Origin of the sequence: Vibrio sp. B1ASS3 (assembly GCF_905175355.1) — a bacterium.
In the GTDB taxonomy this organism is placed as follows: domain Bacteria; phylum Pseudomonadota; class Gammaproteobacteria; order Enterobacterales; family Vibrionaceae; genus Vibrio; species Vibrio owensii.
On sequence record NZ_HG992743.1, the window covers coordinates 1384117 to 1441787 of the forward strand.

At 44.1% G+C, this 57671-nt stretch carries 50 protein-coding genes, 1 tRNA gene and 1 pseudogene (2 of these 52 only partly in view); 19 read left to right on the forward strand and 33 right to left on the reverse strand.

Features of this window, described 5'->3' with window-relative positions; translation table 11 throughout:
• Window positions 1-380, reverse strand: partial view of an NUDIX hydrolase gene (locus KJB05_RS24505; RefSeq protein WP_009704131.1) — the 5' portion only. It extends 238 nt beyond the left edge of the window; the window shows 380 of its 618 coding nt (coding positions 1-380); it begins with the start codon at window positions 378-380; its stop codon lies off the left edge, out of view.
• 189 nt (window positions 381-569) lie between these two features.
• Entirely contained in the window at window positions 570-980 is a 411-nt protein-coding gene (locus tag KJB05_RS24510) for an NUDIX domain-containing protein (RefSeq protein WP_208445165.1), read from the reverse strand.
• 574 nt (window positions 981-1554) lie between these two features.
• Here KJB05_RS24510 and KJB05_RS24515 point away from each other — a divergent pair.
• From KJB05_RS24515 to KJB05_RS24525, 3 genes are all read left to right on the forward strand, one after another.
• The gene (locus KJB05_RS24515) at window positions 1555-2199 is read left to right on the forward strand and encodes a murein L,D-transpeptidase catalytic domain family protein (RefSeq protein WP_039988942.1); all 645 of its coding nucleotides are present in this window, start codon (window positions 1555-1557) and stop codon (window positions 2197-2199) included.
• Window positions 2200-2408: 209 nt separating this feature from the next.
• On the forward strand, window positions 2409-2816 hold the full coding sequence (locus tag KJB05_RS24520) for a hypothetical protein (RefSeq protein WP_208445164.1): 408 nt from the start codon (window positions 2409-2411) through the stop codon (window positions 2814-2816).
• 95 nt (window positions 2817-2911) lie between these two features.
• Entirely contained in the window at window positions 2912-3229 is a 318-nt protein-coding gene (locus KJB05_RS24525; RefSeq protein ID WP_009704127.1) for a hypothetical protein, read from the forward strand.
• 86 nt (window positions 3230-3315) lie between these two features.
• Here the strand turns inward: KJB05_RS24525 and KJB05_RS24530 are convergent, their stop codons facing one another.
• The 3 genes from KJB05_RS24530 to KJB05_RS24540 all read right to left on the reverse strand — a co-directional run bounded on the left by KJB05_RS24530 (window position 3316) and on the right by KJB05_RS24540 (window position 5106).
• Window positions 3316-3993, reverse strand: a complete 678-nt coding sequence (locus KJB05_RS24530) for a VTT domain-containing protein (protein ID WP_005435728.1) — start codon at window positions 3991-3993, stop codon at window positions 3316-3318.
• 49 nt (window positions 3994-4042) lie between these two features.
• Window positions 4043-4450, reverse strand: a complete 408-nt coding sequence (locus tag KJB05_RS24535) for a hypothetical protein (protein WP_208445142.1) — start codon at window positions 4448-4450, stop codon at window positions 4043-4045.
• 137 nt (window positions 4451-4587) lie between these two features.
• Window positions 4588-5106, reverse strand: coding sequence for a DUF4136 domain-containing protein (locus KJB05_RS24540; protein ID WP_208445141.1), 519 nt, complete (start codon window positions 5104-5106; stop codon window positions 4588-4590).
• A gap of 580 nt (window positions 5107-5686) precedes the next feature.
• On the opposite strand from KJB05_RS24540, the gene KJB05_RS24545 reads away from it, so the two are divergent.
• Window positions 5687-5757: transfer RNA gene (locus KJB05_RS24545), tRNA-Gly, on the forward strand.
• 154 nt (window positions 5758-5911) lie between these two features.
• Here the strand turns inward: KJB05_RS24545 and KJB05_RS24550 are convergent.
• Window positions 5912-6535, reverse strand: coding sequence for a recombinase family protein (locus tag KJB05_RS24550; RefSeq protein ID WP_241739714.1), 624 nt, complete (start codon window positions 6533-6535; stop codon window positions 5912-5914).
• A 242-nt stretch (window positions 6536-6777) separates the two neighbouring features.
• Between KJB05_RS24550 and KJB05_RS24555 the strand changes: the two genes are divergently transcribed.
• From KJB05_RS24555 to KJB05_RS24570, 4 genes are read left to right on the forward strand one after another with little or no spacing between them, the layout of a single operon-like run.
• Window positions 6778-8652 carry a LysM peptidoglycan-binding domain-containing protein gene (locus tag KJB05_RS24555; RefSeq protein ID WP_052036773.1) on the forward strand — a complete coding sequence of 625 codons (1875 nt, stop codon included), beginning with the start codon at window positions 6778-6780 and terminating at the stop codon, window positions 8650-8652.
• Window positions 8633-9112, forward strand: coding sequence for a DUF1240 domain-containing protein (locus KJB05_RS24560; RefSeq protein ID WP_042770331.1), 480 nt, complete (start codon window positions 8633-8635; stop codon window positions 9110-9112). The genes KJB05_RS24555 and KJB05_RS24560 overlap by 20 nt, the downstream gene beginning before the upstream one ends.
• A gap of 34 nt (window positions 9113-9146) precedes the next feature.
• Window positions 9147-9842: a DUF2628 domain-containing protein gene (locus KJB05_RS24565; RefSeq protein ID WP_244142980.1), complete on the forward strand. Its 696-nt coding sequence runs from the start codon at window positions 9147-9149 to the stop codon at window positions 9840-9842.
• A 60-nt stretch (window positions 9843-9902) separates the two neighbouring features.
• Window positions 9903-10442: a hypothetical protein gene (locus KJB05_RS24570; protein WP_191686351.1), complete on the forward strand. Its 540-nt coding sequence runs from the start codon at window positions 9903-9905 to the stop codon at window positions 10440-10442.
• A 42-nt stretch (window positions 10443-10484) separates the two neighbouring features.
• Here the strand turns inward: KJB05_RS24570 and KJB05_RS24575 are convergent, their stop codons facing one another.
• From KJB05_RS24575 to KJB05_RS24630, 12 genes are all read right to left on the reverse strand, one after another.
• Window positions 10485-12686 carry an AAA family ATPase gene (locus tag KJB05_RS24575; protein ID WP_082309562.1) on the reverse strand — a complete coding sequence of 734 codons (2202 nt, stop codon included), beginning with the start codon at window positions 12684-12686 and terminating at the stop codon, window positions 10485-10487.
• Window positions 12683-13168 carry a VPA1267 family protein gene (locus tag KJB05_RS24580; protein WP_052036771.1) on the reverse strand — a complete coding sequence of 162 codons (486 nt, stop codon included), beginning with the start codon at window positions 13166-13168 and terminating at the stop codon, window positions 12683-12685. The genes KJB05_RS24575 and KJB05_RS24580 overlap by 4 nt, the downstream gene beginning before the upstream one ends.
• Window positions 13161-13928, reverse strand: coding sequence for a hypothetical protein (locus KJB05_RS24585; RefSeq protein WP_042770329.1), 768 nt, complete (start codon window positions 13926-13928; stop codon window positions 13161-13163). The genes KJB05_RS24580 and KJB05_RS24585 overlap by 8 nt, the downstream gene beginning before the upstream one ends.
• 1 nt (window position 13929) lies before the next feature.
• A complete protein-coding gene (locus KJB05_RS24590) occupies window positions 13930-17559 on the reverse strand; it encodes a VPA1269 family protein (protein WP_042770327.1) in 3630 nt (1209 codons plus the stop codon).
• A gap of 2 nt (window positions 17560-17561) precedes the next feature.
• A complete protein-coding gene (locus KJB05_RS24595; RefSeq protein ID WP_082309561.1) occupies window positions 17562-19112 on the reverse strand; it encodes a tyrosine-type recombinase/integrase in 1551 nt (516 codons plus the stop codon).
• 439 nt (window positions 19113-19551) lie between these two features.
• Window positions 19552-19959 (reverse strand): hypothetical protein, encoded by a 408-nt coding sequence (locus KJB05_RS24600; RefSeq protein WP_208446120.1) that lies wholly within the window; start codon window positions 19957-19959, stop codon window positions 19552-19554.
• 103 nt (window positions 19960-20062) lie between these two features.
• Window positions 20063-20920, reverse strand: a complete 858-nt coding sequence (locus KJB05_RS24605; RefSeq protein WP_208446121.1) for a sterol desaturase family protein — start codon at window positions 20918-20920, stop codon at window positions 20063-20065.
• A 9-nt stretch (window positions 20921-20929) separates the two neighbouring features.
• A complete protein-coding gene (locus KJB05_RS24610) occupies window positions 20930-21940 on the reverse strand; it encodes a DUF2804 domain-containing protein (protein ID WP_208446122.1) in 1011 nt (336 codons plus the stop codon).
• Window positions 21941-22091: 151 nt separating this feature from the next.
• Window positions 22092-22973 (reverse strand): LysR family transcriptional regulator, encoded by an 882-nt coding sequence (locus KJB05_RS24615; protein WP_009704115.1) that lies wholly within the window; start codon window positions 22971-22973, stop codon window positions 22092-22094.
• A gap of 76 nt (window positions 22974-23049) precedes the next feature.
• Window positions 23050-23517, reverse strand: coding sequence for an OsmC family protein (locus tag KJB05_RS24620; RefSeq protein WP_208446123.1), 468 nt, complete (start codon window positions 23515-23517; stop codon window positions 23050-23052).
• Between the two features lie 118 nt (window positions 23518-23635).
• A complete protein-coding gene (locus KJB05_RS24625) occupies window positions 23636-25999 on the reverse strand; it encodes an ATP-binding protein (RefSeq protein WP_208446124.1) in 2364 nt (787 codons plus the stop codon).
• Complete coding sequence (locus tag KJB05_RS24630) at window positions 25992-26861, reverse strand: cytochrome c peroxidase (protein WP_244142970.1); 870 nt, start codon at window positions 26859-26861, stop codon at window positions 25992-25994. The genes KJB05_RS24625 and KJB05_RS24630 overlap by 8 nt, the downstream gene beginning before the upstream one ends.
• Before the next feature lie 371 nt (window positions 26862-27232).
• Here KJB05_RS24630 and KJB05_RS24635 point away from each other — a divergent pair, with 371 nt between their 5' ends.
• From KJB05_RS24635 to KJB05_RS24645, 3 genes are all read left to right on the forward strand, one after another.
• Window positions 27233-30835 carry a transporter substrate-binding domain-containing protein gene (locus KJB05_RS24635; RefSeq protein ID WP_208446125.1) on the forward strand — a complete coding sequence of 1201 codons (3603 nt, stop codon included), beginning with the start codon at window positions 27233-27235 and terminating at the stop codon, window positions 30833-30835.
• The gene (locus KJB05_RS24640; protein WP_208446126.1) at window positions 30836-31978 is read left to right on the forward strand and encodes an EAL domain-containing response regulator; all 1143 of its coding nucleotides are present in this window, start codon (window positions 30836-30838) and stop codon (window positions 31976-31978) included.
• A 64-nt stretch (window positions 31979-32042) separates the two neighbouring features.
• On the forward strand, window positions 32043-33710 hold the full coding sequence (locus tag KJB05_RS24645) for a response regulator (RefSeq protein WP_208446127.1): 1668 nt from the start codon (window positions 32043-32045) through the stop codon (window positions 33708-33710).
• 37 nt (window positions 33711-33747) lie between these two features.
• Here the strand turns inward: KJB05_RS24645 and KJB05_RS24650 are convergent, their stop codons facing one another.
• Window positions 33748-34014 (reverse strand): hypothetical protein, encoded by a 267-nt coding sequence (locus KJB05_RS24650; RefSeq protein WP_199459880.1) that lies wholly within the window; start codon window positions 34012-34014, stop codon window positions 33748-33750.
• A gap of 95 nt (window positions 34015-34109) precedes the next feature.
• Between KJB05_RS24650 and KJB05_RS24655 the strand changes: the two genes are divergently transcribed.
• Both KJB05_RS24655 and KJB05_RS24660 read left to right on the forward strand, forming a co-directional pair.
• Window positions 34110-35477: a nodulation protein NfeD gene (locus KJB05_RS24655; protein ID WP_208446128.1), complete on the forward strand. Its 1368-nt coding sequence runs from the start codon at window positions 34110-34112 to the stop codon at window positions 35475-35477.
• 9 nt (window positions 35478-35486) lie between these two features.
• Window positions 35487-36278, forward strand: coding sequence for a slipin family protein (locus KJB05_RS24660; protein WP_208446129.1), 792 nt, complete (start codon window positions 35487-35489; stop codon window positions 36276-36278).
• 88 nt (window positions 36279-36366) lie between these two features.
• On the opposite strand, the gene KJB05_RS24665 is transcribed toward KJB05_RS24660, so the two are convergent.
• A complete protein-coding gene (locus KJB05_RS24665) occupies window positions 36367-36771 on the reverse strand; it encodes a globin (RefSeq protein WP_208446130.1) in 405 nt (134 codons plus the stop codon).
• A 287-nt stretch (window positions 36772-37058) separates the two neighbouring features.
• Here KJB05_RS24665 and KJB05_RS24670 point away from each other — a divergent pair, with 287 nt between their 5' ends.
• Window positions 37059-37715 (forward strand): NAD(P)H-dependent oxidoreductase, encoded by a 657-nt coding sequence (locus tag KJB05_RS24670; RefSeq protein ID WP_005435698.1) that lies wholly within the window; start codon window positions 37059-37061, stop codon window positions 37713-37715.
• Window positions 37716-37877: 162 nt separating this feature from the next.
• On the opposite strand, the gene choV is transcribed toward KJB05_RS24670, so the two are convergent.
• From choV to betI, 6 genes are all read right to left on the reverse strand, one after another.
• Window positions 37878-39062 carry a choline ABC transporter ATP-binding protein gene (gene choV / locus KJB05_RS24675; RefSeq protein ID WP_208446131.1) on the reverse strand — a complete coding sequence of 395 codons (1185 nt, stop codon included), beginning with the start codon at window positions 39060-39062 and terminating at the stop codon, window positions 37878-37880.
• A gap of 1 nt (window position 39063) precedes the next feature.
• The gene (choW, locus tag KJB05_RS24680) at window positions 39064-39906 is read right to left on the reverse strand and encodes a choline ABC transporter permease subunit (protein WP_005425967.1); all 843 of its coding nucleotides are present in this window, start codon (window positions 39904-39906) and stop codon (window positions 39064-39066) included.
• 62 nt (window positions 39907-39968) lie between these two features.
• Window positions 39969-40907, reverse strand: coding sequence for a choline ABC transporter substrate-binding protein (locus KJB05_RS24685; protein ID WP_208446132.1), 939 nt, complete (start codon window positions 40905-40907; stop codon window positions 39969-39971).
• Window positions 40908-40936: 29 nt separating this feature from the next.
• Window positions 40937-42637: a choline dehydrogenase gene (betA, locus tag KJB05_RS24690; protein WP_208446133.1), complete on the reverse strand. Its 1701-nt coding sequence runs from the start codon at window positions 42635-42637 to the stop codon at window positions 40937-40939.
• Between the two features lie 19 nt (window positions 42638-42656).
• A complete protein-coding gene (gene betB / locus KJB05_RS24695; protein ID WP_208446134.1) occupies window positions 42657-44117 on the reverse strand; it encodes a betaine-aldehyde dehydrogenase in 1461 nt (486 codons plus the stop codon).
• 16 nt (window positions 44118-44133) lie between these two features.
• Window positions 44134-44733: a transcriptional regulator BetI gene (gene betI, locus KJB05_RS24700; protein ID WP_199482764.1), complete on the reverse strand. Its 600-nt coding sequence runs from the start codon at window positions 44731-44733 to the stop codon at window positions 44134-44136.
• Window positions 44734-45342: 609 nt separating this feature from the next.
• Here betI and KJB05_RS24705 point away from each other — a divergent pair.
• Window positions 45343-46263, forward strand: a complete 921-nt coding sequence (locus KJB05_RS24705; protein ID WP_213053073.1) for an IS5 family transposase — start codon at window positions 45343-45345, stop codon at window positions 46261-46263.
• Here KJB05_RS24705 and KJB05_RS24710 read toward each other — a convergent pair.
• Window positions 46260-47276: a diguanylate cyclase gene (locus KJB05_RS24710; RefSeq protein ID WP_208444897.1), complete on the reverse strand. Its 1017-nt coding sequence runs from the start codon at window positions 47274-47276 to the stop codon at window positions 46260-46262. The genes KJB05_RS24705 and KJB05_RS24710 overlap by 4 nt on opposite strands.
• Before the next feature lie 206 nt (window positions 47277-47482).
• Here KJB05_RS24710 and KJB05_RS24715 point away from each other — a divergent pair, with 206 nt between their 5' ends.
• Together KJB05_RS24715 and KJB05_RS24720 are read left to right on the forward strand one after the other, a co-directional pair.
• A complete protein-coding gene (locus KJB05_RS24715; protein WP_208444896.1) occupies window positions 47483-47803 on the forward strand; it encodes a hypothetical protein in 321 nt (106 codons plus the stop codon).
• 236 nt (window positions 47804-48039) lie between these two features.
• Window positions 48040-48201, forward strand: coding sequence for a hypothetical protein (locus KJB05_RS24720; RefSeq protein WP_208444895.1), 162 nt, complete (start codon window positions 48040-48042; stop codon window positions 48199-48201).
• A gap of 497 nt (window positions 48202-48698) precedes the next feature.
• On the opposite strand, the pseudogene KJB05_RS24725 reads toward KJB05_RS24720, so the two are convergent.
• A pseudogene (locus KJB05_RS24725) lies at window positions 48699-49969 on the reverse strand (amidohydrolase family protein).
• A 183-nt stretch (window positions 49970-50152) separates the two neighbouring features.
• Here KJB05_RS24725 and KJB05_RS24730 point away from each other — a divergent pair.
• Entirely contained in the window at window positions 50153-51289 is a 1137-nt protein-coding gene (locus tag KJB05_RS24730; protein ID WP_208444894.1) for a hypothetical protein, read from the forward strand.
• A 42-nt stretch (window positions 51290-51331) separates the two neighbouring features.
• Here KJB05_RS24730 and KJB05_RS24735 read toward each other — a convergent pair whose 3' ends face one another.
• From KJB05_RS24735 to KJB05_RS24750, 4 genes are all read right to left on the reverse strand, one after another.
• Window positions 51332-52378 (reverse strand): hypothetical protein, encoded by a 1047-nt coding sequence (locus KJB05_RS24735; RefSeq protein ID WP_005435643.1) that lies wholly within the window; start codon window positions 52376-52378, stop codon window positions 51332-51334.
• Between the two features lie 216 nt (window positions 52379-52594).
• On the reverse strand, window positions 52595-52870 hold the full coding sequence (locus KJB05_RS24740; protein WP_208444893.1) for an ANR family transcriptional regulator: 276 nt from the start codon (window positions 52868-52870) through the stop codon (window positions 52595-52597).
• A 138-nt stretch (window positions 52871-53008) separates the two neighbouring features.
• Complete coding sequence (locus tag KJB05_RS24745; protein WP_208444892.1) at window positions 53009-53644, reverse strand: TRIC cation channel family protein; 636 nt, start codon at window positions 53642-53644, stop codon at window positions 53009-53011.
• A gap of 70 nt (window positions 53645-53714) precedes the next feature.
• Window positions 53715-55151 carry an amidohydrolase gene (locus KJB05_RS24750; protein WP_208444891.1) on the reverse strand — a complete coding sequence of 479 codons (1437 nt, stop codon included), beginning with the start codon at window positions 55149-55151 and terminating at the stop codon, window positions 53715-53717.
• A gap of 245 nt (window positions 55152-55396) precedes the next feature.
• Here KJB05_RS24750 and KJB05_RS24755 point away from each other — a divergent pair, with 245 nt between their 5' ends.
• Window positions 55397-56314, forward strand: coding sequence for a LysR family transcriptional regulator (locus KJB05_RS24755; protein WP_208444890.1), 918 nt, complete (start codon window positions 55397-55399; stop codon window positions 56312-56314).
• Between the two features lie 75 nt (window positions 56315-56389).
• On the opposite strand, the gene KJB05_RS24760 is transcribed toward KJB05_RS24755, so the two are convergent.
• Window positions 56390-57671, reverse strand: the 3' portion of a protein-coding gene (locus KJB05_RS24760; protein WP_208444889.1) for a BspA family leucine-rich repeat surface protein. Its footprint extends 284 nt past the window's final position; 1282 of the gene's 1566 nt are visible here — the last part of the coding sequence; its start codon lies off the right edge, out of view; it ends in the stop codon at window positions 56390-56392.

The following is a 57671-nucleotide window of genomic DNA, read 5'->3' on the forward strand; positions in this document are numbered from 1 at the left end:
GCAATCAGCTTCGGTTTCGCAACCACGAGGCCAGACTCCTCCAACACTTCGCGCACCACCCCACTACTTGGCGTTTCACATACGTCAGCCCAACCACCAGGCAACGTCCACCCTCCGTCTTCGCGCTCTCTTACGAGAAGTATCTTGCCATCTTTTATCACCCCAGCACGTAGGTCGACTTTGGGCGTAGGATAACCCGTTTCAGGGATAAACAAGTTTTGAATATCGGCAACTGACTTATCGCTGATGTCAGCAAACATCTGATGAGCGATGTCTTCTACCATTTTGAATCGTTCTAGATCGTAAGCATCTTTACTGTATGCTTCCCCTGCTTGAGCAATAGCCTGGAGCTGCTTTGCCCAATCTAACCACTTCGACATACACTTCCCTTTTTTCAACTTACCTTTGCAGAAACTAGCATAACCAACTGAAAGCAAAGTTTATTTTTGATCAAGTTTTCGCAAAGTATTTATCCGCTATATTTTGTTCACAAGATAGTTCGAATATTTTCGATATTTACAATTCAATCAAAAACATTATTACTCGTCACAAATATTATTTATGGAACTTCATCTATTAAACACGGTTCTTAGCGCTGTATTTAATCGAAGATATTCACTTAATGCGACGCGATCGACTTCCGTCGAGACTGGTGCATTTATTATTGGATACCAGTTAACAGATTCCGCTTCTAAACTCTGAATATCACCTTTCCAATTGGTCACCACATAATAGTGAATCAATTGCAGTTCTGTAGTTGGGTGATATAAAGAACATAAATAACCATATTGAAGTGGCTTGATATTGAGCTCTTCTTCCAATTCTCTAAACAACGTTTGTTGTTGCGTTTCGTTAAACTCCATATGACCGCCGGGTATTGCTATTGCCCCAGGGTCAGATTCCTTGTCCTTTGCTCTAGTTTCCAGCAACACTTGATCGCCCTTAACTAAGATAAATGAGACACACTCATGAACTTCCATCTTCATCGCCCTTTGATAACAGTTTTCTAGCAAACTAACATAAATCATTTCGATGATGTGAACAGCAATAGTCAATAAATTGACCACATACAACAACCTAGCTACACGTTTAGTTGAATATGCAGAATTAGGTATTCGCTTAATCTATCAATTGTCTGTAGCCGGGTAATGATTTGTTACGACTAGGATCACAGTCTAAAAAAATTTTGCACAATGCTAAGTATGAAATAAATACATTGAATTCAAACGGTATTTTTATTTCATTTATAATTAAACGACGTTTTATTAGCACCACTGCTTAGTAAATCACGGTAAACACAGTTTTATTAATTACCCAAATCGGCTAGTATTTGTCTTGAAGATTTTTAAAGTCATCGATTAACCTCTCAATGTTGATTAATTTCAGCGAGTTAGTTGGCAGAACTCTACCAAATACCAAAAATGGTTCGGTAATACGTGTCACTACGCATAATAGGAAACGTTGAGAATAGAATTAAATTGATGTGCATGCTGTATTAACGACTGCAAGACGCAATCGCTGAATTTGCTACACCAAGAGTTTTATTTAGTACAAATGAAAAAGCTATTTTTATTATTGATATGGACATCGCTTACGGTTTCACCTTTTGCCTTTGCTCACCACTCATCAGCGAAAGCAACTGAAACTAAAGCTACCAAGCAACTTGTTGAAAAGACATTTAAAGAAGCCAATTTGGAAGGGGTCATCGACTTCAGTTTATTCAACGATGCATTTTTAGCTTACAAAAAAGCACATGACCGTAAAAAGCCAGTATTAACCATCATCGACTACAGTAAACCCTCTACAGAAAAACGCTTTTATGTGGTCGATTTAGATAAGAAAAAACTTATCTTTAATACCTATGTTTCTCACGGCGTAAATAGTGGTAAAAAGACTGCGACAAAGTTTTCTAACGTAGTGAACTCCCGTAAGACTTCTTTAGGTACGTTTTTAACTGATACCACTTACTATGGTTCTAACGGATACTCGCTGCGACTCGATGGATTAACATCTGGTGTCAACGACAAGGCACGTGAGCGTTACATCGTGGTTCATGGCGCAGACTACGCAAACCCTTCTTTTATCAAGAAAAATGGCTATCTTGGTCGCAGTTGGGGTTGCCCAGCACTGCCGCAAAAGTTATCGCGAGAAATCATTGACACCATTAAAGGTGGCAGCGTTATCTACGCAAGTGCTTAATGCAGCTTTTACCAAGTTCAAAAAGGGAGCAGATTTGCTCCCTTTTTTAATAGACAAAAAACTGTTCATCCTGTTAACAAGTCGCTAGTATACGCAAGCGCCACCAATTGGCAGCAAACGAATGTCGATTCCATCTTGTGTTAGGGTTAGTTTTGGTTCACGTATTTCGCCTACTGCTTTTGTTGTCACTCTCCCTGTTTTCAGGGCAGATGTCTGCTGCGCAAAATCATGAATCTGCAGATACCAACTACACCGCTTCCGATACGTTCTACAAACTTACGCAACATGACTATCATGAGTTAAAAGTCCCTTATCGAGTTTGGAATACTCGTGACGCTTGGAGCCCTGATGGTTACTACCGCCACTTAAAGCGCGACCTGTTAGGTCTACTGCCTTGTCGTCGAGCTTCTGGCAACGATGGCGAATTGACATTGAGCGTCCTACCCGAGTATCACCTTCTGGTCGCTTTTTTGTCCCCACCCTTATTGGATATCGCACTCAAAGCCACACCTTTGCCAAGTCGTGCACAGTTATCGGCAAGCAAAAGTGCATTTCATCTTCCGGGGTGGAAGCAAGCCAATTTACTTTACGTGTTTAAACACAGTCGCGACGCTTAGCTCGCACATTGACTGTACTGACATTAATACGGATACCTTCAGTACTAGCCAAGGATGATCTCATCTTTACCCTGAATTAACTCGAGATCCTGATTATGAAAAAAATCGCGACTATCGCCGTTTTGGCTCTAACAACCTTATTCGCTGCGACGTCACAAGCAGCAAAACCTGAAGATATGAGTAATAGTGCGCTTCTAGAGTGTGCAAATGCTTCTAACGCTCGTGCAGCCGTTCCTGAGCATCGTGCTATGTTTCGTCATTACTTAATGGCTGAGCGCGGCTATACATTCAGCCAACTGTCTTCTGCGGAGACTGAGTTCAAAGCACAAGGCATGGATGAAACGAAGATGGAACAGTTCTACAAAACTGAGTGTAAGGAAGCAGGCGAATACCTTTACAACATCGGTTACTGATTCGCGCTCATTGCAAGCAATGTAAATACAGAAAAAGGCGCTGTGATAGCGCCTTTTTTTGCTTTTCAAATTTCTTACCAGAACAATTATGGCAGTTGCGGAGTTGTTTTTGATTTGCTCCAAGCCTTACGCACTTTCACCAATACAAAGCTCATGATGGCAATGGTTAGGGTAATAACCGGTGCAGCCATCAATCCCATGGTCACAATCTTGTTTAGCTTTTCTGGCAACAATGGTAGCAACAAGCCAAGACCGCACAGTAGTAGTGTCCAAAGAATCGCGCTGAGCCACGCAAAGTAATGGAACTTACTAACTCGGTTCACACGTAATCCCATCATCAATGGCAGCAACGAGCGCACCACCGGAATAAAACGCGCACAAAACAGCGCAATCAAACCATGCTTACCCAGCAACATGTCCACTTGTTCTAAGCGCTTCGCTGGTACTGCATTCACCCAGCCTTGTACTTTCGGCAAGCGGTTTAGCCATTTACCTTGCAGATATGCTGCCCAACTGCCCATTGCTGCGCTGACAACAATCACCAACATGATCATAACTGGGTCAAGCACTCCAACCGCTGCCAATGTACCAGAAAGTACTACCACGCTGTCACACGGGAATGGGGCTGCGGGGATAAACCCACTTTCAAGGAAAATAAGTGCACCAACTACAAAGTAAATCAACCCTGCACTACCCGGCGCCATTAGCGCGGTAAAGTCTTGGTGCCACAACGCAAACAGCACCTGAGTAATCGAATCAAACATAGCAAACTCCTAAACATCACAATTAAATTTAAAAACAGATGAATAGGCATCACCTAGCATGCATGAAGCGATAAATGAGATTAGATTCTTGCCCTGTTCCAAGTCGATATTTCGAGCGAGGATAAAAGACATCAATAACGGGCATAGCCACTTTAGATACAAAGCGTTTATTAGAATCCGCAACTACCGTTAGCCAACGCGCAGGTACTACATCAAAGTCATCAGATTCTGGTGATGTATTGGAATGGTTAACGCGCAATGCGTTTCGACTGAATAAGCTGGCGGCAATTTTACGAGATGGTGAGAATGGTGCTTTCTCAAGATGCGCTTCACCATCAATCAAAGAAGAGGTGTAGCTGACCGCGAGGGAAAGTTTTGGCGACGGTGAAGCCTGACTCAAACCAAAAGCCATCAGCGCAACAAAAAGCCCTAATACACAGACTAAGTAAGCACGCACAGAATTCACCTAAACCACAACAATACGCTGTTGTAACTCCGTGCGTGCAAATTTGCAATTCAAATTCTCAATCGGTAGTAAAAAGAGAGTTTTGCAAACCTTTGCTAGCGCTATTTGATGAAAATTTATCCTTCTATTTATTTTTTACCGTAGGGGTAGTTTTCAAACATCTTCGTCACTTCTTCCGAGATTAACTCGTCACGCTTTTCCGTGCTCATTGATTCGGTTAACTTGCGGCTAGAAACACCCTTCCACACCACTTGATTGGCTTTGGTGTCGACAAGTTCAACAACAAGCTTGCCGTACTTCTTCTCTTTATAACGCTCAGGGCTAGAAGTGATCACGCCAAAGCTGTTCCATCCATAACCAACGCTAAAGCTAGAACTCGATGACACCAATTCGGACTCTTTGATGATGTCGTGATGCACATAAAGGTCACCGCCGCTTTGCACGCGCGACAATCCTTTTGATTCCAGTTGAGCAGCCAATCCCTGCTCGATTCTTCGTGCGTCCAAACTGGTTGGGGTTTCAGACTGCTCACCAAAATCAAACGTTTTGTAGGATGAGAAATCCGCTTGCTTGTCGACGTCTGTCGTCACTGTTGTACAAGCCGTTACCGAGACAGCAAACAGTGTTGCCAGTAAACCTTTCCACATACCCTTTCTCCTCTGTATTATCGTGCCGGTCTCTCTCGGCAAATGGTGGTATTCGTTTTTACGTGTGTGGGAAAAAATTGAATCATTTCAACATTTAGTCTTGACCATGAATGCCAAGTGTTCAAATTCAAGACGCGAGAGAGACGAAGAACAGAGTAAATAACTGCCTGAGAAAGAAAACAGATCAATATTTGGAGTTACCTATCGCCAACGTCATCGTGCGCTTTTTGAGCGAATTGGTATTTATTTGCTCATTAAGCAACTCATTGAGCAAAAAAGACTTTTCTTTTGAATTTAATCTGGCATATTGGATGAGTCCTATCGATGCGCGGGCATCGTATAATGGCTATTACCTCAGCCTTCCAAGCTGATGATGCGGGTTCGATAAATGTAGACCCAAAATCATACTTTAACTAACAGGTGAGTGAGTGAATTGCTTATCTTATTGGGCTTGAAGGACACCGCAAGTAAGGCAAGCTAAAGTATATTTACTTTTAGTTTGAAAATGACCTTACTTTATGCTCTACTCTAGAGCATAGACAATTTGATTAGTCACTCCAGATTTATGAGTGTACTCTGAGCGCGTATCGTATAATGGTAATACCTCAGCCTTCCAAGCTGATGCTGCGAGTTCGATTCTCGCTACGCGCTCAGAGTACACTTTTTCCTTTTAGCTCGATCAGCTACTACTCTCTCCCTATCAATACTAGAAATATAGTCATATCTCGTGTGATGCTGTATTTGAAGTCATGCTCTACACTGTTACCTAAAGTTTGCTTCGGGTGAACGGTTGGCACTCCTGTCGCTATCCGCGATTGGTTTGTTTGATATAGCGGTAAAGTGTGGCAATTCCTATCCCAGCAGCCTTCGCTGCTTTCTCCTTACTCATCCCTTTTTCAACATACTTCAACGCTTCTATGCATTTGTTTATCGTCGATTGAGTTTGTTGTTTACCTTTGTATTTTCCTTCTGCCTTTGCTCTCTCTATGCCAATGAACTGCTTTTCTAGCATTTGCTCACGTTGCATTTGGGCAACGGCTGAAAGAGTGGTGACAACTAATTGACCAGTCGCACTGGTGATGTCGATACTTCCTAAGTCGGCAATGAAAATTTTGATCCCGTCAGATTTGCATCTATCAATTAAGTCGAGCACATCACGAGTGCAACGACCCAGTCTGTCGATTGATTGAGTGACAATCTGATCTTGAGGCTTTAGTGAATCCATCAGCCTTTGCCACTGCTCTCGGTCAGTTGTATTTTTAGCACTGACTTTCTCACTAAAGATTTTGTCGAAGTTAAAACCTGTCGATTTAAGCAACGCTATCTGCTGTTCAAGGTTCTGCTCTAAGGTACTAACCCTTGCATATCCGTATATCGCCATAATGCACATACCTCTATCATTAACATAGTTATAAGATAAATCTATCATATAGGTTTATCAATCTCTAAATGATAGTGGAATGACATCCTGTCTTTGGCTCATACCTATCTGATAGGTAAGAAAATGTGGTTCACCTCAGAAAGTACCGTAATGATCATCATACTGAGAACCTTTATTGAACAACGCTAATGTTAAATGCCTTTTGCCTAACTAATTGGTGAATATGACTATTCTAATTTTCTCGTAAAACCAGTATGTTGGAGTGTTAGGAAGTTATCAGGCAGCGAAGCATGAAGAAACCACTCGATCAGGTAAGAATTAGAGGCGCAGGCTATAAACCTGTTTTGGATGATGTCCCTCAATACACGCCATCGACAGAACGGGTAAAAGACACACCAGAGCCAACACCTACCCATGAGTGTAATATTAAAATACTTTGTACACTTGAAGAACTAAATCAGCTTCAGGTGGGAGTTTGGTCTTTGGCTAAAACATCGAACGAGCCTAAAGTCATGAGTTGGACTAAAAAAGCAACGCAAGAGAGTGAGGTGTTACTTTCGGCTAAGTGCTTATCCAATGAAGAAAAGAGCTTACTTCATGATGTATTTGTTGATGCTGGTCATATTACTCAGCAAACTATCACACCGAAGCCTATTAACTCATCACATATACATGCTGAGTACATCCCTGTTAAGTTAATGGTGCAAGTTTCAGAAAGCGGCTTAGCTTGGGCTACACATGGTTACTATTACCACTTCCTTGATGGAGTATTAGCCAAAGAATACAAAGTGGCGGGTGATGATCGTTGGTCTTTTTATCTGACTCGTTCAAAAGCCCTCTTTTTGTCTGATGAACTATTATCTGACCATCATTACACTTCTATTTTATTGCCTTATAAGCTAGAAGAGAAATCGCTGCCACCTCAACATATTCTTTTTAGAACTGAAAAACTGACATCTGAAGAGCTAGCAAATATTAACCATGCATGGCTTGAAGAGAACGCAGTTACATTAGATATTGAACAGCTCGTTTCTATTCGACAAACAGATCTTCTGGAGCGTCCAAAAGATACTGAGTCACAAAGCGACTTTAAAGAAAAGTCAGCCCCAACTCACACAGTTAAGACTCACGTTGATACAGGGCAAAGCGAAACTTGGACAGATATTGCAGCTCAGTATGGACTTGCTCCCAAGGAACTACTGACACTAAATCCTCTTTATGAACAAGACCCATTATCGCTAAAAGTCGGCGATAAACTTCAAGTAAGGGAGTGGCAAGCACCAGAACAATGCAGCATATCGGATCAACCACATCCGATAAAAACCATTGAAAAAGCCCATTCTTTAGGTGATGTATGGGGAAAATATCAACATACGACCATCAATGATAAGTTGGTTAATATTTCCCAAGATCAAAGCGTGTCGGCTAACACTCCTGTTATCAACGCCACTCACACGTATTGGCCTGCCTATAACTTCCTTGCTAAAGAAGGTGAAAAACAGATAGAGGTGATTTATCGCAGCCAGACAGCAGAGATCGCGATCTTTACGCCTGAAGAGTGGAAAAAACTGTTTGAGATTTGGGACTTCAATGGTGATGTTAAGACCGTCAAAGACTCGCTAACAGGGTTATATAATGCCAGAGAAACTGCCAAAGCACTTGGTGGCTTGGGTGTGACCGCTATTGTCAAAAACATCGATGGTGTCGAGTATCTCTATTTAAATAATTACGATAAGTTTAAACAGACAATTTTGCATGGTGGCGTCTTCCGTGCCGATAACCCTCAAGTGGTGAAAATGGGAATGGGTGCTCTTGATTCAGTTAAAGGCATGACCCGTTACGTGAAAACTTACGCCCCAGCCGAATTTCTTCTTGGCTCAGGGATCAATGGTCTTAAATATCTATTAACCGATGACTATACACTAAGAGAATTAGGTGTTGATGAAGCTAAGCTTTTGGTTCATGCGGTAAGTGTTGCTGGTACTGCTTTAGTTTTGGGTAAAATCGTCGCATTTGGAGCAGGATTGTTATCACTTCCTGTAACGGTTCCCGTATCTTTAAGTATCCTTGCTTTCTCTGCTTTTGGGGTATGGTTTATTGATAAAGAGACTGATTTTGAGAAAAGACTAGTGGAGGCTGTCGTTGATGAATTCGATGGCGAATAAAATAGGTTGTATCGCTTTTGTTTTAACTGCATTCGCAATTTCGGTTATTACTTGGTGGGTTTATTGGCAATTTTATGTTGTACAAATTTTTAATCCTTCATCGGAATTAGTTGCTGATCCGCTATATTTTATGTCAATAATCTTTGGAGTGTCTGGTTCTATTCTTGGCATAACCACGCTGTTATCTTTACCTTTAATTACATACGTTTGGTATAAACAAGCTGAAATAACGTTAACTCCGCAGCCAATGAAAATGCGTTATTTTACTCTGCGAAATATAAAGAAGTTTTTTCTTATAGTAGCAATCATCGGCGGTGGTTTTTCCTTCGTGTCTAACATCATCTTACTTCACAAGATCATTCCTGATAACGGCTATGTGCTTTGCCCGAAAAAGATCGGCTACAAAAAGAATTTACTTCGAGACTACGTTCTAGATGTCAGCCAGTGTGAAAAGTTTTAGGTAGGAAAGAGTTCTTACTCAGAGAAGGTTCACGGTGACGCTGAGCCTTATTTTTGGCGTGAACAACGCTTGGTGTTTAATTCGAGAAAGGTTTTATAGTTTGCAAGATAGTATAAATGCAATTGATGACCTAGATGTTAGTAATAAGTGGAAGCGCCGTTTTCATCTATTGAAAAATCTAGGGGCAGATGAACTCAGCCATGCTTTGATTCTGAAGAGTGAAGCATATAGGGCATTGTCTTTTAAAGAACGTATCTCTTTTATTTCTAATTTTGCTGCGTTTTTTGGTGGTTTTATATACTACTTTTATAAGCGTATGCATCTAAAAGGCTTGGTAATTCTTTCTTTATCTATGCTTTGGATAGCTGCTCTAGCAGGAATTGAGTTTGTCAGTGGTGTCGTCATTCCTGATGTGGTTTTTTGGAGTTTATCAGCGTGCTTGTGCTCCCAGTGGGCTAACTATGACCTGTATCGAAAAACATTCCATAGCGAGCAACTATGGGATTGGATTCCAGCGCGGTGGCGAAATAAATCAAGTGTTCTTTGGTTTCTAGCTCTGTGTGCAACAATCTGGGGTGGTTCAATTTACTACACTGCTACGCATACATACTCAACTTATGCGGCATATGATGATCCAAATGCTCTACGTATTCCTTGTGGCTCATTCGTGATGTTTGCCACTCAAGAAGAAGTTGATAGCTATGGTCGAGATGTCATTTGCAATCAGTAACTCCGACTTGACTCGGTGACGACGATATTCAGACTTAAAATGACTAGGTAATATAAGCAGATGCTGAATCGCCTTTACTTTCACCTTGAGCAACGGAAGATATTGTATCAGGGTAAAGAAGATATAAGCCCTGAAGTTGCTAAGGCAATGTTTTCAAAGCTGAATACGGGGTACTACACGTCACAGGAAGAAGAGTTCATCATGAAGCTGTTTGTGAAGAAGTCCTTTCTAAACAAACGAAATGGTGAATATGAGTTTATTAAGAAAAGTAAACCTTATAAGCCGAATGTTATCCCCAAAAATATTCGGATTCTCTTTCTATCGATTGCGGCTGGGTTAGTGCTCTATGGTTTGTTTGGTATTAACCACGGAGAAATTTACTTACCTTCCAAACGAGGGCATGGCATTACTTTTGTCGGTGATTCTCTTTATGTTTTATTTGGCTCTTTTGTGATGCTTGCTATCGCCTGTATCATTATTGTCGTGGATCACTACGATAAGAGGAATAACGAGCACCTCTATGATTTAGCGTTAAAAGGGCTTGGCTATGTCAGCTTAGCCTTCTACATCGCGGCTTGTATTTGGAGCTTTGCGAGTTAAAAGGCTTCGCAAGCTGCGTGAACGCAGCAGCTACGATATTGATTAACTCACTCTTTGCCATTGATTTCGAAGTGTGACGACAGGTCTCTCTCTTTGATTGGTGGCATAGAGGTACTCTTCGTGGATCAGCTTGTCCAGCCAAGTTCTGCGCTTGTACCGTGCGCTCAAGCTCGTTACTGCTTTTTTGAAGTTCGCTTCGGAGCCAACGATATGCAGTTCATCTTCTGTTCGAGTTATCGCAGTATATAACCACGCACGGTCAACCATTGGTGCGCCATCCAATGCCACTATGGTTCGTTTAAATTGAGAGCCTTGCGCTTTATGTAGCGTGATCGAGTAGGCGCGTTTCAACGAATCAAAGAGTGCTCTGGTCAGGTTGACCTCTTTGCCGTCATCCGTTCTTACTCGACCTAGGTGATTCCCTCTTGACTCAATGCTTTCTAATACGCCAAGCGTGCCGTTTTGAACGCCTGCTTGGTAGTCATTGATGGTAAATATCACAGGGTCATTGATTCTAAAGTCTGTCTCTAGTTTTTCATTACTGTACATATGAACATACATGGCTGCGCCATCAGGATTTACCATCTTTTGGCAGGATTCGTTAATTTCTGAAGTGATCTTTATTGAGGAAGAGACCACTTGACTGTCTGAGGGAGCCTCTGAGTAAAGCCTTGTACAGGTCTCCACGATATCTTCGTCACGGACGGGATGAAAATGAATGCATCCTGTACTCAACTCTAGCGGTACGATCCCATCATTGACTGATTTTGAGTATTCGGGTATTCCAGAGGATTCAGATTGCCTTTGCACAATATCAAGCTTCACGACAGAAATAAGCTCTGAATCAATCATGTCAGACAGCACTAAACCTGAGCCGATGGACGGTAGCTGGTCACGGTCTCCGACAAGCAAGAAGCGAACTGACGGATCTGAATGCGTCACAATCTTATACATGGTGTGCAGATCAAGCATAGAAGCTTCATCGATAACAATAAGGTTTTTGCCTGCGCCGATAGGTGGCTCTCTTAAAAACCTTGCTATCGTTGATGTTGGTAGCTCGATTGATTCATGCAGCCGCATCGCGGCTCTGCCAGAGAGTGCCATCGGATAAATGTTGTATTTCAATGCGGAGTAAGCTTTTAAAACCGTTTTTAGTATGGTGGTTTTTCCTGTACCTGCACCGCCAGTGATAATGGAAATGTGGTGTGACAAGGCTTCTTTGACTGCAAGCTGTTGTTTATTTGCGAGCGTAAAAGGTAATTCATTGATGGCTTGATGCATTGCCGTTTCAGTTGTGTAGTTCCACTTAGCTTCAGAGGTGACGAGCTTCACTAACCTTTTTGCGATCACCGCTTCTGTGACGTACATCCCTACAGGATGATAGTGTTGGGTATCAGGGTCGATGCGGAAGGATAATTTATGTCCTGCCACTTGCATGGCTTTATCGACAACGTCATAGCTGCGCATTATATCAAACAACTTGCTTCTTAGTTCTCCCTTTGTCATGTACGTATGCCCTGAGCGGGTATGGTTACGTATCGTTTGCTCTATCGCAGCAATAAATCGGATATCTGCGTGGCGTTCGATATGAAAGTAAGAGCGAGCAATCTCATCGGCATCTTTGAAGTTCATACCGAAGGTCACAAGTAAGTAGGGATTGTCCTTTAACTCTTCAACGACTGTATCTTTATGATATTTGAAGAGCTTTTGCTGTATCGCAGGCGGTATACCATGAGAGCAAAACCATTCCGTGTACTTTAGGGTTTGATATTTTTCAAAGCCTGCAATGAGTGCAACCGCCGATTTTTCGGTGAGAATACTCAGTAACGGGTTCAGTTGTTGTTTCTCAAGGATCTCAAAGATTCTCGAACCATAGGTGCGCCACAACTCTTTGGCTTTACTTATACCAATACCAACAAAATCACGCTCTTTCGAAATAAAGTTCACAAACTCATTGGAGGCTGATGGCAATACCAGCTTCACACGCTTTGGATTGATGAAGTCAAAGCGTTTAAGTTGATAATGCCCTCGCAAGTCATCAACTATCACGAAATCTCCCGTGATCTGAACGCATTGACCTTCAGAAGGGGCAAAATCCATGACATTCACAGGGCAGCGAACCAGCACATAAGATTTGGCTGAGACCATTTCAGGTTGTGATTTGCGTATGAAGATTCCTGTGAACTGAGCTTCTTTGCTGGTTTCAAAATGGATAGCTGTTATCTCCATATAGGCGGTCATCATAGCTCCACCCCCATACCCATTTCGCTCATGATTTCTTTTAGCTCTTCAAAGCGCTTTAATTCAGCTCTAAGGCGCTGGTTCTCTTCTTCAAGCTCTCTGAGTCGATTTGTATCCACATGGCGCTGAGAAGCGCCCTGATCGTATTTCTTCGGTGAATCCTGAGCGACTTTGCCTGACTCCGTGAGAGCGGGCAGAATATTTTTCTCTCTAAGCTCTGTTTCTAGCTCTTCCAGCAATGCTTTAATTTTCGGGTTTTGCCGCAATGCCGAAAGCCCTACGCCTGATTGAGCGGATAGCTCCGCTCTTGCGAGATTATGTGTTTTAGCATTTACAAGTGGCAGCCAAGTTTTAGAGTCGTAAATCTTACAACCATTGGCGTCCAATGGAGTTTTGCTACTTAACCACGTTTCGAATTTTGAGGCATTTTTATCGCCACTAGAGAGCTTTTTGTCGGCATCTTCTGTTAAACCAAAATCACTCATGAGACCGTCCCGTTAAAGCATCAGTAATGTATTTCCATTCGTCACTGCGAAACAGGACTTGCTTCCGAGAATTGCTGACGATTTTTAACACCGTTTTTTCATTTCGAGTTTCGGTTTGGAAGTATTCAGGAAACTGCTCTGGTAGATTAACTAACTTTGATATTATCTGAGCGAACAGAGCATCTTCGGCTGAGGTGTCTGAAATTACCTCTAATGTCGGAAGCCCTTTTTTAGCAGTCGTTTGGTGCGAGAGCGCAAGGCTAATGGGTTGCTTTCTCGATTGTTCCTGTAGTTTGGCGGTTAATACTTTTCTTTCATTCTCTAAAGCTTGCACCTGCATTTGAAGTGTTCTGACATAAGCTCTTGATTTAGGATCTAATTGATCTACAGGAAAACTCACTTCGCTCCGTTGACTTACTGGAGCCTTATTTTTAGCACCCATGCGTTTATCTTGTTCAATCACATAGAAGGAGATAAACGCCTTAAAATTTACATTATTTGCAATAGATTGATATTTAGGGGGAACGCTCTCTTTCTCTGTTTTTTCAAACAGATCTGAGTTGTCAACGTTTTGGATGAAAGCGGCAATCGTTGAGTTGTTTATTTTCGCACCTGAAGCCAGCATGGTTTTGGCTGCTTTTCTTATGTTTCGGAGTGACATCTTCGAAATGGGCGTACCACACTTCTCTTCACATTGAGCGAAAAGTGCTTCTTCTTCATCTCTGAATTTTTGTTCAATGTCATTGAGTTGTTGTGTCATCTCAAATGTTCTCCTCTAACATATGATGCGTAAGGCTTTTTTGATTTTTGGGTAATGTTAGTTGTTGATCGATCATTGACTGAAGTAAGTTGGCGGCTTTTGTGACCTTCTCCAGTTTGAGTTGGCTGATCTCCATTAATCGTCCGTCAGACAAGGCCGCTATCTCACTTTGACTGAAGTGCTCATTCAAATAATCAGCGAGTTTTAAAGCACCTTTGTTCGCTAAGTGTTTATCTTTGATCCGTGCAAACAAAAAGGAAGAATCAAGGTGACTCACGATAGTATCTAAAAACTCTCGTAACGCCCTGGCTGGGTTTTCTGGAATAGGAACGGAGCCTTTCGGAAGAAGGTACGCTTGTTCAACTATCGTGTGTATTAATTGATACTCTGAACCTGACTTCAAGTTGGCGGTGATATTCACATCTCCGATCAAGGCGGGTTTATTGCCTGACTCGGTATCGTTTGTGTCCCGAAGTTCTTCCGACTGTAACACAGCTAGATAACGGTTCTTCCATGCCTTCATTAAAGGGATTAGCGATTCTTCGATACCCTTAATGCTGGATTGAGTAGAAGTGATTTTGACATTAAGTCTTTGTCGTTCTTCAGGGGTCTCGGCATCTTCTAGCGCCCATTCAATCTCTTCAACACACTCATTGAGGTACTGGATTTCTTTACTGGATTCTTTTAAAACAAACATGATTCGATTCAGCTCCATGATTTGTTCAATCAAAAAATCAAAACCAGTTAGCCAGAATCGACAATTACCACACCCGCCCTGAACAGGAACAAATGCATTATCTTCCTCTGGGTGAGGCATACCTTCTGAGCATCCTGCGCAACCTTTGCCACCGAGAGGACACATCCCGCCCTCGACAGGGGCGAAGGTTGCGATATTTCGATGGTTTAAATCAATATCTGAGGAATGGTCATTGGGAGCAAATAGTTGTCTTTTGTCTTGTCCTAGCAGGACTTTATCACTGGCTGATGGTGCGTATGGCGTGGACTCGTTTGCTTGCAGAATGCTTTCCTTTATGACATCCGATTCTGCTTTGCTATAACCCAAGGTCATGAAAATAGAAGCGTGTCCAGCGATAAACTCCGAGACGATATGTAAAGGCACGCCAATATCGAGTAAATGAGAAATCCCAGCTACTCGTAATGTATGGATATCAAAGATAGATTTTCCATCCGCATCCGTTAGCGTGACATCAAGCCCTTCTTGTCGAAGTTGCTTTTCTGTTTCTAAACACAGCTCATCAAAAATGCGTTCAATTTTATACTTACTGATCGGTGGGTGGGTAATAATGTGCTTACCACTGAGTTTGTAGCTGACAGTTTCTGTTAAGTCTCTGAATACAGGCAGTATAAACGGAACATTTGCCATGACATTTCTGGCATTGGTAATACGCTCTCTATCGGATGGAAGATGGTCGAACCTTAGAGGCTGCGCATCGGCTGAATATTGTTCAAGCCATTGAAGTTGCTCAAATAATACATTGTATGGATGATTTAAGCTTTTCTCATAGGTGTGTTGAGGATTAGATATGTAAGGCCAAGGGATCTCATATCCATTTTTTTCATCAGGCGACCACATCTGAGTTTTGTTCGTATTGATATAAATGGAAAAGTCGGAATCTCCCGACATCAATCGGTTTGATGGGCGTTGTAAAACGCCAACGGCACCGCCATTCACATCCCATTGTGTTCGATGGTATTCACTTTCAAAATGCTTCAAAGGGGATAGGTTTTCTTTAAAGCTTTTGGTTGTCGGGTCAAAGATCTCTTGGTCAAAGTAGCCTTGATCTAACCAACGAGCCTGAACGCCTCGTATCGGCAACAATAACAAAAAAGCGAGAGAGGCGGCTCTGGAAGGGCAAAATACATATTGTTGAGACTCTGGATCTAGGAAATGGTCAGTACGCCCTTTGGCATGATGGCTATTAAGAGCTGCGAGTGAAATTTGCTCTGCCCACTGGTACGTTGGTACACCTTTGCTATCAAAGCCACAAAGTATTTCTACCATTTTATCGACAACCATTGACGTGATTCTGGCTCTTGGTGTTTTTGAGCGTCTTCCTCGACCTGTAAAGTCTACTTTGGGTAGATTTTTAAATGGTGATTCAACATCTCGCTCTTCCAACTTCAGTGTGTTTGCTACGCCGCGATAAAAACTTTTTGCTAGCCCCCATCGGTGTCTTTTGGTCTTCTTGGATTTGACGCTTTGAGTGTTATTGATGTAGTCAAAATAACACTCAGACGCATTTATAAATGGAGAGGGAGTGTATAAATCAATTGGCTTTACATCCCAAGGGCTTAGCGCCCCACGGTATTGAACCGCCCATTTTACAAAATGCATGATGTCAGATTTATAACCATCTGACGTCAATTTTTGTTGATGGAATATTGATAAAGCATCTTGCCATGCATCGGGCAGCGGTTGCGCTACTACACCGATAGGGATATCTGCTGCTGACTCAACAGTAACAGCGCCATTTCTTTCAACCATCTTATAGCGTTCATACCAATGTAATGAATTTGAGTCTTGCTGCTTATAAATGGTGTCGCACATCTCCAGAGGGTATCCTAACCCTACGGACTGTGTAAGCTGCTCCATTATCTTTCGATAACCAAGTCTTGTCGCTCTATCCTCATCGAATAAATAGCCACAAAGTAGTCGAATTTGTATCGGAAAATTCAACGTTTGCCCGATGGATGTGCAAAAGATAAATCGAGACCAAAGAGAGGTTAGAATAGACTTACGATCACTACTGAAAGCTTGCGTGATTGCGTTATCAATATCATTAGAAGCGAGAGCGCGAAATTGTAGTCGTGGTGTTTTCTTCGAATAAGCGGGAAGCCAGCTTTTTGTCACGGTTCCATAAGACAGCAGCTTGAGGTAGATATTTCGATACAGCGAAGACTTTCGTCGATTGGTTTCTGCCAGATGTTCGCCACTAAAAATCAATAAGCAGTCAGCGTCACCTAGTATTGAAATTAAGTCATTGGCAGTCTTTTTACGTTTAACATCATCAAGTTGCTCTATGCACCATAGTATTTGTTCTGCAATGTGACCACATCCCAACTTGCTTATAGCGTGTTTTCTGCTTAGCAGTAATGCAGGGAAAAGGTTGATGTCAAGCTTTGCCAAGGCTTCTTCTGTGATCGCATCAGCCCAAGCTTCAAACATCATCAACTCATCAATGATCTTACCAATGACCTCTTCGACTTCGTCTGTTGTAAGACTGAAAATATAGCCTCGCAATGACTTTCTATTTTTTACGGGACTTTTCTCCGCATAAGACGCCAACCAAGCATCAAGAGCTTTGTTTCCTGTAGCTGACATCAAAGTAAAGTTACGAGATTTAGACTTGTTAGCATGAAACTGACGGTAAAAATCTAAAGAGAGTTGAATGAGCGCTTGTTTAAAAGCAGCCATGAGATTTTTTTCAATATGCTCTATTAGCACTGATGCATTCGTGTTTTGAAAGCGTAAGTTAGAGGAAAGATTTACCAGTATTGGATCTTCATTTTCTTTAAATGAAGGGACTTGAATTAAAGCGCCTGAGAGTGTTCCTGCTGCGTGTAGTTCAAGTAAGTGAGCATTATCTTTAATGATGATATCTGGTGTCATGATTATCTCAGCCAGTTGTTTGGATACTGGTATTTAAAGTGTTGGTCGAAATCTGCCACAGCAGGAAGGTCTAATGGGACATCGGATGGTTCGCCAATATGCTTATGATGAGCAAGTAGCAGTTCGTGACGAACGGTAGCATCCGATAAGTGGTAGTAGATCTGCGTACTGGAAATCTGACTGTGATGCAGCATCCCTTGAAGCTTTGTGATGTCTATCTTCAACACAGTGGCGCAATAAAATCCGAATAAATGCCTTAATGAATGCAAACCATAGCCTTTTCCTGCCAGCCCCATTTTTGCGAGTGAACGTTTTAATGAGGCATTGATAGCGGATATCGTAAGAGGCAACCCATACTCATCGTCGGTTATTTTGATGAACAGCCAAGGATGCCACGGCCAGCCATTAGGGTTTGCTTTTCCTGTACTAGGGTTGCGATAAATGTAGGTGTTCATATATTCTTCAAACACTTTAGCGGCATAACGACCTATTTCTGGGGAGCACCAGAACACTTCGCCATCTCTGCTTGATGCTTCCGAAGGGGTAAACGATGCTTCTAAAAACGTCATTCCTTTAAAACCAGAATGCAACCCGTCATTACGATTCAATACCTGATCTCTGGTTTGTAGGTGCCTTAGTGGGTGATTTGGTGGTAACTGCTCATTCGCGTAATTCTCTTCCATGTATTCTTTTCTGGTGGTTTTCCTGATGTTGCCATCAGAATCTTTCCACGAGATTTCACCATAAGTCGGGTCATCCAGGCGAACTCGAAGCATATGATTGTTATCGATACCAATAACATCATCAAAAAAGGTATGTAGAGGTTCAGATCTTCGAAGAGAGCCTCCGCCATACATCAAAAACACTAATTTATCTCTGGGATTGCCAAGGGTCTCTATTAGCTCTATAAAACGGTCAGCGGGAAAACACTTATTTATTCTGTCTTGTAAGCGCTTCGCTCGCTTATGGACTCGGTCTTCTCGAACAGAAATAGAAAATTCTTCTTTTTCATGCTCTTGAGCTGGGAAAAGGTGTAATAAAGCGTCCCAACCTGAACGTTGTTTAAAGGCAAGGTACTTTTCATAAGAGGATAGAAAGACAGTTTCAGAAGGATTTAACCTGTCAGCACCGTGAAATGCACTTTGAAACTTATCAAAATCATTAATGTGTCGAAGGTACGTTGTTTTTATGCTTTTGGCTTTGACGGGCTTCCAGCCAAGAAAGGCTAATTTGAGATAAGAATCGGATGTTAACGTACAGAACTGATCTGTCCCAAACATCTTAGCATCAAGAAACTTTTCAATTAGTCGATTGGTATCATAATCGTCACCTTCATGGATGGTGAGCACTTTATGGAAATTATACAAATGACCAATTGCTCTCATTGCTTCTTCTAGTGATGAAGGAGTGATTCCTTGCTTTATCATCCCGCTGATCCATTGGTTAACACCAATTGCAGGCTCTCCATCAAAAAACATGATAGGGATATCGAACTTGGGGTATTCGGTGGTTCTGACCCACTTGATTGAATAAAAACTGAAGAAATCCATCATAATCCCTTAAAGTACAGAAGTATTAAAGTATGATGCAGATGTCTTGATTTTGAAAGGTGTTTTTACTAGAATTATTTTTTGTTGCAATGTGAGATCTTACTGCTATAATGCGCCGAACTCTTCTTAAGGAAATGACTAACAAGGCTTAAGAGCATAATTCTCAGCGCTTTGAAGTTTCTAAAGCGGAGAGTATAGGGCAACATAAAGTATATCGTTTTAGGTCTACCTTTTTCGATTCCCGCTGCCCGCTCCAAGCTTTCCCTTAAGTTAATCTTTTTCTCAGATTTCCCAAATCTATCCTTTAAATTCTTACTTCACTGCTTTCACGCTGTGGCTGTAATCAATCTCTTGTATTTGCTACCCCAAACTGCAGGCATAAAAAAGCCCCTGCAAAATACAGGGGCGCGTCTTCGTTATAATGTTCCCCATATCTTTGGGGTTAATCCAACTGAAGTGTCGTGAACGTGTCGTTTTTCAGCCCGCCACCAGCGCGTTTCTTCATGGTGACTTCGACCGATCGCTTCCCTTCATTGACGCGATAACGTATGGCTTGAGCAAGGTATTTGTCATTTCGCTTCAAGTCTCTAGCGTCAATCTTTAACGTACGATTTTGACGATTTACCGTGCAGCGATAATCCCAATCATTTTTGCCATTTTTCAAAGCCAGCAAAATACGTTGACCTGACGTTCCCGCCGTTTTAATCCCGCGGGGCTGCTTTTCTATCGCCAGTGCTAACCCTGCTTTACACAGCTGATCTGCACTAAAAGCAGGTGCTGCGTATGCGTACCCAGAGCTGAGCATAGCGGCGGTCATCGTTACAATTGAGAAAACTCGATTAAATGCCATCGTCCGTCCCTTAAAACTTACAAAACACCGTACGCATTAAAACAACATTACCGAATACTGTCAAGAATAAATGGTATGGCGTTTAGTTAACCATAAGAAACCGCTATTCCAAGGTGTCAGACGGAGGCGCAAACAAACACCGCCAGCGCTGACGCCAAGATAAGTTTGGACGAGTCACTTCTTTGAACATGTCTTTCCATTCTGCAAACGTCACGGTAATAGGATTAAAGCTGTTAACAGGTTTTGAGATGCCATAACGAACCGTTTCAACTTCTGGCTCGAATGTACCGAACATGCGGTCCCAGATGATCAGCACGCCAGCGTAATTCTTATCGATATATTGACGATTCACACCATGATGAACGCGGTGATGAGATGGCGTATTGAAGACCCATTCTAAAGGGCCAAGAGAACGAATCGACTGAGTATGAACAAAGAATTGCAGACCAAGATTGAGCAGTACAACAAACACCACCCACTTAGGATCAAAACCAATAATGACCAGTGGCAACCAGAACAACCACATGCCTGCCAATGGGTACATTAGGCTTTGACGAAATGCGGTACTGAAGTTCATGCGCTCTGAACTGTGGTGCACCACATGTGCTGCCCACATCCAACGGATACGATGACTTGCTCGGTGGAACCAGTAATAGAAAAAGTCTTGCAAAACCATTAGCAGTAGGAAGGTAGAAACCGTCATCTCGATATCAAATAAGCGCCAACCAAACCACCATAAGTACAGCTTGGCGATAAGCAACCCTGTTAAGATATCTGTCGCTTGATGAAGCCCTGCCAATACAAAGTTACACACCACTTCGGGTAAATAATATCGAGCACTCTCAGGTAATCTTCCACCACGCTGTCCAAACCAATATTCTGCAGCAATGCAGAGAAAGAATATTGGCGCGAGCAACATCAACAATAACTCAGGATGTTCCGTAATTTGTGACCATTCCATAGTCCGTTCCTACCATTTCGCGTAGTGATCTTCGGTGAGTCCCATCACCTCTTCAAGTTCGTGTTTAATACCATTGCCATCAATCAAATAGCCAGAAAAGTAACCAACAAACTGACGAAAGTTACTCTTTAAAAACCAAAAGTTCTTTTTCTCTGAGCGTTGGTTTTTAGGTTTGAAGATCAAGTCGATGCGCTTGTCTTGTGAGGTAATTCTCCATGACGCTTCTTGATGCAGGCGAGAAAATTCGAATTGGACAGGTGGCATCAAATGCCGTTCACCATCAATCCAAATCACGTTTTCACAATGCCCGGTTTCGTTGACTCCAGCAGCAAAGTTCAGCCCTATCCTTTTACCTTCACAATGATGATTAATGCTCGCCCATCGCCAACTGGTTTCCCGTCGCATATACCCGGCAGAGAAGTCATACCCAGCGACTGCGTTGGTTAAATCTTGTGGTTGCCCTTTCACACTCATTTCACCTTGAACAGCGAGCGCGTTGTGTTTTTGGGTGTAGGTCCAACCGGAATACGCGGTTGGCGTGCAGAGCATCAACGGCAAGCTTTCTGACTCAGGTTTTAACCTCAAATCAGCTTGAATAAGGTCTGTTGAAAGCTGTATGTGCCAGAGTCCATGTTCAATCTTGAATTGAATGGCATCGTTAGCGAGATAGGCGTGGCTGTTCCAGCTAGAAGGTTGTGTTTGATAACCCATGTTGAGCGGCTTTAGCCACTGCTGTTCAACGAGCTCATGAGTTTCTGTATCAAACACATAGCAAAAGCCAGACGCCAAATAGCGAATATCGGCAATCGCAACACCAATGATGTATTTCTCTGTCACGATCGAGACAAACAGGAACTGTTTATAGTCGAATCGCTTTCGCCAACTCGATGCAGGTAGGTCCAACTCATTAAGATACTGAAACGCATCCAACTGAAGTGATTCGGGAATCGATGCTAAATGACCAAATTGAGGTAATCCATTCGCTTGAATAAAGGGATTCAAAGGTGTTTGCACATCCATGCTCGCTATTAATCAATGACACACCATTCGATATTAACATTAATTTAACAACAAACAGTTTGCGCCACTGCACAACATTGGTTCAGTTCTCGGCTTCAAATGAGCTGAAATGTGAAACCAGTCACCCATATTCAAACCATTGAACGGTTAATTAGAGCTTTAACTTAGGTTGGATGAAATCAAGGAAAGCGGAAATGCGCAATGAGACGGATGAAGATTTGTAGTAAACCGCGTTGATCTGTTCACGACCAGTATTAGTGATTTTGTCTGATTCCAATATCGGCACCAAGCGCCCCTCTTCCATGTCTTTACGCACCATAAAACCGGACAAACACGCAATGCCATTGCCTGCTAGCGCCAGTTGGCGAATGGTCTCACCGTTACTGGAAAGCAAATTTGGCTCTATCTCTGGTGCGCCTTTTAATGGCAGTTTGTTGAGGATCTTCGGCTCAGTGAATCCGATAATGTCGTGATGAGCAAGGTCAGTTGGCTTTTGTGGAATCCCTCTGTGTTTGAGGTAATCCGGTGAGGCAACCAAATACAACTCGCTCTTACCCAGCGCTCTTGCATGCAAAGTAGAATCAGACAGTTTACCGATACGAATCGCCACATCGGTGCGCTTTTCTAATAGATCAACGAAACCTTCGTTGGACGTAAGCTCCAATTCAATCTGCGGATAGGCTTCACGGAAAGGTTTAATCAGGTCAACAAGTTGATGGAAGACGAATGGACTTGCGGCATCCACACGCAGCGTCCCTTGAGGCGTTTCTCCTAATGAAAGAATGCACTCTTCCGCCTGCTGAATGTACTGCATTGCGGTGCGCACATGCTCGACAAATCGGCGACCTTCATCGGTTAACTCAACGCGGCGTGTGGTGCGGTTTAGTAAAGAAACGCCAAGCTGTTGTTCAAGACGACTGACTGAACGAGAAACTCTCGCCACTTGCACATCTAGTGCTTCTGCCGCAGCGGAAAAGCCACCACAGTCTACAACCGTTAATAGGATTTCTAGATCATCGGAACGCGTTAACATCGTCTTACCTCACTTTTGTTGCTATAACCATAATTGATGAGAGACTTTTGTCAATATTGAAATAATCTAAACGACGCTAATCGAGAATTTCAGTCACGACTTCGGTCTTTACGGAATTGGCGATAAAACAGTTCTCATGCGCTAGATGATGCATTTTTTCTAACTGTTCACGTGTCGGCTGTTTATCTCCAGAAAAAACGATGCGTGGTCTCAGCACAACTTTAGAAACCCACTCTTTACCCTTGTCTCCTGCAGTCAGTTCCCCAATTGCTTCGTCCACGTACGAATCAATTACGTAGCGACGCTTAGCGGCAATAGAAAGGAAAACCAACATATGACAACTCGATAACGCAGCAATAAACGCTTCTTCTGGATCGACGTTTTCTTCTACCGAAAGTGGTAGCGGGACAACTTGAGGAGATGGGGATGCCGGAACGGTAACGCCGCCGTCAAACTGCCAGACGTGTGCTCGGCTGTATTGATTGTCGCTAAAGATTTCGTTGGCCTGACGTTGCCATCGGATAACTGCGGTGTGTGTACTCATTACCATCCCTTGCGCTGTGGGGCTTTGCCTAATAAGGCGACTTTCCATGAATAAGACCCAGTAAACCACAGTACAAAGCGTGCCCCAAGAGCAGGGATGAAATACGTGCGCTAAGCCATTAAATCACCTGATTTGTGTCTGCCTGTTGTTTGCGAGATTGGTCAATAAGACGTTGCCCTTGATGCACATTCACCTGCAATCGGTTAATCAACTTTTGCAGTTGTTCAATATCCGGAATTTGTTCGTTCTTAACTTGGATTTCAATTTCAAGCGCTTGATTTGCTAGCGTATCCAAACCTAAGTTTAGCGCCATGCCTTTGGTGGTATGCAAGGTACTGTGGAGCGCTTCAAGATCTTCCGCCATGAAGAATTCAATCAACTCATCGACCGACTTCTCAAAGTCATTCACTATGCTTTCTAGTAAATCCACCAAGGCTTCCGGTTCCTGTTTGAGGATTTCGACCGTTTCTGAGTGAGTCAGTTCCTCTTCGGTCAGTCTCAGCCTCTCAATCGGCTCACGATGCAATTGAACAATATTGTCAGCTTGCTCTGGTGCATCATCACCTTGGGTCGGTAAACGCGAAGCAAACTGTTTGAGTGCGTCAGCAAAACTCTCTCGTTGAAGCGGTTTGGTCAGTACATGGTCCGCCCCTGCTTTAATAAAGTTATCGTGCGCTTCTCTGAACACATCGGCGGTATAAGCAAACAATAAGGTATTCACGCCAAGTTTTTCACGAATAAAGCGCGTCGCCTCAACTCCGTTCATCTCCGGCATGTGATTATCCATAAGAATCAAATCATATTGGTTCTCTCGTGCTTTCTTAGTCGCAATTAGACCATTCTCAGCAATCTCGACCGTATGCCCTAGCTTCTCACAGAATCCTTTCGCCACAATCGCATTGACTCGGTTGTCCTCGGCTAGAAGAATGTGCAGGTTACGTTTGTTTTCGCGCTGAACTTTGACTTTGGTATCCGCCGATTTAGGTAACGCTTTCTCTTCCCAAGGTATTGGGAGTTCGACTAAAAACTGAGTACCAATGCTCTCTACACTCTTAAGCTTGACCTCACCACCCATCAATTCCGTTAGTTTTTTCACAATCGCTAAACCAAGCCCTGTGCCACCAAACTTACGTGTGGTGGAGGTATCCGCTTGCTCGAAGGAGTTGAAGATACGGTCTTGCTTGTCCGCCGGGATACCGATGCCCGTATCATTGATAGACAGCAATAAGCGCTTTCTTGATTCATCCAACTCCGCTCGAATCAGTACATGCCCATCACTGGTGAACTTGACCGCATTACCTGCCAGATTAAACAGGATCTGTCGAATGCGCGCACAGTCACCATTAAACTCGATGTTTTCTGGTACTTCGTTCTCGACGTAAAGCTGAATGTTTTTCTCTTCAATTAAAGGCTGAATCGCACTACAAACCGGGGTGAGCACCTGGGGTAAATTAAATGGTGTGGCTTCAAGCTCCAACTTGTTCTCTTCAACTTTGGAGAAATCCAATATGTCATTAAGAATCGTCATCAGATGCTGACCAGAGTCCAAAATAACCTGAATGTGCTCTTTTGTCCCCTTCTCCTTGGTCTCACTGGCGATGATTTGCGAAATACCTAACACCCCATTCATTGGCGTTCTTAGCTCATGGCTCATGGTTGCTAAGAATTGTGATTTGGCTTTTGCTGCCCGCTCCGCTTTTTCTGTGGCTTCGGTTAAGTCGTCATTGAGTTGCTTCAGTTTGTTCACGCGGTGTTGAGTTTGCAGCACAAATACCGCTACCAAAGAGGTAATGGATAACAAAACAAACACCCACGTAAGCATTGCTTCTCGCTGAGCAATCTCTAAAAGTTGATGCTCCGAGTATTCAACAAATTCAAAATAGTGACTCTCTAAAATACGATTCGTTAAAAGTTCAATCTTACGTTCGCTACTGCGTAACCGCTCGAGGAATAAAGCAATGTTCTTGTTTTGTATGTTGTCATTTTGCAGGCCAACTTCGGTCATAAATTCAAAGTAATGTTGCTCTAACCAAGCATCTTCTGTGTTGACAGAGAACTGTTCTTTATAAATGTTTTTCAGAGTAAACAATTCATAATGGTTTGCGACCTGTAACCCTATCAACATGTCGAGTATCTTTGTCACTTCTTGCACTTTCCCGTCAAACTGCACCACTATGCTTCGTACACGGTGTTTACTAGAAGTAAACGCAAACCACGTAGACTGATTCACGTCTTTGACCATCTGCTCAGCGGCTATTTCCAATTCCACCAAGCCTTCCGTCAAATGATGATTACTACGTTGATCCAACTTGTAACGGTTCACCACCTTATCCCGTTCTTCTATTAGGTGGTGCCCGATTTCCGACAAAGGCCCATGCAGTGCCTGTGTGTTTTTCGAGTTAACGTGCGTCATATAAGCTAAAGACAACATGACCATTATTGCAACGAGCAGAAGTGCGTTGACTATTCTGAATCTATTCATTCTCAAACACCTCCAAAATCGATGGTCTAGGCGCTGTTAATGTATGAAGAAACGCTTCTATATCTGCTGCATCACGATCACTAAGCCGCATACCAAGTTCTGACTCCGCCATGATTTGAATTGCGTCTTCAAGAGTGTTTACCCGTCCGTTGTGAAAGTAAGGTGCAGTTTGAGTCACATTGCGCAGGCTGGTAACACGAAAATAGTACTGGTCCATTCCGTCTTCTGTTCTTAAGAAGGAGCCCGTATCTGAATCGACCTCTTTGAAGTAATCAAAATGCTGCACCATTGCACCACCTATATTCTTGCCTTGATGGCACAAGGCACACCCAACCTCCTGAAACACCTTCCATCCCCGATGTTCCTTTTCATTGAGAACATGCTTATTACCTTGCAGGAATGCGTCGAAGCGAGCTCCTGGCGTCTGCATCGCTTTAAGAAATTCGACAATGGCAAGCTTTATATTTTCGGTGTCCACAGCAAGGTTATCCGCTTGCGTAAAAAGAATTTGATAACTTGGTTGGCTTCGCACGTAATCTTGGACAACTAGCCAACTAGAATCCATCCCAGTCGGGTTCATGAGTGGTCCATCAATTTGTTTCATTAAGGAGTTTTTGCTCGCATCCCAAAGGTAGCGGTAATTCAGTGATACATTAAAAATAGTTGGCGGATTTCGAGTTCCTGTACCTTTTACGCCAGGGGTAAGCGCATCTTTGGTTGCACCATTTGTTTGTAAATCATGGCACGATTCACAGCTAACATTTCCATTAGAGGAAAGGTTCTTATCTCGGAATAAATGCCATCCTATCCTTGCTAAACCCACGTCAATTTTCGGGTCACCTTCGATGGGAGGGATCAACATGTGCTCACCACTATGATCATCATGTTGGTCATAATGTGGTGCTGTATGTCCCCCTAAAGAAACAAAAAAAGCCATCAAACACAATATCGCGATGGAGCGACCTGTTTTTCTCATGTTTAGACATTCCTTATTTACCTCTCATTATGAACTTAGTTGCTTTCAAGTTTTTTTCCATTACGGCTCGTGGGGATATTGAGCTTCCTCTCATAACTTATTGATAATTAATCGTCCTGATCCTCTCAGAACTCATCGAGTTGTATATCAAGCGTATGTTGTCGACAAGACAAACAACCTTGATTGGAGAACGCGGTGAAAACCTATACGATTCCGCCCCATTTTGAATTCGGTTCTTGGCTGGAAAACATAAAATAGTGAAACTGTTCGCATTCATTGCTGCACTACTTACCACTCTGTCATTCAATGCATCTGCTCGTGATTTCTTAAACGCAGAAGACAGAACATTTCTGGACAATCAAAGCACATTAAAAGTCGGTGTACTTGAAGGAGATTGGCTACCTTACTGGGGTGATCTTGCCTCAAAAGAAGGCATCAATATCGAGTACGCAGAGGCCATGCTGCACGACTTAAATATCGAGGCAGAATACGTCCCGTATAGAACGTTAAATACACTATTCGATGGCTTAGAGAACGGAGAGATAGACCTCACCGTTGGCTTTGTTGCAACCAAAAAGCGCGCAGAACGATTCCTGTACTCTGATCCGATATTCCACACATTGAGACTGGTTTGGCTGCGTGACAGCGCATTAGAGAATACCCCGCTAGACGAGCTCAAATGGGTATGTGTGCAAGATTCAAGTGCGTGTGATCAGATTGATGCACTTGGGTTTAAACATGTCCATTCTGTGCGTAATAACATGATGATGACGGCATCACTCAACAGTGGTGCAGCCGATGCTGCCGTTGTCGGTTTGTCTACATTGAGCTCTTATGGATTCAAAAACCCGAAAGGTGAACTGACGGGTAAGGTCGTATACAACAAGTCCCTCACTCCGGGAGAAGTAACGATTTTTACCGGAAAAGAATCTACTCAGCTGATGGACATCATCACTAAGTACATCAAGCACTCGAAAGAATCCAAACACAGTCGTGTTCACATCGAAGCCAACATCAACATTCTGCACAATGAATTGATGCTCGATATTCTTGAGCAGCAACAAGGTCATCAGACCGTACGTTACACAATTCAAGATAATGTGTATCCGCTCTCTTATCTCGATCCTAAAACGGGTGAGCTCAAAGGCTATGTTCATGATTTGCTGAAACTGATGGAGCAAAAAAGCATGATCAAATTCGAATACGTGCCAGCCAATGGGCGCGATGTGGATTTGATGTTGGAAGAAAAGATCGTCGACCTACTGCCTGCGCGCAATATTAAGCTAACGGACAAGGAACGTTTCATCACCACTAGATCTCTTAGTGTTCTCCAATATGGTTTTGTTAAGTCATTAAGTAAAAACAATAAAAACTCAATTGCTATCCTCGATCGTTCAGGAAACTTTTACCCACATTTTCTCGACTACCCAAATTATCAGTACGCGTTGGTATATCGCGACTTTGATTCCTTAATCGATGCAATGCAAAGAGGTGATGTATCCCATGCATTTGTAAATCAAAGTCTTATCGACAATCACTTCTACGATAGTCAAGGCGTTAGATTCGTCTCAACTGAGCCTCCTAAGGATATTCAATTGAGAATAAAGTTGGGCATGGAACTGAGAAAAGACTCCGAGTTCTTACGTCGCGTATTGAACACCGTATTGAAAATCACCACAGACGCCGAGTTAAAGCAACTCATGGAGCGTCATGACAAAGTCACCGTTCACTATGGGGTCGACAAAGAAACCGTAGTGATTTGGGCGCTAGTCGGTGTCTGCGTATTGTTGGTTTCAGTGCTGATTTACATTCTGAGAACCGGGCATCTGACTCGTAAGATCAAGCGTAAGGAGTACGAGACCAAAGTACGTCAGCGACAAAACCGATGGTTGTCTTCGGTGCTTGATCATATCCCTCATAAGATTTTGATCTCGGATGATAACCACCAGCAAATCTTAGCCAACAAGCCGTACTTATCGATGCTGCAACGATGTAATACCGACAGCAACATCACAGATGAACAGCGCGAATTGGTTTTGAAGTTGACCAAAGATACGGACTACCCAGTACCGGATGAAATCGTCACGACGCTCTGCTCTCTTAGTAAAAAGCATTACCGAGTAAGAAGGCAGTCTCTCCTTCATCCAGAAGAAGGAACCCGCTTTCATATGACGGTGTTTGATGACATCACGGAGCTGAAAAAGAAAGAGTGTGCATTGAAAGCCTCCAACCTCAAAGCCATGCAAGCCATTGAGGCGCGAGAGCACTTTCTTGCGGTGATCAGCCATGAACTGAGAACCCCTATCGCTGCCATGCTCGGACTGATGGAACTGTTGGAACAAGACCTCGACCGCCCAGAAAGCAAAGAGCTTCTGAAAAGTGCTATGTTGTCGGCTGAGCGTTTACAGCTGCACGTAAACGACATTCTCGACTTCTCGAAAGTGGATGCGAACCAACTTCAGTTGGATGTGCACAGTGGCAATGTTTATGAAGAGCTTGGCTCAAGTTTACGCAGCTTTGAAAAAGCAGTAGAACAAAAGGCTTTAGTGTTTGAAGTGAATTGGCAACCGACGCCTTACGCCTTGGTGAATCTCGACTGGCTGCGCGTTAACCAGATCATCAACAACCTACTGAGTAATGCCGTTAAGTTCACAGACAAAGGCAAAATCAGTGTGAACATTCATGTCTGCGCAAATGAGCTTGTGTTCTCAGTGCACGACACCGGATGTGGCATGAGCAAGACTCAATTAGATGCCCTATTCCAACCATTTGTGCAGGGTGACAAGAGTATCAGCCGTCGTTTTGGTGGCACAGGTCTTGGTATGTCTATTGTGAAAAAGCTGGTCGACATCATGACCGGCACGATTGAGGTGAGCAGTAAACAAGGCAAAGAGACAGAAATTACCGTGCGTTTGCCAATGACCAGTCAGCCTCTCGACCTAACGGGAATGGGACCAATTTACACCGAAGACAAACAGATACAACGTTGGCTAAATACTTGGCAGGTAACGCTCGATGAGTTTGAACTCAAGCATCATGTCATTGAGCCAGAACCGCACTACTCCAATGTTTATCCTGACCTTATTCAGCAAAAGCTGAACACAACTTCGACGATGTCAAATCATTGGACACAACCGACAACCTGCCAATGGCAAGGTCGAGTTTTAGTGGTTGATGACGATGCTATCAACCGACTGTTGTTTAAGCGCCAGTTTGAAAAGCTTGGTGTGTGTTGCCAATTGGCAGCGAGCGGGAGTGAGGCGATTGAGTTGTTGAAGCAGGCTCAAGATGACGATGCTTTCGCGCCAATCAGTTTGATTATAAGTGATTGCCATATGCCGGATATGGATGGCTATCAACTTACACAAAAGCTCAAAGCGAGCAGCGAATTTGCCTCACTGCCCGTCGTGGGTTGCACGGCAGAAAACTCTCGTAATGTGATTGAGAAAGCGGAGCAAAACGGCATGGAGTCGGTCTTGTTCAAGCCCTATAACTTGGACGATCTCAAAGCCTTGTGTGAGCAGTATTTGGCGATGTCCTTTTCTAACGAAACTCAAAGTGACTGGTTGGATGCCTATCACCATGAAGAAAAAGCAGAAATGGCACTCGTGGTATGTGAAGCGCTGAGTAACGACATCGCATTGATTCATTCAGGCGAAGAGAGTCTTAAGTCTGTCGCGCACCGAATTAAAGGCTCTGCCGCCGCCTTGAATTTGACTCAATTGAAGCACAGTGCCCAGCAGTGTGAAGCGCTCATAGGTACAGAGCAAGAACAGCAAGCGCGCACCGCTTTACTTAACGAATTAGAAACCATCATAGCCACCACAAAACAATGGCTAGATTTGAGTGAGAACAACTAATTGAACATTTTGATTGTTGAAGATGACCGACTACAAGCAACCAATCTCAAGATTCTGCTTAATCGTCTTTTTAATGGCTCAATCACCATCGTACATCGTGGCTCTGAGGTCAGCGAAATCTGTACCGACCAAGCTGTAGATTTGATGTTCTGCGACATCGACCTACCCGATATCAATGGCGTGGACTTGCTGTGCACGCTGTCGGAAAAAACGCGTCCAAAAGGCGTGGTGATTTTGAGTGCGATGAATCAGGATGTGGTCGAAATCACTTACAACATGTGTTTGTCGGCAGGCTATGACTTTGTACGCGCACTCACTAAACCGATTTCTTGTGAACAGCTAAGCCAGATATTGACGGCGTTCCAGCAGTACACAATCGAAGAAGAAGTCGTTGCGCTGCCTGTGCTGATGAACACAACAGATATCGATTCCGCGTTCCAACAAGGTTGGTTTCATAACTACTACCAGCCGCAATACTCCGTAGTCGATAACCGTTTGGTTGGACTAGAAGCGTTGGTGCGCTGCTTTCACCCAGAACATGGCGTGTTAGCTCCGGCTCAGTTTTTAAGTGAGATCCAAACACGTAATGAACTCGATAAACTGTTTTGGTTGGTTCTGGAAAACGCCTTACGGGATTTGGCAAAGCTCAACACAAGCGTGAGTTTGTCGGTCAACATGAACCAAAAGACGCTTAAACAACCGATGAGCGAACGATTTTTCGGTTTGTGCGACCAATACCAGATTGCTCCAGAACGAGTGACGTTAGAGCTGACAGAAGATGAGGTCTACGATTCAGACGTGGTTTCGTTAGCCAACTTAGCTAACTTGCGCCTAAGAGGTGTCGGTTTGGCGATTGATGATTTTGGTACGGGTTACTCTTCTCTCAGTCAACTGGCGATTTTGCCGTACACGGAATTGAAGATTGATCGCCAATTCATCAAAAATGCGCTAACCAATTTTAAGAGCCAACAACTGACCATCTCTAGCTTACAACTGGCAAAGTCACTGGGATTAAAGTCGGTAGCCGAAGGCGTCGAAGACCATGAAACGCTTTACTATCTTCGTCAAATTGGCGTCGACCTGTATCAAGGTTTTGTGCGCAGCCGTCCTGTCCCGTTTGAGCAACTGGAAGCTTTGTTCTAATTCAATCTAAGTGGCATATGGCCTGCCCTCGCCGCTTAGATTTTGTTTGATGAATCACTTTGAAATGAATACCAAATCTTTCTCACAATACAATGTGCTCATTGTCGATGATGCGCCCATCGTAGTGCTCACACTACGTAACATGCTGACCAAACTTGGTTTCTCTGATAAACGCATTTTCACCGTTCGTCTTGCTAAGGGTGCGATTTCAATCGCCCATCAAGAGCGCATTGATCTGATCATTTGTGACTATAACTTTGGTCGCGGCATGAACGGCAAACAGCTCTTTGAAGAGTTAAAACACCTTAAGCTCTTGAGCCATGACACTGTGTTTATTCTGGTAACAGGGGAAAGCTCTGCCACTATCGTACGTGCAATCATTGAGCTCAAGCCCGACGAGTATCTACTTAAGCCCTTTAACTCAATCACGTTAAAAGAGCGCATTTCAGGCGCGGTAAAGCGTAAAAACACCTTAAAAGCCATCTATGAAGCAGAGCTGAAGAACGATGCTCACGCTGGCTTAGAAGCGTGCGATGAGTTAGCACCCTTCCACCCGGAATACTTCTTCATCATTGAGAAATTCCGCGCAGATTTCTTAACGCGCCTAAAGCTGCATCACGAAGCCAAAATCGTCTACGAACAAGTCATTGAACGCAAAGACGTTAACTGGGCAAAGATTGGCTTGGCGAACACGCTTGTCTCTCTGGGTGAAAACGACGAAGCACAACGCCTAGTACGTACCTTGCTAGAAGAGTCTCCGAACAATGTTGAAGTCCGTGAATGTGCCGCAAACTTCAACATGCTTAACCGTGAAGTGCCGATTGCAATCAGACACTTAGAGCTAGCAAACAGCTTGGTTGAAGGCAATTCAGAACGTGAACTGGTGATCGTTAACTTGTGCCTAGCAGAGCACGATTATCACTCAGCATTACAGCACTATCACGCGTACATCGAGATCAACAAAGATACCTATCGCAACAACACCTTCTCTAAGCTGAATTTGATTCGAATTTTGCTTTATTGTGTGCGAAAGCTAGAAGGTCGTGAGGATTTGCTGGCTCAGACAAAAAGCCTGTTTAAATCCATCACTAATGGCCCAGAAAACAAGACAATTAAAGACGAGTTGGATTTGATTGCCGCACACATTGCGATTGAGGAAAACCAGTACGTTGCAGCGTTTAAAGTACTCAGTGATTTGTATCGTCGTAAGCCTTTCGCTCACTTTTATGCGCAGTTTCACCTCGCTTGGTTATTGCATGAGATGAACTTCGAATCTGAATTTTCTCAAGCCATCACTTGGTGTTTTGAAAACCTACAAACCGACTCAAGCGATACCATTCTATCGAGTAAAATTGCTCTTGGTCGTTCTTTAGAAACCGACAACGCGGAGCGCCAAGCTTGGATGCAAGAACAGTACAAGAAGATTCGTGCAGCCGAGCAAGATTACCAAGCTTTGATCGACGCATTAATTGAGCTTCAAGCACGTTGTCCGCTGCTAAGAACCGTGTGTATTAACATCATCAAAGTGCTAACACGAGCTTTTCCGAGCAACAAATCGTCATTAGAGGTCGAACTGCTCATCAAGCGCTGCGACAACATTGTGAAGCAATTGGTTTCTAGTGAAGAGCTTGAGAAGAGCAGCTACGACAAGTTTCTTTTTCTGGCTCAAGATCGATGTCGACAGATGTCTGTGGTGAACACTCCACCTACGCAACCAGAACTGGCAAACTAGACAACAAAAAGGGGCTCGATGCCCCTTTCATTTCGGATTACAGGTTGAAGAAACGATTAATCCAAGTCACCTCACCGAACGCAATCAAATCGTAGATAGTGAAGAACACTGCACAGATAACGGCAAGCTTCACCAATCGAATCGCAATTAACATCATAACTTCCCACTTATCTTCTTGTCTGAGTGTCGTTGATTCTTCGCAGTTTACTGGTTTTCTTACGAACCACAACGCATGAAAACCCAGATTACGTGACAAAGTGTGTAACACAGCGAACGTCCCACCTTTGTACATTTGCTTATACATTTGGGTGCAAAGGATAAATCCATCCTCTCATCCACTCGTATCTATACTTTAAATAGTGTTTTGATAAGTCCCAGTGGTAACACAAGGAGGGCTGTATGAAACAGATACGATTGTGGCTTCTTCCTCTACTCTTGTTTGCCAGCCAAGCGCTAGCGAGCACAGTTTGGGTATTGCCAATCAAAGGCGCAATTGGTCCTGCTCTGAGTGATTATCTGTCGCGAGAGATTGAAGAGGCTCAGCAAAACGGCGTCGACCTCATCATTCTAAAAATGGATACCCCCGGCGGACTTGATAGCTCAATGAGAGACATTATTCACGCCATCACCACCTCTTCCGTACCCATTGCAACTTGGGTTGGTCCGTCAGGCTCTCGGGCAGCCAGCGCTGGCACCTACATTCTGCTCGCAAGTCATGTCGCTGCGATGGCAGAAGCCACTAATTTAGGCTCAGCCACTCCCGTTTCACTAGGCGGAACACCACAGCAACCTTCTAGTACCGACGACAAAGACAGCGACGAATCGAATGATGAATCATCAGGTAAAAACTCCGATGAAGTGCCTGCTAAAACCGCGATGGAAAAGAAAGTCATTAATGACGCCAGAGCATACATCAAAGGCTTGGCTCGCTTGCATGGCAGAAACGCAGCGTGGGCAGAGAAAGCCGTCAGCGAAGCTGCAAACATAGACGCTTCAGAAGCGTTAGAGTTAAACGTTATTGATTACATTGCTAATTCGCCCGAAGACTTGGTCACCACCATCAATGGCACAGAGGTCAAAGTGAACGGCAAGCCATATAAGCTGACGTTAGATAACCCAACGTGGGTCGAGCGCGTCCCAGACTGGCGTGCGGAAATGTTAGCGGTGATCACCAATCCCAACGTGGCTTATATCCTGATGCTGATTGGTATTTACGGACTGTTACTAGAGTTCTACAACCCTGGCATTGGCTTGCCTGGTGTGCTCGGTGGGATATGCTTGTTACTCGCCATGTATGCCCTACAAATGATGCCTGTGAACTACGTTGGTTTAGGGTTACTGCTGCTCGGTATTGCTCTGATGATTGCTGAAGCCTTTAACCCGAGCTTTGGCATACTCGGCTTAGGTGGCGTCGTTGCGTTTGTTCTCGGCTCCATCTTCCTAATGGACAGCGACATCCCCGGCTTCCAAATCGCTCTGCCACTAATCATTGGTATCGCTGTTTTCTCTGCTGGCTTAATCGTGATTACCGTTGGCTTGCTTCTAAAAATTCGCAGCAAAAAAGCCACCACCGGACTAGAAACCTACCCGGGTAAACTCGCCGTTGTGAGCGATGATTTTGTAGATGGAACAGGGCTTGTCCAACTGGATGGTGCTTTGTGGCAAGCCAAAGCTGACGCACAGCTCAAACAAGGAGACCACGTCACCGTGGTAACCATAAAAGGGTTGACCCTAACCGTGAAACCCAGTGACCGCCCTAAGGAATAGGAGGCGCTTATGATGCTCTACACTGTTGCCGTTATCATTGTTTTATTGGTTGCACTGGCAACGCAAATGTTCAAGGTGCTGCGTGAGTACGAGCGCGGCGTGGTGTTCTTCCTCGGTCGCTTCCAAGAAGTGAAAGGACCGGGTTTGATCATCTTAATTCCTTTCATTCAACAAATGGTTCGTGTCGACTTACGCACCATCGTATTGGATGTTCCGACTCAAGATTTGATCACCCGTGACAACGTATCGGTTAGAGTCAATGCCGTGGTTTATTTCCGAGTTGTCGACCCACAAATGGCGATCAATAACATCGAAAGCTACAGCGATGCCACCAGCCAGTTAGCACAGACAACGTTACGTTCTGTACTTGGTCAGCATGAACTGGATGAGTTGCTTTCTGAACGTGAACGCCTCAACAAAGATCTGCAATCCATTCTCGACCAGCAAACTGACGATTGGGGTATCAAGATCGCAACGGTTGAGGTGAAACACGTCGACCTTAACGACAGCATGGTGCGCGCCCTTGCCCGCCAAGCCGAAGCAGAGCGTAACCGCCGTGCGAAGGTCATCCACGCAACTGGTGAGTTGGAAGCTTCCAACAAGCTAAAAGAAGCGGCAGAAATGCTTAACGAAGCACCTAACGCCTTACAGCTTCGATACATGCAAACACTCACTGAGATCACCACAGACAAGACATCGACCATCATCTTCCCGATGCCGATTAATCTCGTCGAAGCGGTCTCTGATATCGCCAAAGCTGTGAAGAAGAATCAGGGAGAGTTGGAAGAAGGGAACGAGTAAGCGTAGTAGCCGCTATAGAGGAAAGTAGAAAAAGGAAAAAGGGAGTAGCTGTGTTCTACTCCCTTTACGAATTCACCATTGATTGAACTTATGCATCGGTGCACTCTTTCTTCATAATTGCTAATCCAGTTTCAAAGCAGTGCCGCCACGCGTACTCCACCCTTTCATCAAAATCAGGATCACATTGGGCGACGGTTTCTAACAGGCTGTCAAACCAGACATCAATGTCTTCAGGGGCGACGCCAATATTATTGTGTCCGTGCTTATTGCCGTATTTCCTCATCATGTCACGAGCGTCTGTTGAGGTGTCTGCCATCATCACAAACACGATAGACCCTTTAAGCATCCGGATTTGCTTCTTCATGTCCACGCCATCGAACTTTTGTCTGAAGTTTTCACCTTTCGACCAAAAGTTCTCATAGAACAAATCAAAGAAGTCCTCATGGATTACGCAGCGTTCGTAGCTGTCGTTAAATACCTCGATTACGTTCATACCCTAGCCTCTAGCCAACTTATCTATTTTCATTATGAATGTAATTTGATAATCCTACCAAGCTCGTTGGTGTTTTCTGTGATTTCTGAACGTCAGCGTACGGAGAATGCCAACCTGCCTTTTTGGCGTTCAAATTCGATTTTCAATAAAAAATAGAAAGTGATTTAAACGAAACACGTATTATCAATTCGATAAAAGTCGATATTATGGACTCACTTTCGAGGTACGCATGGTTGTCGATGCTAAGCGCATCCTCATTTGTCTAATAATATTAAGAGGATATAAACGTGTCTCATCAAATCATTACAGACCTAAACAACCGTTACACAGCTAAAAAATACGACGAAGAGAAGCGCATCTCTCAAGAAGATATGGCAATCATCAAAGAAGCAATCCGCCTATCTGCGTCTTCTATCAACTCTCAGCCTTGGAAATTCATCGTAATTGAGAGCGACGAAGCGAAACAGCGTTTCCATGACACGTTTGCTAACATGCACCAGTTCAACCAACCGCACGCGAAAGCAGCATCCCACACTATTCTGCTAGCGTACGATCCAAAATTCACTAAAGAGAAATTTGCGAAGCGTGTTGATGCTGAAGTAACTTCTGGTCACCTACCAGCAGACATGTACGACATGTTCATGGGTGCTTACGCATTTGCTGAAGCAAACACAGATGAAAACGGCTACAACGGCGGCTGGACGAAAGCGCAAGTTTACATCGCGCTTGGTAACCTACTGCACACACTAGCGCGTCTAGGTATCGACTCTACTCCAATGGAAGGTGTTGACCCAACACTGATCGGCGAAGAGTTCAAAGCAGAACTAGACGGTCACGTATGTGAAGTTGCACTAGCAATCGGCTACCACAAAGACGGCGAAGATTACAACCACGGCCTACCTAAGGCGCGTCTAAACATGGATGACGTAATTACTACTCTTTAATGAGTATCGTCTCCTAGCTCCTTGGTTCCTAGCCTAGAGCCTAGTTATCTAAATCATTGTTCAAATTGAAAGAGCCGTACTTCTTAGTGTCTTAGTCTAAGAGTACGGCTCTTTTTTTGTTTTGCTGAGGGGGAATCAACAAACGTTTGAGATAAGAAACAGCTACGCCACTTGCTTGGACTTAAAGTTGCCAAGCAGCGCATCGTACAACTCGTTGTCACTCAATACGCCCACTAACTTGTTCTCTTCAACTAGCAAGATAGGTTGATTGCTACGTTGCTTCAGTTCAATCGCCTCACGCATGCTGATGTCTGGATTAGCTTGAACGACCGTGCTTTCGCCGATGTCATCGAGCGTGGTTGAATCACTTTCCCAATTCACCAATGACTTATCGGAATCCACCAGCGTTACACCTTTCGGCTCTTGCTCGACCCAAATCTGCTTATCTGCACACACCAATACGCGGTCATTTTGCTGCATAAGCTCGGTGCTGGCTTGCATCAATGAACGACCTTTCAAAACATTGAGCGGATTCGTGTGAGCCACAAAGTCCGCCACATACTCATTTTCTGGAGCAAGGATGATTTGCTCAGGCTTGCCGTGTTGAATCAGTTTGCCCGATTCCATAATGGCAATGTTGTTACCGATTTTCAGCGCTTCATCTAAGTCATGGCTCACAAACAAAATCGTCTTGTTGAGCTTCTCTTGCAGTTGAATCAATTCATCTTGAAGCTGAGCACGAATCAGTGGATCGAGCGCAGAGAACGGCTCATCCATCAACAAGATATCGGTATCCATAGCAAAGGCGCGAGCCAAGCCAACACGCTGCTGCATACCGCCAGAGAGCTCATGCGGGAACTTGCTCTCCCACTCGCTCAGCCCAACCATTTCAAGTTGTTCACGCGCTTTTTTACGTCGCTCAGCTTTGCCAATGCCCTGCATCTCAAGGCCAAATGCCACGTTATCCAATACAGTCAACCACGGCATAAGCGCAAACTTTTGGAACACCATCGACACGCGATGAGTACGTAGGTTACGCAGAGTCTGTTCGTCGCAGTTGGCAAGCTCTACCATATCGTCGCCATCTTTGATTTTGAGTGAGCCACGAGAGATCTCATTCAAACCATTAACGGCACGAAGCAAACTGGATTTACCCGAACCAGAAAGCCCCATCAATACACAGATCTCACCTTGTTTGACACTCATTGAGACCTTATCAACACCAACCACTTGTCCGGTTTCATCAATGATCTCTTGGCGAGATTTGCCTTGGTCTAGTAGCGCTAATGCTTGCTCTTGCTGCTGACCAAACACAACGTCGAGGTTTTCAATCGTAATTGCATCCATGTTATGCCTCCTTTTGGTTTGGCGCCTTACACAGGCGGTCGAGAATAATCGCGACCAAAACAATCGCTAAACCGGCTTCAAAGCCTTGAGAAATGTTCACTGTGTTCAGTGCTCGTACGACTGGTTTACCCAGACCATCAGCACCGACTAGCGCAGCAATCACCACCATAGAAAGCGATAACATGATGCACTGGGTCACACCCGCCATAATGCTTGGCAAGGCTGCTGGGAGTTCGACTTTGAATAGCAATTTCATGCGGCTGGCACCAAAGGCTTTACCCGCTTCAATCAACTCTTCTGGCACTTTGGTGATACCAAGGTAAGTCAGACGAATTGGCGCAGCAATGGCAAAGATAATCGTGGAAATCAGCCCCGGAACGATGCCCAAACCAAACAGTACCAATGTTGGGATCAGATACACAAACGTTGGTACGGTCTGCATTAAATCGAGTATCGGGCGCAATAAGGTATACAACCACGGGCGATGCGCCGCCATGATGCCCAGCGGCACGCCAATTAATACGGAAATCGTTGTCGCAGCGAAGACGAGAACAAAGGTTTCCAGCATTTCTTGCCAGTAGCCGAGGTTAAGAATGGTCAGCAGCGCCAGCACGATAAACACAACTAAAGGAATGCTGCGGTGTAGGAACCACGCAATCGCTGCGGTCATGATGATCGGTGCTGCCGGTGGCATCCATTTGAAAATATCCACCACGAATAGAATGATGGTTTCGAGAAAAATAGAGATAGCATCAAAGAAACCCGACGCGTTCATGGTTAACCAATCTACGCCTGTTTCCATCCATTCGCCCAACGGAAGTTTGTTGTCCGTAATAAAATTCACAATAAAACCTTTGTGTTAAAAGGCGGGCATCGCTGCCCACCTTTTCCTAAAGAGAGGAATGATTAAGCGTTTGTTTTTAGGTAAGAAGTAATCGCTTGTTTTGCGTCTTTGCCATCCAGCGTCTTCACGCCTTCTAGCCACGCTTCGAATTGTTGTGGGTTAGCATTCAACCATTCTTGCGCCGCTTTCGCTGGCTTTTGTTTTTGGTTAAGAATCGCTTCCATCAACTGGTTTTCCATTTCTAGGCTGAACTCTAGGTTCTTAAGCAGTTGACCCACGTTTTGACACTCAGATAGGTAATCTTGGCGCACGTTGGTGTAAACATTTGCACCACCATAGTTAGGTCCAAAGAAGTCGTCACCACCAGATAGGTACTCCATCTCAACATTGCTGTTCATTGGGTGCGGAGCCCAACCTAGGTAAACGATCCATTGGTTACGACGCACTGCGCGAGACACCTGAGACACCATACCTGCTTCGCTTGATTCCACTAGGCTGAAGTCTTTCAAGCCGAATGCATCGCTGTCGATCATATCTTGGATCAAACGGTTGCCATCGTTGCCCGGCTCAATGCCGTAGATGCGGTCTTTAAATTTGTCGGCATGTTTTACCAAGTCAGCAAAGCTTTTCACGCCTGCGTCATACACATACTTTGGCACGGCTAGAGTGTATTTCGCGCCCTCTAGGTTTGCGCGAACGGTTTCCACTGTGCTAGCTTCACGATATTTGGCGATATCGCCTTCCATGGTTGGCATCCAGTTACCTAGGAATACGTCAATGTCGCCGTTTGCCATTGAAGAGTACGTTACAGGTACAGACAAAAGATCGGTCTTGGTTTTGTAGCCCAAGCCTTTTAACAATTCAGAGGTAACAGCAGTGGTCGCTGTAATGTCCGTCCAGCCTACATCGGCAAATCGAACGGTTTCACATTGGTTAGCGTAAGCACCTGTCGCTACTGCACTCAGCGCGATAGATGAAAAGATTTTTGTCATCGTAGACATGTTTAAATTCCTTGTAATGATTACTGACTTTATGAGATTGAGCTTAAGTCTCTTTTCGGCGGACGCATTCTTTGCGTCTCTTGCCAGTTCGGAGCAATCCAAACCGGTGTGTTATTCGATTCTTCGAGTACGTTCCCTAAGATCATGTCCGCGGCTCGCTCTGCGACCATGATGGTTGGGGCGTTTAAGTTGCCATTCGGAATCGTTGGGAAGATGGATGAATCCACTACGCGCAAGCCTTCAATGCCGCGCACTTGGCAGGCTTCATTCAGAACTGCCATTGGGTCATCGTCTGCGCCCATTTTGCAGCTACACGATGGGTGGTAAGCACTTTCTACATTTTGCTTCACCCATTCATCAATCGCTTCATCGCTGGTGATGTTCAGACCCGGTTGAATTTCTTCACCGCGGAACGCATCCATTGCAGGTTGATTGAGGATTTCACGCGTTAAACGAATACAGTCTCGCCAATCCTGCTTATCTTGTTCCGTCGAGATGTAGTTGAACTCGATTTTTGGTTTGTCATTTGGGTTGGCAGAAACCACTTCGACACTGCCGCGGCTCTCTGGTTTGTTTGGACCAACATGCACTTGGAAGCCATGACCATCAAACGCAGCACGACCGTCATAACGCATTGCTGCTGGTAGGAAGTGATATTGAATGTTTGGCGATTTCAAGCCTTCACGAGAACGGATGAACGCACACGATTCAAAGTGGTTAGTTGCGCCCAGACCTTTGCGCGTCAAAATCCACTCCGTACCAATCAAACCCTTGCTGATCAAACCTAACTTGCTGTTGAGCGTTATAGGCTGTTTGCAGTGATACTGGAAGTACACTTCAAGGTGGTCTTGCAAGTTCTTACCCACGCCTTCTAGTGCGTGTTTCACTTCAATGCCCGCTTTTTCAAGCACAGTCTTAGGACCAATACCCGAAAGTTGCAGCAGTTGTACCGAGCCGATAGAACCTGCGCTCGACACAAGCTCTTTGTTGGCAAAGCACTGTTTGATTTTGCCAGATTGCTCGAACTCAATGCCGACCGCTTTCTTGCCTTCAAGCAAAATGCGATGAGCGGTCACGCCTTTCATCAAGGTGAAGTTACTGCGCTTTTTTGCACGGCTTAAGTAAGCGTTAGAGGTAGAAGCGCGCACGCCTTTATCTACCGTCATGTGCATCGGACCGAAGCCTTCTTGCTGATAACCATTGTAATCTTGCGTTTCTGGGTAGCCTGCATCTTTACCCGCTTCGATAAACGCTTGGTAAAGTGGATTCAACTTCATGTCGTTGCCGTTACACGTCCCAACAGGACCACTGTCGCCACGGTATTCGTCTGCGCCGCCTGTCCATGTTTCCGCTTTACGAAAGTACGGCAGACAAGCTTGGTAGTTCCAGCCTTTTGCACCTTCCGCTTCCCATTCGTCAAAGTCACAAGCATGACCACGAACATAAACCATGCCATTGATCGAAGAGCTACCGCCTAACACTTTGCCGCGTGGACAATGCAGTTGGCGTCCGTCTAACCCCTCTTCCGCTACAGTTTCAAACTGCCATGCGTACTTTTCAGTGTTCATCGGGTAAGACAGCGCCGTTGGCATTTGGATGAAGGTGCTCTTGTCTGAGCCACCTGCTTCCAGCAGTAAGACTTGGTGCTGACCGCTTTCACTCAGGCGATCCGCCAAAACACAGCCTGCCGAGCCAGCACCGACGATGATGTAATCGTAATGTTGTTGCATTACAAATCCTCCAGACTGATTACGCGTAAGGGCTGTCGAAATCACCCAAATGCACTAGCACGCTCTTGGTTTGGGTGTAATGCTTAAGGGTTTCAACGCCGTTCTCACGTCCAATACCAGACAGTTTGTAACCGCCAACGGGCATTTCAGCAGGAGAGTCACCCCAGGTGTTAATCCAACAGATTCCTGCTTGGATTTGATGAATGACGCGGTGTGCACGGGAGAGGTTTTGCGTGAACACGCCCGCTGCAAGTCCGTAATCGGTGTTGTTAGCACGAGCAATCACTTCGTCTTCGTCACTGAACTTAAGCACTGACATTACGGGACCAAAGATCTCTTGCTGCACATGCGGCATGTCGTCTTCGCAATCAGTGAAAACCGTTGGCACAACAAAATTGCCGCTCGCCAAACCGTTTTCTGTGACTTTGTAGCCGCCGGTTAGTAGCGTTGCTTTGCATGCTTTCGCTTGTTCAATTGCGGAAAGGACTTTTGATTCGTGCTCTTTGGAAATTAGCGCGCCAATTTGGGTGTGCTCATCAAGCGGATCGCCAACCACCAGCAGTTCAGTACGCTTCTTAAGTTGAGCGACGAAATCGTCATAAATACCTTCATGAACGAACACGCGAGTACCGTGTGTACAAACCTCACCTTGGGTGTAGAAGTTTGCAACCATTGCAGCAGAAACCGCATCGTCTAGCTTGGCATCATCAAAAATGATCATTGGAGACTTACCGCCAAGCTCCATTGTGACTTGCTTCAGCGTCGCGGCGCTGTCACCCATCACGACTTTGCCCGTACCCGATTCACCCGTGAAAGAGACTTTAGCGATGTCAGGATGTGCGGTGAGCATCTGCCCTACTCGGTAATCACCTTGAATGACGTTGAACACACCATCTGGCAATCCCGCTTCGCTGTAGATTTCTGCCAGTTTGAGTGCGGTTAACGGGGTTTCTTCTGATGGTTTAAAGATCATCGCATTACCCGCAGCAAGTGCAGGGGCAGATTTCCACATCGCGATTTGAATTGGGTAGTTCCACGCACCTATGCCCGCGCAAATACCCAGAGGCTCACGGCGAGTGTAGAAGAACTGTGATTCATTCAACGGTTGCTGTTCGCCATGCATGCTAGGCGCAAGACCTGCGTAGTACTCGATCACATCCGCGCCCGTTGCAATGTCTACACAATTCGCTTCTTGAATTGGTTTGCCTGTATCCGCAACTTCTAGCGCCGCCAGTTCATCGTTTCTTTCACGAAGTAGCGCCACCGCTTTAAGCAAAATGCGACTGCGTTCTGTCGCCGTCATGGCAGACCAAATCGCAAAACCGCGCTTGGCAGATTCAATTGCCGCTTGCATATCTTGCTGGTTAGCCAGCTTCACATTCGCAAGCGGCTCACCATTGGTGGGATTGTATGTGGTGAAGTGTTCTTCTGAGCATCCTAGGTGCATGGCACCATCGATGTAGTGTGCTTTCATATCCATTTGAAGGTTTGACTCTTTATTTTTGTTTTGAGTAGAACGTGAGTTGTTTGTCGAGATAGTCGTTAATGATGACGCGAGCTTTCTCGGCATCGATGCCTTGCGGGTTGAGCGTTCCGCGCAGCCAAATGCCATCAATCAGTGACGCAATACCATGCGCTACTAGCTCTGCTTGGTCTTGATCCAGCAAAGCTTTTAATTCTTTTTTTAGATGAGAAAGGAGTCGTCGTTCATTCACTCGTTGCAGACGTTTGAGTTGCACGTCATGCATGGAGTAAGACCAGAATGCCAACCAAGTTTTTGCCACTTGGTTCTCGGCTTGAAAACCCACAAAGTTGCCGTCGATGATGGCATTAATACGTTGATGATGCGCATCAGCTGGCAGCTGGCTTAGGTTCTCTTTGATGGTGGCAGAAAGCTGACGCAGGATCTCACGCATGGTTTCTTCTAACAGACCGTGCTTTCCACCGAAATAGTGATTAATGATCCCCGTTGATACCCCTGCTTCTTTGCTGATCAACGAGATACTCGCAGCGTGTAAACCAACTCTGTCGATGACCGACATCGTCGCTTTGACCAGCTGCGGTTTTCTGATTTCAGGCATCCCAACCTTGGGCATTTTGCATCCTTGTTATTTTTAATTGAACGGTTAGTTAAATATAAAATGCCTCAAATTTAGTTCGAACTCAAACTAATTATCTAAAAAAATGACAGTAACAGCCGAATTATTTCGACAACAATCATTATTAAAACATCTATAAAATAGAGATAAAGACAGATTTACCGTTCTAAAAATCAAAAGTTAAGCAATTAATAATCATGCACTTAAAAACAAAAACACAACATTTACTTACTTAAACACCTCGACTATGCAGTACCATGCAAAATCACAACCAAACCAAATAGCATTGACATCAAATATTTATTACACATTGCAATTTCAAAGAACTTAATCAATCAAGAATGCTGCCCCTTCACTCAACTTGTTATCAAATGTAAACAAACCCCACCTTTCTTTCCCCTTTTTTCAAATGGGTTCACTGGATCGCTTCTCCCCTCACTTCTACTGCAAATTGATTCGCTTGCTCGTCACAACTGCATACTCGATTTCGACCCAGTGTTTTTGCTCGATAAAGTGCTTGGTCTGCCGGCTTTGTTGCTTAAATCGATGGAACTAAATCTAGAAGCTACGATCTGATCGGCTACACCCATCAATCGTCGTAGCCTCATGCCTAAACCTCGTTACAAAACAACTAACTGGAAGCAGTACAACAAAGCCTTAATCAACCGTGGTTCTCTGACCTTTTGGATTGATGAGGAAACGATAGCTGAGTGGAAACAAAACAAACAAGGCAAGCGTGGTAGACCTCGCCGGTTCAGCGACTTAGCCATTACTACTGCACTGATGGTGAAACGCATTTTCTCTATGCCATTGAGAGCGCTACAAGGTTTTCTAGACTCTGTATTTAAGCTAGCTAATATCCCGCTAGTTTGTCCACACTACACCTGTATAAGCCGTCGAGCCAAGGAAGTTGAGATTTCATTTAAAACTAAAACCAGAGGTGCGATACAACACCTGGCAATTGATGCCACTGGCCTCAAAGTTTATGGCGAAGGTGAATGGAAGGCTAAGAAGCATGGTACTGATGGGAAGCGCAGAGTATGGCGTAAGTTGCATATCGCAGTAGATACGAGCACCCACGAGATAATCGCAGCAGAGCTGAGTTTATCGAACGTAACCGATGCCGAAGTGCTCCCCAACTTACTCAAGCAGACACGTCGTAAAATCATCGAGATATCAGGTGATGGTGCTTATGACACAAGGAGTTGTCACGATGCTATACGAATCAAGGGAGCAGTTCCGCTCATTCCGCCACGAGAAGGGGCAGCCTTCTGGGAGCAAGGACACCCTCGAAATTTAGCAGTAGGTTGCCAGAAGCTCTACGGTTCCAACGAGAAGTGGAAAAAGCGGTATGGCTATCATAAGCGCTCACTATCAGAGACAACAATGCATCGGGTGAAACAGTTGTTAGGTGGAAAATTAAGCTTAAGAAACTACAACGCTCAGGTTGGCGAAACTTATGCCATGATCAAAGCGCTGAACAAGCTAACAGGGCTTGGTATGCCTGAAACTCAGTATGTTGTTTAAGAAGCGTTCAACATGGGACTGCCATGTCTTCTCACCGAATTAAGCAACAAAGCCTGGTCTGCCCTCCGATAACTCTGCTCTACCGAGCGATTTATTAACGTAATACCACTACTGATCGTAATACCTAATGTGCTTCGGGAATGGATGGTTTCTTTAAGTCGATATATTGCTTCAAACGCATTGCGCGTGGTGGTTTCCGGCATAATGATCGCGAACTCTTCTCCACCAACGCGAGCGATAATGTCGGTCTCTCGACTCTGCTCCTGCATCAAACTCCCCAGTTCTTTGAGCACTTCGTCCCCAACATCGTGGCCATGTTGATCGTTAATTTGCTTGAAGTGATCAATATCGAGAATCGCAAGTGTGGTATTCGAAGCTCCATAGCGATCCGCGATGTTTGCATAGCGGGCAAGCTCTTTATCAAAACGACGGCGGTTCCAACACCCCGTCAGCGAGTCTTTTTCTGCTAGCTTTTTTAGTTTGTTCTCTAGACGAACGCGGCGGCTTATATCTCGGAAGCTCACTACGTAGCGGGCGCTCATTCCCATCCCCATTTGATAATGGGTGACATGAGTGTCGAGTGTTAAACGATCTCCAAAACGATTGATGATATCGATCTCGCCCTTCCAATGCGCCTTCGCTCCTAGCTTCCCAAATGCGTTATTGAGAGCGCTAAAGCCATATAAAGAAAGGTTTTCACCATTCAGTTGATTACGGGTATAACCAATTAACTTTGCAAAACTTTTATTCGCAAAATCGATACGCTGATGCTGATTAAGAATCACCACCCCAGTCACTGAATGCGCCGCAATACTCGCAATCTTTTCGTCAATGCGTTCACTTTCTAAGTGGTAGTTGCGCAATACCATCAATAAACCGATGACGAACAGCAACAATGCCTGCCAACTGTAATCATGTGTGAGCGTGTAAATCCCCCAGCCAGTCAGTGTCAATAGGTAAACAAACGGAAGTAACTTGCGCTTGGTATCGTTAGTAAATTTTCTCGCATTCATAATGCGTGCTCCGAATAACTCGATGAGCAAAGGTTATTGAATTCAGGTTGTTAAGATTTACCACTTTGCGCCACACCCTGATCACTGACATGCCGCTGACAAACCGTCATCGCTATTCGTTTCTTCGTAAATGTCGCTTAATGGCAATTTTTAGACGTCGTTGCCCTTTATCTTATTCATCAACTTGATTGAATTAGGAAAGAGAAATGAAAGCACGTAATGCCCTTTTGATTTTACTTACAAGCACTATTGGTTTTAACGCTTATGCGATTACCGACGCAAGCAAGATTGGCGCAAATGCAGGAGCGATGAGTTACTGCTACGATCGCGTCGCCTCTGGTAAAGATAAATCGAAATACCGTTTATTGAAGCTGAAAACAATGGAAAAGTATCAAGACCTAGACAGCGGTGACCGAGCAAGAGCCCTAGTAATGAAGAAAGCCGCTGAAGATGGAGAATATCTTGGCGACCCACTGGATAAATCACGATGCAATAGCTTAAGAAAGATGTTGTTTGTAAAATACTAATCGAACCAGATTCCTTAAAGCCATCACTGTTTAGTGGTGGCTTTTTTGTATCTTTAATCCACTCATTACAAATTCACCCCAGCTATTTATAGCCATTCAAATTGATATTACTTTTTTATCTTTACGTGCAAAGTGGCGCCAAATGGTAAGTCCCCATTCACGCTTATTTCTACTATACCGCTACAGGGTATGCATTGAGCGACAGGAGTCCCCCACTTAAAAAATGAGAGACCAACATGACTTACGCAGAGTACAAACAAACTGATCTACACACTTGTCTAACCGTTGCTGGTGAGCTGATGCTGACTATTGGTAAAGTTGCCTTCAAGACCATAAAAATTTTATTCAAAGCCTTTGCTTGGTTGGCAATCAAAACTTACCGCTATGTGATGAAGTAAGCTGATTCGAACTCACTCTGTCACATTACTTTTAACTAGAACCGCGCCTTTCAAGGTGCGGTTTTTTATATGTCCTATCCCCAAGTTCAATTCCCTATCGCACCCTTCTTTCTCCTCGCTCCTTCTTTGCACTTGGCGCTCAGAACACAGTTAACCAATGCAGGTTATGAAAAAATTAAGAAGAGAAACGGTACCTCTTATTTGCTCCTATGCTGAACAATTTGAAGCGCTTTCCTTTTCTTTATAGGGAGCTAGGTTAATGAAAAACTCAATGCTAGAAGCATGCTGAGGCACTCTGGATAGGCAGTCTAAAAAGACTAACAAGGGGCTTTAGATCTCAACATGAGATGATCTTGTGACGATATTGGTAGGAAGGTTTGACTGCTTTAGAGCTGGGTTAAGGTTGAGTCTAAAAACTGTTCGCAAGTTGAGCTTCACTTTTCTTAATACGCAAAAAAGGCGCTCAGTGAGCGCCTTTGATTGGGATGTGTAATGACTTATAGCGTGTTCTTGTGCACGACACCGTCTTTCATGATCAACTTCTGTGTCTCTGTGTCTCTGTGTTTGCCACACATTCCACACCTTCTAGAGGGTTGCCATCGACGATCAACAAGTCAGCGTAAGCACCTTCCACGATTTGACCTAACTTACCTTCTTGGTATGGGTGTTGGTAAGTGGACATCTCGAACAAACGACCACAGTTTGACGTTGCCATACGAAGTGCCGTGATGGTATCGAACGTTTTCTCAATCGCTCCCAGTTCATTTAGCTGTGTTGCATGAACATTTGTCTCACCAACGCAGTCTGTACCAAACGCAAGGTTCTGAATATCGTACTTCTTGATTAGCTCAGCAGACTTAAACATCGCTTTACCTACGCGTTCGGTTTTACGGTAAGTTTCCTCATTCGGTAGTGGGATTTTGCGCTCGGCGATTAATGAGGATGTAAAGTATGAAGGGATCACCCAAATGCCTTTTTCTTTAATCGTCTGAGCGATATCGTCATCCATAATCGTTGCGTGTTCGAACGACATCACGCCTGCCTCAGCAGCTCTGCGCATCGCATCTGGCGTATGAATGTGTGCCGCGACATAAGTACCATAGTCGCTCGCTGCTTCTACCGCTGCTTTCATCTCATCAAGCGTGTATTGCAGCGTATCAAGTGGGTCAAAGGTAGAAGACGCACCGCCACCAGCCATGATTTTGATTTGTGACGCGCCCTTAAATAACTGTTCACGAACGGCTCTTAATACTTCTGCACGACCATCTGCCACTTTCATCGCGCCTAGCTTCATCATTGGCGAATCTTCGTGGCCATTCGCTAAACGCTCTTGAGCTTGGTTTTGGCGATAGTCTGCATGACCACTCGTTTGCGAGATGGCTGCCATTGAAGGCAAAATTCGCGGACCTTTTGCATAACCATTATCGATGCTGTTTTTCAAACCTAGTGTGTTACCTGCCACATCACGAATGGTCGTGAAACCGCGCATCAACATCTCTTCTGAGATTTTCGCTGATCGAATCGCGACTTCTTCACGTGTCATGGTGTCAATCACATTAAATGGTGCTGACAGCGTGATGTGTACGTGCGCATCAATCAGACCAGGCATCACCGTTTTGCCTTCGGCATCGATGATTTGCTCAGCATTCGAGTCATCCACTTTCCCGATTTGTGTGATTAAGTTGTTTTCAATCAGAAGGTCCACGTTCTTCAGAAGTTGCTCATCCACACCGTTAAACACGTTTGCATTTTTAATTACGATACTCATGGTTTCTATCTCCGAGTCAGTTGTCTCAATACAGGTGCATCATATCGAGTGACCCGGAAATAGAATTGCCATTTCGCGACAGTCAAATCATTCAAGACTTAAGTAAGTTTTCGTGATAGATTCCGTCGCCATTTAAATATGCATGACCACTCTTATTAACCTATTGTGCGGATAATCCCCGTTATGTTTTCTCAATCTGTCATTGAACAACTGAAATACTATGTCTACTTCTTACGAGACCCGCGTGACGGCAAGGTGTTCTACGTTGGTAAAGGCAAAGGTAATCGAATCTTTAACCATGCAGAATGTGCATTAGAAAGTGAAAGCTCAAGCGACAAACTTGACACTATACGAAGCATTTTAAGTGCAGGCTACAAAGTAGAGCACTATGTCTTAAGGCATGGATTAGAAGAAGTTGCCGCATTTGAAGTCGAAGCAGCATTAATCGATTTTATAGGCTTAACCAACCTGTCTAACTCACAGGGAGGCCATTACTCTAGCGATTTTGGCATCAAAACGACTGATGAGATTATCGCTATGTATAGTGCTGACCCACTAGACACTTCGTTACCGATCGTACTGATAAACATCAATAGAAAGTACTATCGCGAAATTACGCAAGAAGAACTTTATGACGCAACCCGAGAAGCTTGGGTCATTGGCAGCAAGCGTGATAGAGCAACTTACGCAGTCGCTACCTATCGTGGTTTAACTCGCGAAGTTTACAAAATTCAGTCTTGGTATCCTGTCGATATTGAAGGAAAAGAACGTTGGGGTTTTATTGGTGAGTTAGCGAGTGACGCTGTTCGAGAACAGCTTCGCTATAAAGCCATTTCTTCGTACTTCCCTCAAGGCGCAGCAAACCCAATTAAATACCTAAACTGTGATGCACCTTTATCTGTTGTTCAAACGACGCCGTCACAAAAAGTCGTACAAGCTCCCATTGATTCAGCGGAAAAGAACTTAAACCTCATTGTTCATATTCAGAAAGGCAAAGAAAAATATGGTTATGAATGGGGAACTCGCCAAGCATGGAAGTGCGGGGAAAAAGCGCATCGAGTAAAACGCATAATCGGTGTCGTAAAAGGTAAAGTCGCGTGTATCGTAGACGGTGTCAGCGCCGAAATATCAACTCCGATATCCAACCCGAACCACGATACGGGTTGCGAAGGTCGCTATGTGTTCCTTGGTGGTACATGCTTCAGTGAAAAAGATTTTTGTGAAGGAACACAAAGGGCATTGATGTTTAAAAAGATATCGGGGCTTGGCCAAGGTCACCGCTATCTAACCGATGAAGAGTTACTGTCCTGCATTGATTGACAAACTAAGAGCCGCGGTTGTCGGCTCTTAGTTCACTGTAATCTAAGCATGATTTCTAGTTTCGATCATATCTACGGTAGGTACTCTAGCGATGTCGGAAGATTCAGCCCTCCTAAAATCACGCAGATTACACAAGTTACATTCAAGCTCACAGTTCGCCAAACATTCGAGCTTTTCCTTCACCTTCTTCAATAGGACAGGGTTAGATATCGACTTGATTATATTATGCCTTAGTAAGTAAACACCCATACTGCCCTTCTCTTTTGGTGGGTAGTATTTTACCTCTTCAGCATTAAAGACTAACTTACTGAAAGCGACCAACGGTTGAAAATCAACAACAAAGAAGTAAGCATAATCTTTCTTACTTGAATAACGAATTAAGTAATAACAGAGTGCTTGAACAATCAACTCAAAATAATGAGCGGAACTTGTATAGTATCCGACACCAATGAGACAACTTTTTTCCGCTTCTTCCTGAGGGATATTAATAAAGGAAGGAAGACCATTAATTCCATCAATATTGACGATGCCATACCAATGACCAACAATGGCCTCTTGTTCGTTTTTAATCAAAACGCATTGATATTTAACATCATTGCCTTTGTCTTGCAGATCCCGATAAAAACGCACCAAAGGCGATATATTATGATTAAACTCTTTAAACATATCCGCGTATTCATTTAAAGATAACGACTTGATCTCGCTCCTTGGCGGTCCTGACACCTTTCGGTATGACAGGTTCGATATTGAAAAATCAAGGGCTTTTACCAAAGTACTGATCACGACATCATGCTTGTTGGAATAACGAACTTTGGATAGATCCATCCGTGATAGCACTTGTACTAAGTCCATTTCCAAGCACTTTGCGATATAGAGTTGTTTGTAGATTGGTGGCACGCTTTTACCAGTAAACCACCGACTCAAGGTAATCGAGTCTAATCCTTTGAACTCTTCGTAATAGTTGTTTTGCAGTAAAGCAATAACATCTTTTCGAGAAATGCCTCTCGTTTCAACCCAACGACTTAACTCGTCTTTAAAGCAATACGCCATATGACTCCCCCTTTCAATTAAAATATCCATTACTGACATGAGTATTTAGAACAGATATCGCATTACTCCTACAGAGCATTTCTATTGATGCTCTTTATTGAATAATGCAGCTAACTATTAAAGGAGGTTATTTAATTTTATCTTTTTTAGATATATGCTCGCACCACTCTCAGAATTTTCTGACGGCATATAGAGAACCACAGAAAACATGAGAGACTCGTTCCGTGTCGTTTTTGATTATTTTTTAAAGGGTATTTAACTAAACACCGTTCCTCTGAAAGATGAGAGACTACTCATTGCAATTTTACTCTCCCTGATTTGAGTAGTAGGTTCCGATGGAAAGTAAAATCCATTTTCTCGAGTACGGCCTCGGCAGAAGTCCGACCGCAACAACGCCCAATGCTTATTGCTACTATTTTCCGGAGCCTTTGTTGCAGCAGCGAGCCAAAACTCACACGCCAATCCCCACTCATATTCCCTTTCATTTGCAGCCGCTTGTTTCGCCAACTCAAGATAATCTTTATTAGGCACATTTTCCTCCGTGAGCCAGTAACAAAAAGTCATCTTAAGGAATGGATAAGGGCCATAAATAGCATTCGCGAAAGATTTAGCTTCAACAATGCAACTTTTATGATTTTAGACCGAATGACAAACTCTACGCGAACGTGGTTATCTCATGATCGCCCAACTTGGAACCTGAACATGTTTGTTGATAGTAAGGTGACGCATGTATATCACCAAGACGATTGCCCCCACCGCACTGAAGTCAGCAAACTGCGGCACAAAAGACAAGACAATTGCGTGCATTGTACAACCTATCGCCACAGGAATAGCGTAAAGCTCTTTAGATAAAAACAGGGTTGGACGCTGAATCAAAACGTCTCTGACTATCCCACCACCTACCGCAGTAATTACTCCCAAGAGAATAGGAGCAACGGGTAAACCAAAACCTAAGCTCCACGCTTTTTCTGTTCCTTGAATTGAGAACATTGCTAACGCTACAGAATCGACATACAGATTGACTTTATTCATCCAATTTTTCTTTATGAGAGGAAAGCAAATAAATCCAATCAAGCCACTCGCTATGGCAATCCAGACGAGATAAATATCTTGAGACCAAAATACCGGAACATCTAGCATACAGTCTCGTATGGTGCCCCCTCCAACAGCGGTGGTGACGGCTAAAACCAGCACGGTAAAAACATCGGTTTTCTTTTCACTTGCAGCAAAAACTGCTGACAAAGCAAAAGAAGCCGTACCGAGAACCGTAATGGTCTCAATCAAAAAAACTGTCGTAATAAACATGTCCACACTCTCTCGCCAGCAAAACATAGGAAGGATTTCGGGTGAAGATTGGCCTCACCCGCCATTGTCATTAGTGGTGACACACGCCTAAATGTTCTAGCGCAGTGTGTAGGCAACACTCATAGTGATGAACTTGCTCATCATTAAGTATGCCGCGTGGGTTCGTCACGGTGTCGTTCAATGAAACATACTCACGACCCGCTTTTTTGTTCTCAAATTCTGCTTTAACTTGTTTTAATAAATCAGTATTTATCATCAACTCTAACCCTTGTGCTGCAAGGACGTGTGCCGCATTCAGCCCTGCTTTCTGACCAATACTCATACCGTTACAAGCCGTACAACCCCATTGATGTGGTGGAATATGCAAAGGCCAAGCCGCGTAAACAATTCCCATTGTTGGAACATTCCAGCTAATATCCCCAACATCCGTTGAGCCACCGACTTCAATACCTTGTGGTACATCCATCACATCGGTCGCTAAACCGTCTTCAGGCTTACCCATTTCTCGTTGAATGCTCTTAGCGAATTCTTGCTCCTCTTGCGTCCAACTCAATGGAAAATAACGATTCAGATGCTCGGTGATAGAGCTAGCTAATACATCATTTGGCAAACAGTCGTAGATACCGCCTAGGTTGGTCACCTCCGTTGTGGTTTGAGTCGCCAATGCCGCACCTTTTGCAATGTCCTCTAACCACGCTTTGTGTTGACGAACATTCTCCGCGCTTTTGCCTCGGTAACGCACTAACACTTTTGCATAGTCAGGCACCACATTCACAGCCGAACCGCCATTAAGGATCTGATAATGGAGGCGACCTGTTGGCTCCAATTGCTCTCGCATCATGTTGGCCGCAACAATAAATACTTCCGCAGCATGAAGCGCGCTTCGGCCGTCCCAAGGAGCAGCACCAGCGTGCGCCGTGACACCGTGCCACTCGACGATAAGATCGATAGAAGCGGTAGAATGGAAGTTTACTGCCGCGTTCACCATAGCTGGGTGGTTATGCAGACATACGTCAAGCTCATCAAACACACCAGTCGCTGCCATGTAGTTCTTACCATTTAGTGATTCTTCTGCAGGACAGCCGTAAACCTTGATTGTGCCTTGAATGCCCTCTTTATCCATATGTTGCTTGAGTGCAATTGCAGCACCAATTGAAGAAGAACTAATTAGGTTATGACCACAACCATGACCATTTGTGTTGCCGCTTTTAGCCGGTGTTTTGTGAGGAACCGTGTCATTGCCCAAATCTGGCAAAGCGTCAAATTCGACAAGGTAGCCAACCACAGGCTTGCCCTGCCCCCACGTCGCCACCCACGATGTTGCTAGGTCAGCAATATTGCGCTGTTCAATAGTGAAACCATGCGCTTCAAGAACAGAGCTTTCTAACGCCGAGCTTTCAAACTCTTCGTAGCTGAGCTCTGCATAATCCCAGACCTGAGATGCCATTCCCCAAATAACCTCTGATAGTTGCTCTACTTCGCGGTCAATATTGGTGTAATCAGTCATTGTGTTTACCTTATTGGTGATTTGATATGGAAATAATTCGCAGCACCATTGGTTCATCGCCATGTCCTGCGTGTTGATGCAGTCCATATTAGCGATGAATTTAAAACGCAATAAATGCGTTATGACGGATGTTATCCGTCCAAATTAACTCGACTGCGTCACAGCAATAAGCTTCATAAATGGCAGTTTATAAGCGTAGTGATAGGTTTTAGATAGGCGACATCGAGGAAAAGGAAGTATCCAATATGAGCACCAGCATTGAACAGTTACTGGCATTTGTGACGGTGTACGAAGAGCGATCCTTTAGCAAAGCAGCAGCCAAACTCGGTAAACATCGCACGACAACAGGCCAAGTGATCGCCAACATGGAAGATATTCTCGCGGTAGAACTGTTTGAGAGAATTGGTCGTAATGTCGAACCAACCGAAGAAGGGCACTTGCTCTACCATTACGCCAAAGCAACGATTGCGCAATCTGACACCTTCGACAAAATCGCCCTTAGCTTGGCCTATGGAGGATTGGAGGGAATCACCTTTGCCCACTCAAGCGTTGTGCCCCACGGGATGCTCGCGACCATTCGAATGCAGCTTGCTAACGACTTCCCGAATATGAAGGTGAATTTTCTAGTAAAAACAAAAGCGGAAGTTGAGGAGGGTATTAATAATGGCGATATTCATTTTGGTTTAGTACACATTGATCAAGGCAAAGGAATGTATGGTAAAGACGCTACCTTTATCGGTCATATGGAATTTTTGCCGTTCGTTAAAAAAGGCAGTCCCCTCACCCAATTGCCAGATGATGAAGTATTAAATGCGCTCAGAACTACCAGACAATTTGTTCTTAGAGCATTTGTGCATGAAGGGTTAAAAGAAAAACTCATTGTATCGGCAGACAACGAAGAAGTTGATCAACTCGCACTCACGATCAAACTCATTCAATGTGGCTTAGGCTGGGCATGGTTACCAAAGGTGCTTTCAGAGTCTCAATACGTCACAGAAAACTTGCAGCCACTTAAACCTCGAGAACTCAAGCATGGACTAAAATTCTCTTTTGCTTTGTGGAATCCGCACTCTAAGCAAATTCTTGAAATCAAAAAGTCGGTACTTAAAGCAGTAGATGATTACATCGACCATTTTAAAGCAGTGCAACTGAATCATGTGTAAAGAAAATACAGGAACAAAAAAGCCAGCGTTGAATCCATCAACACTGGCTTTTGTTTAGTTAGACCGAAACGGGAATCAGTCTACAAAATACGGCAGCTGTTCTTCAGTCAGACCGCTATCTTTCGCAAAGTCAGTATGCTCAGTTACATTGCTTACATTCCAGCTGGTTAAATCACGGCTCATTTCAGCAGCACCAGAGAACATACGCCACATAAATGTTACATTCGACGTATCCCAATGGCTAATATCTTGATTAAACGAAGAAGCGCCTGCAAACATCTCATTCATATTGGTCACATTCGATGTATCCCAATGACCTATATCTTGGTTAAAGGCTTTGGCTGTATCAAACATCCCTCCCATCCCCGTCACATTCGAAGTATCCCAATCACCTATATCTTGGTTAAAGGTTTTGGCATTACTAAACATACTACCCATATCCTTGACATTAGATGTATCCCAATTACCTATATCTTGGTTAAAGGCTTGGGCTTCCCAAAACATTCCAGCCATATCCGTCACATTCGATGTATCCCAACGGCCTATATCTTTATTGAACGCTCTGGCACTTGTAAACATAAAAGCCATACCCGTCACATTCGATGTATCCCAATTGCCTATATCTTGGTTAAAGGCCTGGGCTTCATTAAACATTCCAGCCATATCCGTCACATTCGATGTATCCCAGTTACCTATATCTTGGTTAAAGGCTTCTGTACCCACAAACATATGGAGCATATCCGTCACATTCGATGTATCCCAATGCCCGATATCTTGGTTAAAGGCTTTGGCAAATCTAAACATGCCACTCATATTTTTTACTTTTGATGTATCCCAGCGTCCGATATCTTGGTTAAAAGCTTCAGCTTGCCAAAACATACGCCACATAGATGTTACATTCGACGTATCCCAATAACCTATATCTTGGTTAAAGGCCTGAGCTCCATAAAACATTCTATCCATATCCGTCACATTCGACGTATCCCAATGGCCTATATTTTGGTTAAAGGCTTTGGCGTTATAAAACACCTCTGTCATATCTTTTACTTTCGATGTATCCCAGTGGCCTATATCTTGGTTAAAAGCTTCAGCACCATCAAACATTTGGCGCATTCCTTTGACATTCGATGTGTCCCAGTGCCCGATATCTTGGTTAAAAGCTTCAGCACGCGAAAACATTGAACTCATATAAATGACGTTCGATGTATCCCAGTAGCCTATGTCTTGGTTAAAAGCTTCAGCCCCCGAAAACATTGAACTCATATGAGTGACGTTCGATGTATCCCAGTGGCCTATATCTTGGTTAAAAGCATTAGCTTCGAAAAACATCCCACTCATACGTGTAACATTCGATGTA

What these genes read in the sequence shown, in the direction of transcription:
- KJB05_RS24510 (WP_208445165.1), bottom strand. Translation starts at nt 980, where the DNA reads ATGGAAGTTCATGAGTGTGTCTCATTTATCTTAGTTAAGGGCGATCAA.
- KJB05_RS24515 (WP_039988942.1), top strand. Translation starts at nt 1,555, where the DNA reads ATGAAAAAGCTATTTTTATTATTGATATGGACATCGCTTACGGTTTCA.
- KJB05_RS24520 (WP_208445164.1), top strand. Translation starts at nt 2,409, where the DNA reads ATGTCTGCTGCGCAAAATCATGAATCTGCAGATACCAACTACACCGCT.
- KJB05_RS24525 (WP_009704127.1), top strand. Translation starts at nt 2,912, where the DNA reads ATGAAAAAAATCGCGACTATCGCCGTTTTGGCTCTAACAACCTTATTC.
- KJB05_RS24530 (WP_005435728.1), bottom strand. Translation starts at nt 3,993, where the DNA reads ATGTTTGATTCGATTACTCAGGTGCTGTTTGCGTTGTGGCACCAAGAC.
- KJB05_RS24540 (WP_208445141.1), bottom strand. Translation starts at nt 5,106, where the DNA reads ATGTGGAAAGGTTTACTGGCAACACTGTTTGCTGTCTCGGTAACGGCT.
- KJB05_RS24550 (WP_241739714.1), bottom strand. Translation starts at nt 6,535, where the DNA reads ATGATAGATTTATCTTATAACTATGTTAATGATAGAGGTATGTGCATT.
- KJB05_RS24555 (WP_052036773.1), top strand. Translation starts at nt 6,778, where the DNA reads ATGAAGAAACCACTCGATCAGGTAAGAATTAGAGGCGCAGGCTATAAA.
- KJB05_RS24560 (WP_042770331.1), top strand. Translation starts at nt 8,633, where the DNA reads ATGAATTCGATGGCGAATAAAATAGGTTGTATCGCTTTTGTTTTAACT.
- KJB05_RS24570 (WP_191686351.1), top strand. Translation starts at nt 9,903, where the DNA reads ATGCTGAATCGCCTTTACTTTCACCTTGAGCAACGGAAGATATTGTAT.
- KJB05_RS24575 (WP_082309562.1), bottom strand. Translation starts at nt 12,686, where the DNA reads ATGATGACCGCCTATATGGAGATAACAGCTATCCATTTTGAAACCAGC.
- KJB05_RS24580 (WP_052036771.1), bottom strand. Translation starts at nt 13,168, where the DNA reads ATGAGTGATTTTGGTTTAACAGAAGATGCCGACAAAAAGCTCTCTAGT.
- KJB05_RS24585 (WP_042770329.1), bottom strand. Translation starts at nt 13,928, where the DNA reads ATGACACAACAACTCAATGACATTGAACAAAAATTCAGAGATGAAGAA.
- KJB05_RS24590 (WP_042770327.1), bottom strand. Translation starts at nt 17,559, where the DNA reads ATGACACCAGATATCATCATTAAAGATAATGCTCACTTACTTGAACTA.
- KJB05_RS24595 (WP_082309561.1), bottom strand. Translation starts at nt 19,112, where the DNA reads ATGATGGATTTCTTCAGTTTTTATTCAATCAAGTGGGTCAGAACCACC.
- KJB05_RS24600 (WP_208446120.1), bottom strand. Translation starts at nt 19,959, where the DNA reads ATGGCATTTAATCGAGTTTTCTCAATTGTAACGATGACCGCCGCTATG.
- KJB05_RS24605 (WP_208446121.1), bottom strand. Translation starts at nt 20,920, where the DNA reads ATGGAATGGTCACAAATTACGGAACATCCTGAGTTATTGTTGATGTTG.
- KJB05_RS24610 (WP_208446122.1), bottom strand. Translation starts at nt 21,940, where the DNA reads ATGGATGTGCAAACACCTTTGAATCCCTTTATTCAAGCGAATGGATTA.
- KJB05_RS24615 (WP_009704115.1), bottom strand. Translation starts at nt 22,973, where the DNA reads ATGTTAACGCGTTCCGATGATCTAGAAATCCTATTAACGGTTGTAGAC.
- KJB05_RS24620 (WP_208446123.1), bottom strand. Translation starts at nt 23,517, where the DNA reads ATGAGTACACACACCGCAGTTATCCGATGGCAACGTCAGGCCAACGAA.
- KJB05_RS24625 (WP_208446124.1), bottom strand. Translation starts at nt 25,999, where the DNA reads ATGAATAGATTCAGAATAGTCAACGCACTTCTGCTCGTTGCAATAATG.
- KJB05_RS24630 (WP_244142970.1), bottom strand. Translation starts at nt 26,861, where the DNA reads ATGTTGATCCCTCCCATCGAAGGTGACCCGAAAATTGACGTGGGTTTA.
- KJB05_RS24645 (WP_208446127.1), top strand. Translation starts at nt 32,043, where the DNA reads ATGAATACCAAATCTTTCTCACAATACAATGTGCTCATTGTCGATGAT.
- KJB05_RS24650 (WP_199459880.1), bottom strand. Translation starts at nt 34,014, where the DNA reads ATGTATAAGCAAATGTACAAAGGTGGGACGTTCGCTGTGTTACACACT.
- KJB05_RS24655 (WP_208446128.1), top strand. Translation starts at nt 34,110, where the DNA reads ATGAAACAGATACGATTGTGGCTTCTTCCTCTACTCTTGTTTGCCAGC.
- KJB05_RS24660 (WP_208446129.1), top strand. Translation starts at nt 35,487, where the DNA reads ATGATGCTCTACACTGTTGCCGTTATCATTGTTTTATTGGTTGCACTG.
- KJB05_RS24665 (WP_208446130.1), bottom strand. Translation starts at nt 36,771, where the DNA reads ATGAACGTAATCGAGGTATTTAACGACAGCTACGAACGCTGCGTAATC.
- choV (WP_208446131.1), bottom strand. Translation starts at nt 39,062, where the DNA reads ATGGATGCAATTACGATTGAAAACCTCGACGTTGTGTTTGGTCAGCAG.
- KJB05_RS24685 (WP_208446132.1), bottom strand. Translation starts at nt 40,907, where the DNA reads ATGTCTACGATGACAAAAATCTTTTCATCTATCGCGCTGAGTGCAGTA.
- betA (WP_208446133.1), bottom strand. Translation starts at nt 42,637, where the DNA reads ATGCAACAACATTACGATTACATCATCGTCGGTGCTGGCTCGGCAGGC.
- betB (WP_208446134.1), bottom strand. Translation starts at nt 44,117, where the DNA reads ATGGATATGAAAGCACACTACATCGATGGTGCCATGCACCTAGGATGC.
- betI (WP_199482764.1), bottom strand. Translation starts at nt 44,733, where the DNA reads ATGCCCAAGGTTGGGATGCCTGAAATCAGAAAACCGCAGCTGGTCAAA.
- KJB05_RS24705 (WP_213053073.1), top strand. Translation starts at nt 45,343, where the DNA reads ATGCCTAAACCTCGTTACAAAACAACTAACTGGAAGCAGTACAACAAA.
- KJB05_RS24710 (WP_208444897.1), bottom strand. Translation starts at nt 47,276, where the DNA reads ATGAATGCGAGAAAATTTACTAACGATACCAAGCGCAAGTTACTTCCG.
- KJB05_RS24715 (WP_208444896.1), top strand. Translation starts at nt 47,483, where the DNA reads ATGAAAGCACGTAATGCCCTTTTGATTTTACTTACAAGCACTATTGGT.
- KJB05_RS24720 (WP_208444895.1), top strand. Translation starts at nt 48,040, where the DNA reads ATGACTTACGCAGAGTACAAACAAACTGATCTACACACTTGTCTAACC.
- KJB05_RS24730 (WP_208444894.1), top strand. Translation starts at nt 50,153, where the DNA reads ATGTTTTCTCAATCTGTCATTGAACAACTGAAATACTATGTCTACTTC.
- KJB05_RS24735 (WP_005435643.1), bottom strand. Translation starts at nt 52,378, where the DNA reads ATGTCAGTAATGGATATTTTAATTGAAAGGGGGAGTCATATGGCGTAT.
- KJB05_RS24745 (WP_208444892.1), bottom strand. Translation starts at nt 53,644, where the DNA reads ATGTTTATTACGACAGTTTTTTTGATTGAGACCATTACGGTTCTCGGT.
- KJB05_RS24750 (WP_208444891.1), bottom strand. Translation starts at nt 55,151, where the DNA reads ATGACTGATTACACCAATATTGACCGCGAAGTAGAGCAACTATCAGAG.
- KJB05_RS24755 (WP_208444890.1), top strand. Translation starts at nt 55,397, where the DNA reads ATGAGCACCAGCATTGAACAGTTACTGGCATTTGTGACGGTGTACGAA.